At 52.8% G+C, this 57,671-nt stretch carries 42 protein-coding genes and 2 pseudogenes (1 of these 44 running past the window's edge); 27 read left to right on the top strand and 17 right to left on the bottom strand.

Annotated features, from left to right (window positions below):
• Positions 1-126 precede the first annotated feature (126 nt).
• The gene (gene murB / locus ACOT0L_RS17960; RefSeq protein WP_126504372.1) at positions 127-1,155 is read left to right on the top strand and encodes a UDP-N-acetylmuramate dehydrogenase; all 1,029 of its coding nucleotides are present in this window, start codon (positions 127-129) and stop codon (positions 1,153-1,155) included.
• Positions 1,152-2,114: a bifunctional biotin--[acetyl-CoA-carboxylase] ligase/biotin operon repressor BirA gene (birA, locus tag ACOT0L_RS17965; protein ID WP_003861169.1), complete on the top strand. Its 963-nt coding sequence runs from the start codon at positions 1,152-1,154 to the stop codon at positions 2,112-2,114. Before murB ends, birA begins: the two co-directional genes overlap by 4 nt.
• Positions 2,115-2,147: 33 nt before the next feature.
• Here birA and bcsG read toward each other — a convergent pair whose 3' ends face one another.
• Genes bcsG through bcsE form a run of 3 tightly spaced genes read right to left on the bottom strand, consistent with a single transcriptional unit; the run spans position 2,148 to position 5,573 of the window.
• On the bottom strand, positions 2,148-3,827 hold the full coding sequence (bcsG, locus tag ACOT0L_RS17970; protein WP_023298844.1) for a cellulose biosynthesis protein BcsG: 1,680 nt from the start codon (positions 3,825-3,827) through the stop codon (positions 2,148-2,150).
• Positions 3,820-4,014: a cellulose biosynthesis protein BcsF gene (bcsF, locus tag ACOT0L_RS17975; RefSeq protein WP_022649733.1), complete on the bottom strand. Its 195-nt coding sequence runs from the start codon at positions 4,012-4,014 to the stop codon at positions 3,820-3,822. Before bcsF ends, bcsG begins: the two co-directional genes overlap by 8 nt.
• Positions 4,011-5,573, bottom strand: coding sequence for a cellulose biosynthesis c-di-GMP-binding protein BcsE (gene bcsE / locus ACOT0L_RS17980; RefSeq protein WP_045309207.1), 1,563 nt, complete (start codon positions 5,571-5,573; stop codon positions 4,011-4,013). The genes bcsF and bcsE overlap by 4 nt, the downstream gene beginning before the upstream one ends.
• 174 nt (positions 5,574-5,747) lie before the next feature.
• On the opposite strand from bcsE, the gene bcsR reads away from it, so the two are divergent.
• The 9 genes and pseudogenes from bcsR (at position 5,748) to ACOT0L_RS18025 (ending at position 21,608) form a co-directional block, all read left to right on the top strand.
• Positions 5,748-5,936 carry a cellulose biosynthesis protein BcsR gene (bcsR, locus tag ACOT0L_RS17985; protein WP_022649731.1) on the top strand — a complete coding sequence of 63 codons (189 nt, stop codon included), beginning with the start codon at positions 5,748-5,750 and terminating at the stop codon, positions 5,934-5,936.
• A gap of 11 nt (positions 5,937-5,947) precedes the next feature.
• The gene (gene bcsQ, locus ACOT0L_RS17990) at positions 5,948-6,700 is read left to right on the top strand and encodes a cellulose biosynthesis protein BcsQ (protein WP_023307157.1); all 753 of its coding nucleotides are present in this window, start codon (positions 5,948-5,950) and stop codon (positions 6,698-6,700) included.
• A pseudogene (gene bcsA, locus ACOT0L_RS17995) lies at positions 6,697-9,312 on the top strand (UDP-forming cellulose synthase catalytic subunit). The gene bcsQ and the pseudogene bcsA overlap by 4 nt, the downstream one beginning before the upstream one ends.
• Positions 9,313-9,322: 10 nt before the next feature.
• A complete protein-coding gene (gene bcsB / locus ACOT0L_RS18000; protein ID WP_126504374.1) occupies positions 9,323-11,746 on the top strand; it encodes a cellulose biosynthesis cyclic di-GMP-binding regulatory protein BcsB in 2,424 nt (807 codons plus the stop codon).
• Between the two features lie 6 nt (positions 11,747-11,752).
• The gene (gene bcsZ, locus ACOT0L_RS18005; protein ID WP_045622444.1) at positions 11,753-12,859 is read left to right on the top strand and encodes a cellulose synthase complex periplasmic endoglucanase BcsZ; all 1,107 of its coding nucleotides are present in this window, start codon (positions 11,753-11,755) and stop codon (positions 12,857-12,859) included.
• Positions 12,841-16,323 carry a cellulose synthase complex outer membrane protein BcsC gene (gene bcsC / locus ACOT0L_RS18010; RefSeq protein ID WP_126504376.1) on the top strand — a complete coding sequence of 1,161 codons (3,483 nt, stop codon included), beginning with the start codon at positions 12,841-12,843 and terminating at the stop codon, positions 16,321-16,323. Before bcsZ ends, bcsC begins: the two co-directional genes overlap by 19 nt.
• 120 nt (positions 16,324-16,443) lie before the next feature.
• On the top strand, positions 16,444-18,450 hold the full coding sequence (gene hmsP / locus ACOT0L_RS18015; protein WP_023307153.1) for a biofilm formation regulator HmsP: 2,007 nt from the start codon (positions 16,444-16,446) through the stop codon (positions 18,448-18,450).
• A gap of 159 nt (positions 18,451-18,609) precedes the next feature.
• The gene (gene dctA / locus ACOT0L_RS18020) at positions 18,610-19,896 is read left to right on the top strand and encodes a C4-dicarboxylate transporter DctC (RefSeq protein WP_022649724.1); all 1,287 of its coding nucleotides are present in this window, start codon (positions 18,610-18,612) and stop codon (positions 19,894-19,896) included.
• Between the two features lie 221 nt (positions 19,897-20,117).
• Positions 20,118-21,608, top strand: coding sequence for a M16 family metallopeptidase (locus ACOT0L_RS18025; RefSeq protein WP_022649723.1), 1,491 nt, complete (start codon positions 20,118-20,120; stop codon positions 21,606-21,608).
• A 360-nt stretch (positions 21,609-21,968) separates the two neighbouring features.
• Here ACOT0L_RS18025 and ACOT0L_RS18030 read toward each other — a convergent pair whose 3' ends face one another.
• Positions 21,969-22,898 (bottom strand): sugar kinase, encoded by a 930-nt coding sequence (locus tag ACOT0L_RS18030; protein WP_063148101.1) that lies wholly within the window; start codon positions 22,896-22,898, stop codon positions 21,969-21,971.
• Positions 22,899-23,128: 230 nt separating this feature from the next.
• Between ACOT0L_RS18030 and pdeH the strand changes: the two genes are divergently transcribed.
• Together pdeH and ACOT0L_RS18040 are read left to right on the top strand one after the other, a co-directional pair.
• On the top strand, positions 23,129-23,902 hold the full coding sequence (gene pdeH / locus ACOT0L_RS18035; RefSeq protein ID WP_015571521.1) for a cyclic-guanylate-specific phosphodiesterase: 774 nt from the start codon (positions 23,129-23,131) through the stop codon (positions 23,900-23,902).
• Between the two features lie 65 nt (positions 23,903-23,967).
• Positions 23,968-26,010 carry an AsmA family protein gene (locus tag ACOT0L_RS18040; RefSeq protein ID WP_023298835.1) on the top strand — a complete coding sequence of 681 codons (2,043 nt, stop codon included), beginning with the start codon at positions 23,968-23,970 and terminating at the stop codon, positions 26,008-26,010.
• Between the two features lie 93 nt (positions 26,011-26,103).
• Here the strand turns inward: ACOT0L_RS18040 and ACOT0L_RS18045 are convergent, their stop codons facing one another.
• From ACOT0L_RS18045 to ACOT0L_RS18055, 3 genes are all read right to left on the bottom strand, one after another.
• Positions 26,104-27,426 (bottom strand): MFS transporter, encoded by a 1,323-nt coding sequence (locus ACOT0L_RS18045; RefSeq protein ID WP_022649720.1) that lies wholly within the window; start codon positions 27,424-27,426, stop codon positions 26,104-26,106.
• Positions 27,427-27,686: 260 nt separating this feature from the next.
• The gene (gene yhjD / locus ACOT0L_RS18050; RefSeq protein WP_022649719.1) at positions 27,687-28,712 is read right to left on the bottom strand and encodes an inner membrane protein YhjD; all 1,026 of its coding nucleotides are present in this window, start codon (positions 28,710-28,712) and stop codon (positions 27,687-27,689) included.
• 50 nt (positions 28,713-28,762) lie between these two features.
• Entirely contained in the window at positions 28,763-29,662 is a 900-nt protein-coding gene (locus tag ACOT0L_RS18055) for a LysR family transcriptional regulator (RefSeq protein ID WP_063139276.1), read from the bottom strand.
• A 119-nt stretch (positions 29,663-29,781) separates the two neighbouring features.
• Between ACOT0L_RS18055 and ACOT0L_RS18060 the strand changes: the two are divergent.
• Positions 29,782-30,540: pseudogene (locus ACOT0L_RS18060) on the top strand (SDR family NAD(P)-dependent oxidoreductase).
• A gap of 174 nt (positions 30,541-30,714) precedes the next feature.
• Positions 30,715-31,317, top strand: a complete 603-nt coding sequence (locus ACOT0L_RS18065; protein WP_022649715.1) for a response regulator transcription factor — start codon at positions 30,715-30,717, stop codon at positions 31,315-31,317.
• Here ACOT0L_RS18065 and ACOT0L_RS18070 read toward each other — a convergent pair.
• Positions 31,296-31,634, bottom strand: coding sequence for a lysozyme (locus ACOT0L_RS18070; protein ID WP_022649714.1), 339 nt, complete (start codon positions 31,632-31,634; stop codon positions 31,296-31,298). The two genes, ACOT0L_RS18065 and ACOT0L_RS18070, sit on opposite strands and share 22 nt — an antisense overlap.
• Before the next feature lie 71 nt (positions 31,635-31,705).
• On the bottom strand, positions 31,706-32,245 hold the full coding sequence (locus tag ACOT0L_RS18075) for a GNAT family N-acetyltransferase (protein ID WP_046620714.1): 540 nt from the start codon (positions 32,243-32,245) through the stop codon (positions 31,706-31,708).
• Between the two features lie 146 nt (positions 32,246-32,391).
• On the opposite strand from ACOT0L_RS18075, the gene ACOT0L_RS18080 reads away from it, so the two are divergent.
• Positions 32,392-33,978 carry an STY4199 family HEPN domain-containing protein gene (locus ACOT0L_RS18080; RefSeq protein WP_063138091.1) on the top strand — a complete coding sequence of 529 codons (1,587 nt, stop codon included), beginning with the start codon at positions 32,392-32,394 and terminating at the stop codon, positions 33,976-33,978.
• Positions 33,979-34,017: 39 nt separating this feature from the next.
• On the opposite strand, the gene ACOT0L_RS18085 is transcribed toward ACOT0L_RS18080, so the two are convergent.
• The 3 genes from ACOT0L_RS18085 to ACOT0L_RS18095 form a co-directional block, all read right to left on the bottom strand.
• Positions 34,018-35,667: an alpha,alpha-trehalase gene (locus ACOT0L_RS18085; protein ID WP_022649711.1), complete on the bottom strand. Its 1,650-nt coding sequence runs from the start codon at positions 35,665-35,667 to the stop codon at positions 34,018-34,020.
• 182 nt (positions 35,668-35,849) lie between these two features.
• Positions 35,850-37,202: a glutathione-disulfide reductase gene (gene gorA / locus ACOT0L_RS18090; protein ID WP_126504351.1), complete on the bottom strand. Its 1,353-nt coding sequence runs from the start codon at positions 37,200-37,202 to the stop codon at positions 35,850-35,852.
• 71 nt (positions 37,203-37,273) lie between these two features.
• Positions 37,274-38,116, bottom strand: coding sequence for a 23S rRNA (adenine(2030)-N(6))-methyltransferase RlmJ (locus ACOT0L_RS18095; RefSeq protein WP_045622206.1), 843 nt, complete (start codon positions 38,114-38,116; stop codon positions 37,274-37,276).
• Positions 38,117-38,324: 208 nt separating this feature from the next.
• Here ACOT0L_RS18095 and prlC point away from each other — a divergent pair, with 208 nt between their 5' ends.
• The gene (prlC, locus tag ACOT0L_RS18100) at positions 38,325-40,367 is read left to right on the top strand and encodes an oligopeptidase A (protein ID WP_126504349.1); all 2,043 of its coding nucleotides are present in this window, start codon (positions 38,325-38,327) and stop codon (positions 40,365-40,367) included.
• A 7-nt stretch (positions 40,368-40,374) separates the two neighbouring features.
• Positions 40,375-41,127: a 16S rRNA (guanine(1516)-N(2))-methyltransferase RsmJ gene (gene rsmJ, locus ACOT0L_RS18105; protein ID WP_185817727.1), complete on the top strand. Its 753-nt coding sequence runs from the start codon at positions 40,375-40,377 to the stop codon at positions 41,125-41,127.
• Between the two features lie 93 nt (positions 41,128-41,220).
• On the opposite strand, the gene uspA is transcribed toward rsmJ, so the two are convergent.
• Entirely contained in the window at positions 41,221-41,658 is a 438-nt protein-coding gene (gene uspA / locus ACOT0L_RS18110; RefSeq protein ID WP_003861223.1) for a universal stress protein UspA, read from the bottom strand.
• 283 nt (positions 41,659-41,941) lie between these two features.
• Between uspA and uspB the strand changes: the two genes are divergently transcribed.
• A complete protein-coding gene (gene uspB / locus ACOT0L_RS18115; RefSeq protein ID WP_003861224.1) occupies positions 41,942-42,277 on the top strand; it encodes a universal stress protein UspB in 336 nt (111 codons plus the stop codon).
• Positions 42,278-42,331: 54 nt separating this feature from the next.
• On the opposite strand, the gene pitA is transcribed toward uspB, so the two are convergent.
• Positions 42,332-43,831: an inorganic phosphate transporter PitA gene (gene pitA / locus ACOT0L_RS18120; RefSeq protein ID WP_022649706.1), complete on the bottom strand. Its 1,500-nt coding sequence runs from the start codon at positions 43,829-43,831 to the stop codon at positions 42,332-42,334.
• A gap of 228 nt (positions 43,832-44,059) precedes the next feature.
• Between pitA and ACOT0L_RS18125 the strand changes: the two genes are divergently transcribed.
• The 8 genes from ACOT0L_RS18125 to ACOT0L_RS18160 all read left to right on the top strand — a co-directional run bounded on the left by ACOT0L_RS18125 (position 44,060) and on the right by ACOT0L_RS18160 (position 55,392).
• Positions 44,060-45,262: an NAD(P)/FAD-dependent oxidoreductase gene (locus ACOT0L_RS18125; RefSeq protein ID WP_150312897.1), complete on the top strand. Its 1,203-nt coding sequence runs from the start codon at positions 44,060-44,062 to the stop codon at positions 45,260-45,262.
• A gap of 142 nt (positions 45,263-45,404) precedes the next feature.
• On the top strand, positions 45,405-46,247 hold the full coding sequence (locus ACOT0L_RS18130) for a TnsA endonuclease N-terminal domain-containing protein (protein ID WP_020833813.1): 843 nt from the start codon (positions 45,405-45,407) through the stop codon (positions 46,245-46,247).
• Positions 46,234-48,357, top strand: a complete 2,124-nt coding sequence (locus tag ACOT0L_RS18135; RefSeq protein ID WP_000351431.1) for a transposase — start codon at positions 46,234-46,236, stop codon at positions 48,355-48,357. Before ACOT0L_RS18130 ends, ACOT0L_RS18135 begins: the two co-directional genes overlap by 14 nt.
• Positions 48,357-49,805 (top strand): ATP-binding protein, encoded by a 1,449-nt coding sequence (locus tag ACOT0L_RS18140; RefSeq protein ID WP_001049182.1) that lies wholly within the window; start codon positions 48,357-48,359, stop codon positions 49,803-49,805. Before ACOT0L_RS18135 ends, ACOT0L_RS18140 begins: the two co-directional genes overlap by 1 nt.
• A 41-nt stretch (positions 49,806-49,846) precedes the next feature.
• The gene (locus ACOT0L_RS18145) at positions 49,847-51,403 is read left to right on the top strand and encodes a TnsD family Tn7-like transposition protein (RefSeq protein WP_368995092.1); all 1,557 of its coding nucleotides are present in this window, start codon (positions 49,847-49,849) and stop codon (positions 51,401-51,403) included.
• Positions 51,404-51,414: 11 nt separating this feature from the next.
• The gene (locus ACOT0L_RS18150; RefSeq protein WP_000262426.1) at positions 51,415-52,341 is read left to right on the top strand and encodes a hypothetical protein; all 927 of its coding nucleotides are present in this window, start codon (positions 51,415-51,417) and stop codon (positions 52,339-52,341) included.
• A gap of 362 nt (positions 52,342-52,703) precedes the next feature.
• The gene (locus ACOT0L_RS18155) at positions 52,704-53,003 is read left to right on the top strand and encodes a helix-turn-helix domain-containing protein (protein WP_001097217.1); all 300 of its coding nucleotides are present in this window, start codon (positions 52,704-52,706) and stop codon (positions 53,001-53,003) included.
• 562 nt (positions 53,004-53,565) lie between these two features.
• Positions 53,566-55,392: an AAA family ATPase gene (locus ACOT0L_RS18160; RefSeq protein ID WP_004118028.1), complete on the top strand. Its 1,827-nt coding sequence runs from the start codon at positions 53,566-53,568 to the stop codon at positions 55,390-55,392.
• Between the two features lie 166 nt (positions 55,393-55,558).
• On the opposite strand, the gene copM is transcribed toward ACOT0L_RS18160, so the two are convergent.
• The 3 genes from copM to silS form a co-directional block, all read right to left on the bottom strand.
• Positions 55,559-55,909 carry a CopM family metallochaperone gene (copM, locus tag ACOT0L_RS18165; RefSeq protein ID WP_000694954.1) on the bottom strand — a complete coding sequence of 117 codons (351 nt, stop codon included), beginning with the start codon at positions 55,907-55,909 and terminating at the stop codon, positions 55,559-55,561.
• A gap of 143 nt (positions 55,910-56,052) precedes the next feature.
• Positions 56,053-56,484: a silver-binding protein SilE gene (silE, locus tag ACOT0L_RS18170; protein WP_000790483.1), complete on the bottom strand. Its 432-nt coding sequence runs from the start codon at positions 56,482-56,484 to the stop codon at positions 56,053-56,055.
• A 249-nt stretch (positions 56,485-56,733) separates the two neighbouring features.
• Positions 56,734-57,671, bottom strand: the 3' portion of a protein-coding gene (gene silS, locus ACOT0L_RS18175; RefSeq protein ID WP_000555738.1) for a copper/silver sensor histidine kinase SilS. It continues 538 nt past the right edge of the window; only the last 938 of its 1,476 coding nucleotides appear in the window; its start codon lies beyond the right edge, outside the window; its stop codon occupies positions 56,734-56,736.

Below are 57,671 nucleotides of genomic sequence, written 5' to 3' on the forward strand. Positions count from 1 at the left end.
AGTGAAGAGGCCATCCGCAAGGATGGCCTTTTTGCGTTTCTGCACCTGCTTCCTTTCCATAAACTAATCACCCATCCCTTCGTATATACGGTAAACTATCCCGGTTTTTGCATCAGGATAGCGTCTATGAATCACTCCCTTAAGCCCTGGAATACCTTTGGTATTCAACGGAATGCTAATCAAATTGTACGTGCCGACAGTGCTCAGCAGTTGCTGAATGCCTGGCAAAACGCAACAGAAAACGGTGAACCCGTACTTATTCTGGGCGAAGGAAGTAATGTCCTGTTTCTCGATGATTTTGCGGGGACGGTAATCGTTAATCGCATCATGGGGATTGAGCGTAAAGAGAGCGCTGACAGCTGGCATTTACACGTGGGTGCTGGCGAAAACTGGCACCATCTGGTGCAATATACCCTTGAAAAAGGGATGCCCGGACTGGAAAACCTGGCCCTCATCCCGGGCTGTGCAGGATCATCTCCTATTCAAAACATCGGTGCCTACGGCATCGAACTGAAACACGTCTGCGAATATGTCGACTGCATCGAACTCGCGACCGGAACGGCGAAGCGCCTGACCGCAGAGCAGTGCCGCTTTGGCTATCGCGACAGCATTTTCAAGCACGACTATCAGGATCGTTTCGTCATTGTGGCCGTTGGCCTGCGTCTGGCGAAAGCATGGAAACCCGTTCTGACTTACGGCGATCTGGCCCGTCTCGATCCGGCTACCGTCACACCGCGTGAGGTTTTTGATTCCGTTTGCCACATGCGAAGGACCAAACTGCCGGACCCGAAAGTGAATGGAAATGCGGGCAGTTTCTTCAAAAATCCGGTGATCGGCAGCGAAAATGCGAAAGCGTTTCTCGCCGGCTGGCCAACGGCCCCGCATTATCCTCAGGCGGATGGCAGCGTGAAGCTGGCCGCAGGCTGGCTTATCGATCAATGTGAATTAAAAGGTACTACGCTTGGTGGCGCTGCTGTTCATCGTCAGCAGGCGCTGGTACTGATCAACCAGTCCAACGCGACAAGTGAGGATGTCGTCAACCTGGCGCATCATGTTCGCCAGCGCGTGGGCGAAAAATTCAACGTCTGGCTGGAGCCTGAAGTTCGCTTTATTGGCCGAACGGGCGAAGTGAATGCCGTGGAGACCATTGCGTGAAGGACAATACTATTCCGTTAACTCTCATCGGTATTCTTGCTGATGGCGAGTTTCATTCTGGCGAGCAGCTGGGCGAACAGCTGGGCATGAGCCGCGCTGCCATCAATAAACATATTCAAACGCTCCGCGACTGGGGCGTGGATGTGTTTACGGTGCCGGGAAAAGGCTACAGCCTGCCGGAACCAATCCAGTTACTGAATGAAGAGATCATCCGCAGCCAGATTGGACACGGTAACGTCGCGGTATTGCCGGTCATTGATTCGACGAACCAGTATCTGCTGGATCGCCTGAGCGAGCTGAAATCCGGTGATGCCTGCGTTGCCGAGTACCAACAGGCAGGACGTGGCCGCCGGGGGCGTAAGTGGTTTTCGCCATTTGGTGCCAACCTATACCTTTCCATGTACTGGCGGCTTGAACAGGGGCCAGCTGCGGCCATCGGGCTGAGCCTGGTCATCGGCATTGTGATGGCAGAAGTGCTGCACGATCTGGGTGCCGATCAGGTGCGGGTAAAATGGCCCAACGATCTGTATCTCAACGATCGAAAGCTGGCGGGGATCCTGGTCGAACTGACGGGAAAAACAGGCGATGCCGCACAGATCGTCATTGGGGCGGGGCTGAACATGGTGATGCGAAACGTGCAGAACGATGTCGTGAACCAGGCCTGGACCAACCTACAGGAAGCGGGGATCACCATCGATCGCAATACGCTTGCCGTCCGCATGATCAATGAGTTGCGTAGTTCTCTGACGCTCTTTGAACAAGAGGGGTTAGCGCCATTCCTGTCCCGCTGGGAAAAGCTGGATAACTTTATTAACCGACCGGTGAAGCTGCTGATTGGGGATAAAGAGATTTACGGCACATCACGCGGCATTGACGCGCAGGGCGCGTTGCTGCTTGAACAGGATGGCGTGATTAAGCCCTGGGTGGGCGGTGAAATTTCATTACGAAGTGCAGAGTAACCCTCTCCCCACAGGGGGAGAGGGTGTTGCAGGTCACTGCGGATACGGCACCCAATCCCCGGCATTCAGCCGGACATAAGGCTTATTCTGATACTGGATCACCACCGCATTGGCGTTTTCCGATACCTCCGCCGTCTGCGGCAGCCCGCTGGTGAGCTGATCCCAGTTCACGCTATCTTCCACAAACAGCTTACCGTCTACAGCGCGAGCAACCAGTTCCGAGATGGCCAGATAGCTGCTTGGCTGGGTGATCTCAACTGGCGCGCCCTGATGCGGTGCCTTCATGCCAAAGAACTTAATCCCGGCCGGAACGTTTGTGATGGACGGGCTTGGGATATCGCGCAGACCAGACACCTGCATCCTGTCGCCTTTCAGCGCTCCACCATGTTCCGGGACCACCACCACCATCACTTTACGGCCTGATTTTTCCAGCTCGTTGAAGAACGCGTTCAGCTCGTCGAAGAACTTCTGCGCACGGGCCTTATAATCGGCCGTTTTACTTACGCCGGGATAATGGTTCCCGTCGTGAAGCGGCAGCGTATTATAGAACGTCGCGCTACGCGTCCCTTCCTCTTTACCGACGGTGTCGAACCAGCGCTGAAGTACGGCGGTATCGTCATAGACCGGCGAGCCATCGAAGCCCAGTAACGTCACTGGCAGCCCTTTCTGGTCCATCAGCGGGGCCTGCATGCCACCCTGTTCACGCACTTCTTTCAGGAAGTTACCGAACTGACCGTTATGGCCCATCATCAGGTGTTGGGTAAAGCCCAGTTTTGCCAGGTTATCAAACAGGTAACACTGGTTAGCTGCCGGCTGGTAGAGGTTCTTATGCGAGGGCTGCCCACAGCTCGCGCGCAGTAGGCGGATAGCCGCTGGGCCGCTGTACGACGTGGCCGAGTTGAAGTCTTTGAACTGAATATCGAAATGCGACCACAGCGGGTGCGACATCAAACCAGCCGCATCAACGTCAGCCCAGGACAGAGAACAGATGTTAATGACCAGCAACTCAAACGGCTGAGCATCGGCAGGCAGCGCGTCCGGGAATTTCGTCTGACGCTTATCTTCCGCAGCGTAAAAACTGGAGAGCCACGCGTTCAGGTTCGTAGATGTCGGCGGCGCCGTCTGCGCTGGAATATCCCCAACCACAGGCGTATCCCCTGCTGTTGCGACGGTAGCGGCGGCGGAACCGCCCGTGGTGGTTACGGTTGTCGTCGGCTGACCGGCTGGCCACAGTGAGAAGCTCGGGCCCGTCAGCGTCAGGACGTTTAGCCAGATCATAATCGCGACGACAAACACCGTCACCCGGATCCACTGAGACAGGAACAGCCAGGCAACCAGCAGGACAAATACCGCGCCAATCATCTGCCAGTTAATAAAGCGCTCAACCAGATCGAGCATATAGTCCGCACTGAAACCTGCGACCTGGGAGCCCTGGCTCATAATGCTTTCGGGGCCGGGTAGCCAGGTATCATGCCAGAACAGGGCGAAACCGATAGGGATAGCAATCCAGTGACGTATACGGTGCAGCCTGAGGTTCGGGATTGGCATCAGCAGGAATGCCATAAACACCAGATTAAGCAGCGGGTGGAAATTAAGATAGCCTGCCCACAGCAGACCAAACTTCACCAGAAAGTAGAAATTCCAGCCGGACAGACCGCGCCAGTATTGCCAGAGTGGCGATGGCGCCGAAGAGGTATAGGTAGAATTAGTCATGTTTTCGGTTTGCCTTGACGTTTGAAGCGCGAGTCAGTGTTCCGGCGGGTTTAATATAGCGAGGTTTGACGAACAGTAATCTGATCGTATCGCGAATACGGCGCAGGGAATGGCGTGCATAGTAGCCAAGCGGCAAAAAAATCAGCGCGCACAGAACAACCAGTTGGATGATATCGCTGATATTCATAATGGAACGCTCTCCTTGTTCTCATCCATTAAGCGTAGCGGCTCAGGAACCCGACGCCATACGTGCCCATCATGTTTCGCGTTCAGAACCGGTTTGGCACCACTTGTTACAGGCAACGGTTTGGCCCATTTTTCAGGTGCCAGGGCTCGCATCTGGACAAGCTCAGCGCTGATCAAATTATCTTCAAACCAGACCATGCGGTTCGAGAAAATATCCCCGGTAGGCAGCGGGAAGATATGGTTCAGGGCGGTATCCAGATCGTTCACCCGACAGAAGGAGAGGAACAGCACCAGGCGATTATCGCCAATGGTCATGATATCCCCGATACGATTAGGGCGGCACAAGGTGAGCGCCTGCTCAACGCGAATGCCCGGCACAGGACGCAGGGCAACCATCACCCCTTTTCCGTCTGCCGGTAAAAGCGTATTGCTCATCATGTTGCCCACCGCATCGCAGAAGGTGTCCCATTTCTGGTAGCCGCGCAGTTTCATCGGCTGCGTCATTGAAAGCAGGGTGCTGATATCTTCCGGAACATATCGATTAAACTGCTGGCCCTGAATGCTTTCGATCAGCGTCAGACAGCGCGACAGGGGAGCATTCCAGGGAATGACCATATTCGCGCCGCAGCCCAGTAATAAGCGCTCATCGGTGGCGCGCAGGCTGGTATTATTTTCACGTACCACGATTTTTAACGCGCTGCCGCGCTGGCGACGTAATGTGTGAATGTGCCGTGCCAGCGTTTCGATTTGGTTATTCTGGATCAACGAGAAGATAATGGTCGCCGCCTGCGTGGTGCGCGCCTCATCAAATAAGGCCTCGTTAGTTTCGAACAGTGACCAATGCTCAGACAGTGCAGGCGCACCTTCCAGTACCGCAATATGACTCAGAACGCGCTTTTCATCACTGCGTGGCTGAACCACCGTCTCTTCCTGTTGAGCAAGATGCCACTCGTCCCCGACATTTTTGAGGGTAAGCTGCTGTCGGGAGCTCACCCCTTTTTCATTGCACCAGAAAGCCACGTCGTAAAGATGGCTGTCAGTCTGGACACGAATACTGGCCAGGCCATAGAGGAAACGGTATTCACTCATTAAAAGTGAAAAAAGTTTGTCGTTATTACTGCCCGGGTTAACAACCAATAAGGTGCAATTTTGATTTTTTGCCCATCTGCTGATTCTTCCCAGCCATTTCAGCAGTTTTTCAGACGGGATATTTTGTAGACCGTTTTGAGAACATTTAAGAATCAGTAAATAGTGTTCAGGAACAATAGAGCACTGAATATCGCGGGGCAAAAAGTATAAACTGTCGGCCTCCGCTGGCATGGAAAATAATCGTACTGTCTGGGGTCCACGGTCAGTTTCGAGCCTGATGATTGACTTTGGCTCATCGCCCATCGTAATGACGGCCACGCGGTAATCCTTACCCTGCGCCGCTATCGTCTGGTTTACCAGACTGATGGCATCTTCATTACGATCCGTATTAACCCACCAGACTCCTCCGACTGGCATGTGGCGCAATTCGTCCCATAATGACTGGATGCCAATAGAAAATATGGAGTCCACGGTGTCCCTCTTTTCGTCGAATTTCTATGTCTCTCAGTTTACTAGCGAAAGCGTAGAAATAAACCTAACATTGAAATTAAAGAACATCAGATTTAGCATGTAAATGAAATTTCGTGGGCAGGACGCCTCGCTGCATCTGAATCTTATGATTTTACTCAAAGGGATGAAATAAGAATGCAAAATAACGAACCCGCAACTCCAGTCGACCCAAGCCTGGGTTACACATTCCAAAACGATTTTCTGGCGCTCACGCAGGCTTTTTCATTGCCTGAAATAGATTACACCGATATTTCCCAGCGGGAACAGTTGGCTGCGGCTATTAAACGTTGGCCGTTATTAGCTGAGTTTGCCCAACAACAATAAGGAAGCCATTGATGGCCGTACTAGGATTACAGGGCGTCCGTGGTGGAGTGGGTACAACTTCCGTAACCGCGGCGCTGGCGTGGTCATTACAGGTTTTAGGTGAATCAGTACTGGTTATTGATGCCTGCTCCGATAATTTGCTGCGCATGTCATTCAATGTCGACTTTACGCATGAAAACGGCTGGGGGCGCGCGCTTCTGGACGATAAAGACTGGCGAGATGCGGGTTTGCGCTATACCTCCCAGCTCGATTTGCTTCCCTTTGGTCAGATGACGGAAACCGAACGCGGGAATGAAGCTGCGTTTCAGCGCCTGTTCTCTCGCTTCACCACCGCTTTGCAGAGTCTGAAAGAGAGCGGACACTATCAGTGGATCCTGCTGGACCTGCCGCACGGCGCCGCGTCGCTGACCCGCCAGCTTCTGGCGCAGTGCGACCATGTGCTCTCCATTGCGAATGTAGATGCGAATTGTCATATCCGTCTGCATCAACAGGCAATGCCTGCCAATGCCCATATTCTGATTAACGATCTGCGCATTGGCAGCCAGATCCAGGACGATCTGTACCAGGTCTGGCTCCAGAGTCAGCGCCGCCTGTTGCCAATGGTTATTCATCGTGACGAAGCGATGGCGGAGTGCCTCGCTTCCAAACAACCGCTTGGGGAGTACCGTAGTGATTCACTGGCGGCAGAAGAGATCCTGACGCTGGCCAACTGGTGTCTGCTGCACTTTGCTAAACGGCCGGAGCCTGCCGGGAGTTCAGTATGAGCCGCCTGACCAACTGGTTGCTCATCCCGCCGGTCAGTTCGCGCTTAAGTGAACGCTACCGCCATTACCGTCATCACGGCGCCTCATCGCTGAGCGCTGCGCTGGGCTGCTTATGGATGATTCTGGCGTGGATGTTCATCCCCCTCGAACATCCACGCTGGCAACGTATTCGTGCGCGCCACGGTGAACTCTATCCGCATATCAACCCTGACAAGCCGCGTCCGCTCGATCCCGCGCGCTACGCTATACAGTCCATCTGGCTTCTGGCGACCTCAACGGGTGCGGAGAAAAAAACGTCACGCTGGCGCAGCTTCGATCGCGTGCAGAACTTACGTGAACACTATCACCAGTGGCTTAACCGGCTACCCGACCGGGTTGGCGATAGAACAGGTCATTTAGATAATCACAAAGAGCTCGGGCACCTTCACCCGGGCTTACGGCGTTTTATTCTCGGCGTGGTGGTGGTGTTCTCGCTCATACTGGCGCTGGTCTGTATTACCCAGCCCTTCAACCCGCTGGCACAGTTTACCTTCCTGATCCTGCTGTGGGGCGTGGCGCTGCTGGTGCGGCGCATTCCGGGGCGTTTTTCTGCCCTGATGCTGATCGTGCTGTCGCTGACCGTTTCCTGCCGCTACATCTGATGGCGATATACCTCAACGCTGAACTGGGACGATCCGGTCAGCCTGGTGTGTGGGTTAGTGCTGCTGTTTGCTGAGACCTACGCCTGGATCGTGCTGGTGCTGGGTTACTTCCAGGTTATCTGGCCGCTGAATCGACAGCCGGTGCCGCTGCCAAAAGACACGACCCAGTGGCCAACGGTGGACCTCTTCGTGCCGACCTACAACGAAGACCTGTCGGTGGTGAAAAACACCATTTACGCCGCGCTGGGTATCGACTGGCCGAAGGATAAAATCAAAATCTGGATCCTCGATGACGGTGGCCGCGCCGAGTTCCGCCAGTTCGCGGACGAAGTAGGGGTCGAGTACATCGCCCGTACCACGCATGAACACGCTAAGGCCGGTAACATCAACAATGCGCTGAAATATGCCAAAGGGGAGTTCGTCTCTATTTTCGACTGCGACCACGTGCCAACGCGCTCGTTCCTGCAAATGACCATGGGCTGGTTCCTGAAGGAGAAAGAGCTGGCGATGATGCAGACGCCGCACCACTTCTTCTCGCCGGATCCGTTTGAACGTAACCTTGGTCGTTTTCGTAAAACCCCGAACGAGGGCACACTGTTCTATGGTCTGGTGCAGGACGGGAACGACATGTGGGACGCAACGTTCTTCTGCGGCTCCTGTGCGGTGATCCGCCGTAAACCGCTGGATGAAATTGGCGGGATCGCCGTCGAGACGGTCACGGAAGATGCGCACACTTCGCTGCGTCTGCACCGTCTTGGCTATACCTCCGCCTACATGCGCATTCCTCAGGCGGCGGGGCTGGCCACGGAATCCCTGTCGGCGCATATCGGCCAGCGTATTCGCTGGGCGCGCGGCATGGTGCAAATTTTCCGCCTCGATAACCCGCTGATGGGTAAAGGACTGAAACTGGCGCAACGGCTGTGCTACGTCAACGCCATGTTCCACTTCCTGTCGGGTATTCCACGGCTTATCTTCCTCACTGCGCCGCTGGCGTTCCTGCTTCTTCACGCTTACATCATCTATGCGCCTGCGCTGATGATTGCCCTGTTCGTTCTGCCGCACATGATCCACGCCAGCCTGACGAACTCGAAGATTCAGGGGAAATATCGCCATTCGTTCTGGAGTGAAATCTACGAAACGGTGCTGGCCTGGTATATCGCGCCGCCAACCATGGTGGCGCTGATTAACCCGCATAAAGGGAAATTCAACGTCACCGCGAAGGGCGGGCTGGTGGAAGAGGAGTATGTCGACTGGGTGATCTCCCGGCCCTATATCTTCCTGGTGCTGCTGAATATTGTAGGCGTGATTGTTGGGGTCTGGCGCTACTTTTACGGTCCGGAAAACGAAATTCTGACGGTCTTCGTGAGTATGGCGTGGGTGTTTTATAACCTGATTATCCTCGGTGGCGCGGTGGCGGTATCAGTGGAGAGTAAACAGGTTCGCCGCGCGCATCGCGTCGAAATCAGCATGCCAGCGGCCATTGCCCGCGACGATGGACATCTCTTCTCCTGTACCGTACATGACTTTTCGGATGGCGGTCTGGGTATCAAGATCAACGGTCAGGCGAAGGTGCTTGAGGGGCAGAAGGTCAACCTATTGCTTAAGCGCGGCCAGCAGGAGTATGTCTTCCCGACGCAGGTGGTGCGTGTGAGAGGAAATGAAGTGGGTCTGCAACTGATGCCGCTGACTAAAAAGCAACACATTGATTTTGTGCAGTGTACGTTTGCCCGCGCGGATACGTGGGCTCTCTGGCAGGACAGCTTCCCTGAGGATAAGCCTCTGGAAAGCCTGCTGGATATTCTTAAGCTGGGGTTCCGTGGCTATCGTCACCTTGCAGAATTTGCCCCGTCGTCGGTGAAATTAATTTTCCGGTCACTTACTTCACTGGTTTCCTGGGTCGTGTCGTTCATTCCGCGTCGACCTGAGCGAGATGAAGCGAAGCAGGCGGACCCGGTTATGGCTCAACAATGATGATAACGCGATGAAAACAAAACTTTCCTGGTTATGTGCAGTGGCAATGGGGATGAGTGCGCTCCCTGCAACAGTGGCTAACGCGGCGCCTGATAACGCAGCGACCACACCCGCGCCAACGGTGCCTGTCGTCGCGCAAGCGACCGATCCGGTAGTGACGGCGGCGCCGGGGCAGACGGAAAACGTCGTCCCGAATCAGCCGACGACGGGGAATACGCTGCCCGCCGACAACCCGGTGGTTGGGCAGGTTATGCCTGGCGTGCCGGGAGCCAGTGCACCGGTGGTTGCGGAAAATACGCCGTCGCGTGACGTTAAGCTGACGTTCGCCCAGATCGCGCCTCCTCCGGGCAGCATGGTTCTGCGCGGCATCAACCCAAATGGCGGTGTCGAATTCGGTATGCGTAGCGATGAAGTCGTGTCGAAAGCGATGCTCAACCTGGAATACACGCCATCGCCGTCGCTGCTGCCGGTGCAATCCCAGCTTAAGGTCTATCTGAATGATGAGCTGATGGACGTCCTGCCCGTCACCAAAGAGCAACTGGGTAAGAAAACCCTGGCTCAGGTGCCGATTAACCCGCTGTTTATCACCGACTTTAACCGCGTGCGTCTGGAATTTGTCGGCCATTACCGCGATGTCTGTGAAAACCCGGCCAGCAGCACCCTGTGGCTGGATGTTGGTCGTAACTCTTCGCTTCAGATGACCTATCAGCCGCTGGCGTTGAAAAACGATCTCTCCGCCTTCCCGGTGCCGTTCTTCGACCCGCGTGATAACCGTCCACTGAACCTGCCAATAGTGTTTGCGGGCTCTCCTGATGTGACCGAACAGCTGGCGGCCTCTATCGTGGCATCCTGGTTTGGTTCCCGCTCCGGCTGGCGTGGCCAGAGTTTCCCGGTTATGTACGACAAAATGCCGGACAAAAACGCGATTGTGTTTGCCACCAACGCCAAACGCCCGGCATTCCTGCGGGACCATCCAGAGGTGAAAGCGCCCACCATCGAGATGATCAGCCATCCCGACAATCCGTACGTGAAGCTGCTGGTGATCTTCGGGCGTGATGATAAAGATCTTGTGCAGGCGGCAAAAGGCATTGCGCAGGGCAATATCCTGTTCCGCGGTAATAGCGTCGTGGTGGATGAGGTGAAACCGCTGCTGGCACGTAAGCCTTATGATGCGCCGAACTGGGTCCGCACCGACCGCGCGATTACCTTCGGCGAGCTGAAAACCTATGAAGAGCAATTGCAGTCAACCGGGCTTGAACCTTCTCCTGTCAGCCTGTCGCTGAACCTGCCGCCGGATCTCTATCTGCTGCGCACCAACGGTATTGATATCAACCTGAACTACCGTTACACCGCGCCGGTAACCAAAGACAGCTCGCGCATGGATATCAGCCTCAACAACCAGTTCCTGCAATCCTTCAGCCTGACCAGCAGCCAGGAGACAAACCGGTTGATGCTTCGTCTGCCTGTATTGCAGGGGCTGCTGGATGGCAAAACCGATGTGTCGATCCCGGCGCTGAAGCTCGGTGCGGTGAACCAGCTGCGGTTTAACTTCCAGTACATGAACCCGATGCCGGGTGGATCGGTGGAAAACTGTATTACCTTCCAGCCGGTGCAAAACCACGTGGTGATTGGTGATGATTCCACAATCGACTTCTCGAAGTATTACCACTTTATCGCGATGCCGGATCTGCGTGCGTTTGCTAACGCCAGTTTCCCGTTCAGCCGCATGGCTGATCTCTCTGAATCGATTGTCGTGATGCCAAAAGCGGCCAACGAAGGCCAGGTTGCCACGCTGCTGGACACCATGGGCACCGTCGGGGCGCAAACCGGCTTACCGGCTATCAACGTGACGGTGACGGATGACGGTAGCCAGATCCAGAACAAAGATGCCGATATCATGGTCATCGGCAACATTCCGGACAAGCTGAAAGACGAGAAGCGCGTCGATCTGCTGGTGCAGGCGGCTCAGTCATGGGTCAACACGCCGCTGCGTCAGACCGAGTTCCCAAGCATCATGCCGGACAGCGGCGATCGTCAGGCCAATATCAGGACGACCGTAAGCTCAACGGGTCCGATGGCTGCGATTGTCGGTTTCCAGTCTCCGTATAACGACCAGCGCAGCGTGATCGCCCTGCTGGCGGACAGCCCGCGCGGCTATGAGCTGCTCAACACGGCCATGAACGACAGCGGTAAACGGGCGGCAATGTTCGGTTCCGTCTCGGTGATCCGTGAGTCGGGGGTAAACAGCCTGCGCGTGGGGGATGTCTACTACGTCGGTCATCTGCCGTGGTTCGAACGCCTGTGGTACGCCCTCTCTAACCACCCGGTGCTGCTGGCCGTGCTGGCTGCGCTCAGCGTTGTATTGCTGGCGTGGGTATTGTGGCGTCTGCTGCGAATCATCAGCCGTCGTCGTCTTAACCCGGACCATGAGTAAGCCGTGATGAAAATCTTTCGCGGGTGTGTAGTCGCAGCGTTGATGCTGGCGGCGGCGAATCTGCATGCCGCCTGTCGCTGGCCTGCCTGGGAGACGTTCAAGCAGGATTATATGAGCGAAAGTGGGCGCGTCATTGATCCCAGTGACGCGCGCAAAATCACCACCTCCGAAGGGCAAAGCTACGGACTGTTCTTTGCCCTGGCAGCAAACGATCGCAAGACGTTTGATCTGCTGCTGACATGGACGCGCGATAACCTTGCCGAGGGGGATTTAGCCCAACATCTCCCGGCGTGGCTATGGGGAAAAAAGGACGACAACACCTGGGCGGTTATCGACCCTAACTCCGCGTCCGATGCCGATATCTGGATAGCCTGGTCGCTGCTGGAAGCCGGGCGGCTGTGGAAAAATCCCGATTACACGCGCACGGGTAAGGCGCTGTTGACGCGCATTGCCAGTGAGGAAGTGGTGAAGGTGCCGGGGCTGGGTTCTATGCTGCTGCCGGGTAAAGTCGGTTTTGCCGAAGAGAGTGTCTGGCGCTTCAACCCCAGCTACCTGCCGCCGCAGCTTGCGAGCTATTTCACCCGTTTCGGCGCACCGTGGACAACGCTCCGTGAAACCAACCTGCGTCTGCTGCTGGAGACCGCGCCAAAAGGATTTTCCCCGAACTGGGTGAAATACCAGAAAAAGGGCGGCTGGCAGTTGAAGCAGGATACGACCCTGATCGGCAGTTACGATGCGATTCGCGTCTATCTGTGGGTAGGGATGATGAACGATAACGATCCGCAAAAAGCCCGGCTACTGGCGCGTTTCAAGCCCATGGCGACCACCACAATCAAACAAGGCTTACCGCCGGAAAAAGTGGACGTAGCGACCGGGAAACGTACCGGAGATGGGCCGGTAGGGTTTTCTGCCTCCCTGCTTCCATTTTTACAAGAACGGGACGCGCAGGCGGTGCAACGCCAGCGTGTCGCCGATCGTTTTCCCGATAACAATGCTTATTACAGCTACGTTCTGACCCTCTTTGGACAAGGGTGGGATCAGCATCGTTTTCGTTTCACCGCGCAAGGTGAATTACTACCGGATTGGGGCCAGGAATGCGCACGTTCACACTAAATCTACTCGCCTTATCGCTTGGCCTGGCGCTCATGCCCCTGGCCCAGGCCGCCAACTCCCCGCAGCAGAGACAGCTGCTGGAACAGGTTCGTCTGGGGGAATCCACCCAGCGTGAGGATTTGGTGCGCCAGTCGCTCTATCGCCTTGAGCTGATCGACCCCAACAACCCGGACGTGATTGCCGCTCGCTTCCGCTACCTGTTACGACAGGGGGATACGGCGGGCGCGCAAAAAGAGCTGGATCGCCTGAAAGGAATGGCACCCGATTCCAGTGCGTACCAGTCCTCCCGTACGACCATGCTGCTCTCCACGCCGGATGGTCGCCAGGCCCTCCAGCAGGCTCGCCTGCTCGCCACCACCGGGCACACGCAGGAAGCTATTGCCGCGTATGACAAACTGTTTGACGGTAATCCGCCCAGCGGCGACATCGCGACGGAGTACTGGAACGTGGTGGCGAAAGAGCCTGCCCGCCGCAATCTGGCCATTAATCAGCTGAAGAAAATCAACGCCAGCAGTCCGGGCAACGCCCCGCTACAGGCTTCGCTGGCGCAGCTTCTGTTCCAGAGTGGACGGCGTGATGAAGGGTTTGCGGTTTTACAGGAGATGGCCAAATCGAACAATGGCCGCAGTCAGGCGTCGGACATGTGGTACCAGCAGATCAAAGATCAGCCGGCCAGCAGCGCCAGCGTTACCGCGCTGCAACAATACCTGAGCGTGTTCAGCGATGGCGATAACGTGACGGCGGCGCGCGCCCAGCTTGAAGCGCAGCAAAAACAGCTCGCCGATCCGGCGTTTCGCGCCAAAGCCGAAGGGTTAGCCGCAGTGGATGCCGGGCAGGGCAGTAAAGCGGTAACGGAGTTGCAGAAAGCAGTCAGCGCCAACCACGCCGACAGTGAAGCCGTAGGCGCGCTGGGGCAGGCCTATTCGCAGAAAGGCGATCGCGCCCGCGCGGTTGCGCAGTTTGAAAAGGCGATCGCCCTCGATCCGCAGAGCGACAACCGGGGCAAATGGGACAGCCTGCTGAAGGTTAACCGATACTGGCTGCTGATCCAGCAGGGTGATAACGCCCTGAAAGCCAACAAGACAGTCCAGGCGGAACGCTATTATCAGCAGGCGCGCAACATTGACAATACGGACAGCTACGCGGTCCTGGGGCTGGGTGACGCGGCGGCGGCGCGGAAAGATAACGACGCGGCTGAACGCTATTATCGCCAGGCATTGCGGATGGACAGCGGCAACAGCAACGCGGTACGCGGTCTTGCCAATATTTATCGCGAGCAGTCTCCGGAGAAGGCGACGCAGTTTATTCAGTCGCTCTCTGCCAGCCAGCGCCGCAGCATTGATGATATTGAACGTAGCCTGACGAACGAGCAGCTCTCGGCTCAGGCTGAACAGCTGGAAAGCCAGGGAAACTATGCGCAGGCCGCAGAAATTCAGCGCCGACGCCTTGCGCTTTCCCCGGGCGACGTGTGGATCACCTACCGGCTATCACGCGATCTGTATAGCGCGGGTCAGCGCAGCCAGGCGGATAACCTGATGCGTCAGCTGGCAAGCCAGAAACCGGGCGATCCGGATCAGGTTTACGCCAGCGGGCTGTACCTGTCCGGTAACGATCGGGACCGGGCCGCGCTGGCGCATCTGAACACGCTGCCGCGCGACAAGTGGAACGGCAACATCCAGGCGCTGGCGGACCGCCTGCAAAGTAACCAGGTGCTGGAAAACGCCAACCGCCTGCGCGACGGTGGAAAAGAGCAGGAGGCGGAAGCGCTGCTTCGCCAGCAGCCCCCGTCCACCCGTATTGACTTAACGCTGGCGGACTGGGCTGAACAGCGTGGCGATCACGAGGCCGCGAAAACCGCCTACAACACCGTCCTGCAACGGGAACCGCAGAACGAAGACGCAATTCTCGGCCTGACCGAAGTCAATCTTGCTCAGGGCAACAGGGACGCCGCTCGCGCTGAGCTGGCGAAACTGCCCGCGGCACAAAACGGCGAACCGCTCTCCCTCAATATGCAGCGCCGGATCGCCATGGCGCAGGCCGGTCTGGGTGATTCAGCCGTGGCAGAAAAGACCTTCAACACCATTCTTCCGCAGGCAAAATCGCAGCCGCCTTCTATGGAAAGTGCGCTGGTGATGCGTGATGCCGCCCGTTTCCAGGCGCAAAACGGCCAGCCTCAGCAGGCGCTGGAAACCTGGAAAGATGCGATGGTCTCATCGGGCATCACGACGACCCGTCCGACCGATAACGACAGCTTTACGCGTCTTACGCGTAACGATGAGAAAGATGACTGGCTGAAGCGCGGCGTGCGCAGCGATGCAGGCGATCTTTATCGTCAGCAGGATCTGAACGTCACGCTGCAACACGACTACTGGGGATCCAGCGGCACGGGGGGCTATTCCGACCTGAAAGCGCACACCACTATGCTCCAGGTGGATGCGCCGCTATCGGATGGCCGCATGTTCTTCCGTAGCGATCTGGTCAATATGAACGCCGGTTCCTTTGACACCAATAACGGAACCTACGATCCGACATGGGGTACCTGCGCCGAAACGCCATGTCACGGCAGCACGAACCAGTCGGCCAACGGCGCCAGCGTGGCCGTCGGCTGGCAGAACAAAACCTGGGCGTGGGACATCGGTACAACGCCGATGGGCTTCGACGTGGTCGATGTGGTGGGCAGCCTGAGCTACAGCAACGACTTGGGGCCGATTGGCTACACCCTGAACGCCCATCGTCGTCCGATTTCCAGCTCTGTGCTGGCCTTCGCCGGGCAAAAAGATCCCAATACCGACACCACCTGGGGCGGCGTGCGTGCTACCGGTGGCGGCGTGAGCATGAGCTACGACAAAGGCGAAGCTAACGGGATCTGGTCAAGCCTGAGTGCCGACAGCCTCACCGGGAAGAATGTCGAAGATAACTGGCGGGTCCGCTGGATGACCGGCTATTACTACAAGCTTATCAATCAGAACAACGAGCGTCTGACGGTCGGTGTGTCCAACATGCTCTGGCATTACGATAAGGATTTAAGTGGCTATTCGCTGGGCCAGGGCGGTTACTACAGTCCCCAGGAGTATGTGTCGTTCGCCTTACCGGTGAACTGGCGTAAACGCACAGAGAACTGGTCATGGGAACTGGGCGGTTCCGTCTCATGGTCCCATTCAAAAACAAAAGATGTGATGCGTTATCCGTTGCAGGGGCTGATCCCGGACAATGAGCCAGGCCGTTATACCGATAAAGGTGTGATGGGAACCGGAAGTAGCTCGTCAGGGACGGGTTATACCGCAAGGGCGATTGTTGAACGCCGTGTGACGTCCAACTGGTTTGTCGGTCTGGGCGTCGATATTCAGGAAGCGAAAGACTATACCCCGAGCCATGCGCTGCTCTATGTTCGGTATTCTGCCGCAGGCTGGCAGGGTGATATGGACTTACCGCCGGAACCGCTGGTGCCTTATGCAGACTGGTGATCGGATTTTTGCTTAATCTAATTGTAAGTCTCTCTTAAAAGTGCAGCTATCGGGTATACTCGGGCGCACCAGGTTTACGCCCTGGTGCGCCCTGCGCTTCGAGTTTTGTGGAGAGTCATTTTGCGTGTCAGCCGTTCCTTAACGATCAAACAGATGGCGATGGTGTCTGCCGTCACAATGCTGTTTGTCTTCATCTTCTGCGTCATTTTGCTGTTTCATTCCGTACAGCAGAATCGCTATAACACGGCTTCGCAACTGGAAAGTATTGCCCGCTCGGTGCGGGAACCCCTGTCGGCCTCGATCCTGAAAGGGGATATCCCCGAGGCGGAATCCATCCTGAAGCGCATTCAGCCCGCCGGTATCGTGAGCCGCGCCGACGTCGTGCTGCCGAACCAGTTCCAGGCGCTGCGGATGAGCTTTATCCCGGAGCGTCCCGTCCCGATGATGGTGATGCGCCTGTTTGAACTGCCGGTGCAGATTTCCCTGCCTCTCTATTCCCTGGAAAGACCGGCTAACCCGCAGCCGCTGGCCTATCTGGTACTACAGGCGGACTCGTACCGCATGTATAAATTCGTCATGAGTTGGGTTGCTACGTTAGTGACTACTTACTTACTTTTGACCTTAATGTTGAGCGTGGCGCTGACGTGGTGCATCAACCGGTTAATTGTGCATCCGTTGCGCCGCATAGCCCGGGAGCTGAATGACCTCTCTCCGCAGGAGCATATGGGGCATCAGCTTCCCTTGCCGCGTCTGCATCACGACGATGAAATCGGCATGCTGGTCCGCAGTTACAATATCAACCAGCAGCGTGTCCTGCGTCAGCAGGAAGAGGTCAGTAATAACGCCACCCGTTTCCCGGTTTCCGACCTGCCAAACAAAGCGTTTTTAATGGCCCTGCTGGAGCAGACCGTCGCTCGCCAGCAGACCACCGCGCTGATGGTGATTGCCTGCGAGACCTTGCAGGACACGACGGGCGTGCTGAAAGAGAGCCAGCGCGAGATGCTATTACTGACGCTGGTGGAAAAAATCAAATCTGTGCTGGCGCCGCGCATGGTACTTACCCAGGTCAGCGGCTATGACCTGGTGGTGATTGCGCACGGTGTAAAAGAGCCGTGGCACGCTATTACGTTAGGTCAGCAAGTACTCACTGTCATAAATGAGCGGCTACCCATTCAGGGTATCCAGCTACGCCCAAGTGCCAGCATTGGTATCGCAATGTACTACGGTGGTCTGACCGCCGAGCAGTTATACCGTCGGGCTTTCTCAGCAGCGTTTACCGCGCGCCGAAAAGGCAAAAACCAGATCCAGTTCTTTGATCCGGAGCAAATGGAAAAAGCCCAGCAGCGCCTGACGGAAGAGAGCGACATTCTGACGGCGATGGACAATCGCCAGTTTGCGCTCTGGCTACAGCCGCAGGTGGATTTGCGCACGGGTGAAGTGACCAGCGCCGAAGCGTTGCTGCGCATGCAGCAGCCGGACGGCACGTGGGAGCTGCCTGAGGGGATGATCGAACGTATCGAGTCCTGCGGCCTGATGGTCACCGTCGGATACTGGGTGCTGGAAGAGTCGTGCCGCCAGCTTGCGGCCTGGCAACAACGGGGCATCACGCTGCCGCTGTCGGTGAATCTTTCTGCGCTACAGCTGATGCACCCGACTATGGTGCCGGATATGCTCGAGTTGATCCATCGCTACCGCATCCAGCCCCACACGTTGATCCTGGAAGTCACCGAGAGCCGTTGTATTGACAATCCTGACGACGCTGTCGCCATTCTGAAACCGCTGCGTAATGCCGGGATCCGCATTGCGCTTGACGATTTTGGTATGGGGTATTCCGGCCTGCGTCAGCTCCAGCACATGAAAACCCTGCCGGTGGACGTCCTGAAAATCGACAAAACCTTTGTGAAAGGGCTGCCGGAGGATTGCAGCCTGGTGCAGGCCATTATCCAGATGGCGCACAGCCTGAACCTGCACGTGACTGCCGAAGGTATTGAGGCCGAAGCCCAGCGCGAGTGGCTGGCTGCGGCGGGTGTGGAGAGCGGTCAGGGCTTCCTGTTTGGCCGCGCCGTGCCGACGGATACCTTTGAGCGACGCTATCTCGCCGACGCTGGCAATAACGCAAAAGTGTAATTTTGTTGCTGGCTTGTGCGAGCCAGCTCAAAGTTCTTAACATTTGTGTTTCAAATTTGAACCCCGTTTATTTCTGTCCTGTTATGTGGGTGTTATTTTAAAGCCGCAGGTTAACCATAACCTTACAAAGCCTGTAGTTATTCTTTCCAGGGACACCCTATGAAAACCTCACTCTTCAAAAGTCTTTACTTCCAGGTCCTGACAGCCATCGCCATCGGTATTCTGCTCGGTCACTACTACCCGGAGCTGGGCGCGCAAATGAAACCGCTTGGCGACGCGTTCGTTAAGCTCATCAAAATGATCATCGCGCCGGTCATCTTCTGTACCGTGGTGACCGGTATCGCTGGCATGGAAAGCATGAAGGCGGTCGGGCGTACGGGGGCGGTTGCCCTGCTGTACTTCGAGATTGTCAGTACCATCGCGCTGATTATCGGCCTGATTATTGTCAACGTGGTACAGCCTGGCGCGGGCATGAACGTTGACCCGGCCACGCTGGATGCGAAAGCGGTGGCGGTTTACGCTGAACAGGCGAAAGATCAGGGGATTGTTGCCTTCCTGCTGGACGTGATCCCGAGCAGCGTGATTGGCGCGTTCGCCAGCGGAAATATCCTCCAGGTACTGCTGTTTGCCGTGCTGTTTGGCTTTGCCCTGCACCGTCTTGGCAGCAAAGGTCAGCTGATTTTTAACGTCATTGAAAGCTTCTCGCAGGTTATCTTCGGCATCATCAACATGATTATGCGTCTGGCCCCGATTGGTGCCTTTGGCGCGATGGCCTTCACCATCGGGAAATACGGCGTCGGCACGCTGGTACAGCTTGGCCAGCTGATTATCTGCTTCTACATCACCTGTATTCTGTTTGTGGTGGTGGTGCTCGGCTCCATCGCTCGTGCGACCGGCTTCAGCATCTTCAAATTTATCCGTTACATTCGTGAAGAGCTGCTGATTGTCCTCGGCACATCCTCTTCTGAGTCCGCGCTGCCGCGTATGCTCGATAAAATGGAAAAGCTGGGCTGCCGTAAGTCAGTGGTGGGGCTGGTTATTCCTACGGGCTACTCCTTTAACCTGGACGGCACCTCGATTTACCTGACGATGGCGGCGGTCTTTATTGCTCAGGCCACCAACAGCCACATGGATATCTTCCATCAGATTACGCTGCTGGTCGTCCTCCTGCTCTCCTCGAAAGGGGCGGCGGGCGTAACGGGTAGCGGATTTATCGTGCTGGCGGCCACTATTTCAGCGGTTGGCCATCTGCCGGTGGCGGGTTTGGCCCTGATCCTCGGTATCGACCGCTTTATGTCTGAAGCCCGCGCGTTAACCAACCTGATTGGTAATGGTGTGGCGACGGTTGTGGTGGCGAAGTGGGTAAAAGAGCTGGATCACAAGAAACTTAACGATACGCTGAATAATCGCACATCTGAGGACAAAACCCCCGGTTTATCCTCTTAATCCCTCATAAATGCCCGTATTCCCTTGTGGGGATGCGGGCACCTGCGCATAATAACCGCTCATACCTGTCATATTTCGACAAAATTTTTTTGGGTATATTTCGCTTCCGCCCGTGACGTTTAGCTGAACACGCTGTCTAATCGGAAGGTTTTCATCGTCATCTTTGAGTGCTCACGTCGCGAGACACTCTCTTTAACCAGGAATGTTGATCAGGGGTTCACATGCAGGGCACAAAAATTCGACTCTTAACCGGCGGTTTGCTGATGATGGCAGCAGCCAGTTATGTGCAGGCAGATGCGCTCCAGCCAGACCCGGCCTGGCAACAGGGAACACTGGCGAACGGATTCCAGTGGCAGGTGTTATCCACTCCGCAACGTCCGAGCGATCGCATTGAAATTCGTCTGGCTGTGAATACCGGCTCCCTCACTGAAAGCACCCAGCAGACCGGCTTAAGCCATTTTATTCCTCGACTGGCGCTCACCCAGAGCGGCAGTTTGCAGGCGGTTCAGGTGCGTTCTTTATGGCAACAGGCCATCGATCCTAAACGTCCGCTGCCCCCGGCTGTGGTCTCCTATGACTACACCATGTTTAATCTGAGCCTGCCCAACAACCGTAACGATCTGCTTAAAGAAGCGCTGACCTATCTATCCGATGCCACCGGCAAACTGGCGATTACGCCTGAGACCGTAAACTATGCGTTGAGCAACAGCGACATGGTGGCGACCTGGCCGACGGATACCAAAGAAGGCTGGTGGCGCTACCGCCTGAAAGGGTCCACGCTGCTTGGCCACGACCCGGCAGAACCGCTGAAACAGCCGGTGGATCCAGAGCAGGTGAAATCTTTCTACCAGCAGTGGTACACCCCGGATGCCATGACCCTCATTGTAGTGGGCAACGTGGACAGCCGTGCGGTGATAGAGCAGATCAACAAAGCCTTTGGCGATCTAAAAGGGAAGCGTGAAACGCCCGCCCCTGTTCCTACTTTGTCCCCGCTGCGCCCTGAGACGGTCAGTATCATGACGGATACCGTGCGTCAGGATCGTCTTTCGATGATGTGGGATACCGCCTGGCAGCCGATCCGCGAGTCCTCGGCGCTGTTGCGTTACTGGCGTGCGGACCTGGCGCGTGAAGCGCTGTTCTGGCATGTTCAGCAGACGCTCAGCAAGAACAACGTGAAAGACATTGGTCTGGGCTTTGACTGCCGCGTGCTGTTCCAGCGCGCCCAGTGCGCCATTAACGTCGAATCGCCGGGTGATAAGCTGAATGCCAATCTCGGCGTGGTGGCGAAAGAGCTGGCTAAAGTGCGTAAAGAGGGCCTGTCTGAAGAGGAATTTAACGCCCTGGTGGCGCAGAAATCCCTCGAATTGCAGAAACTGTTTGCCACCTATGCCCGCGCCGATACCGATATCTTAATCAGCCAGCGCATTCGCTCCTTACAGAATCAGGTCGTGGATATCGCGCCGGAGCAGTATCAGAAATTGCGTCAGGATTTCCTGAACGGTCTGACCGTGGAGATGCTGAATCAGGATCTGCGGCAGCAGCTGTCTCAGGATATGGCGTTGATTCTGTTGCAGCCGAAAGGTGAGCCGGAATATGACATGAAAGAGTTAAAGGCCACCTGGAACGCCATCATGGCGACGCCGTCGCAGCCAGTACAGGCGGCGGCCGATGATTTGCACCAGGATGCGAGCGATATTCCGCAGGGCCAGTAAGGCCCTGCGTTCCCTCTCCCTGTGGGCTGAGGGATTTTATGCAGAAGCAATAAAGTTGCTTTCTAAATGACTGAGGGCTGTCAGCGATGCCCTGGTCCGGCTGTAAATCGCTGAGGCGTTTCCTGCAGGCCGGGGCGAGGCACAGGGATGCGCCGGGAGCCCGGGTCGCCAGGGTGGTGGCGACTGAGCCACCCTGGCACGTTCACCGGTCATGTCGTTACAGAGTAGCATGGAACATAAAGTGAACGGAATGACCACCACCGCCGTATGTTCCCCTCACCCTAACCCTCTCCCCGGAGGGGCGAGGGGATTGCTCAGTGCTCGCATTAATTTGTGGGGAACCCTCAGCCCGCCCATTCCTTAAGCAGGCATCGCCTCGCGCGGAATAATCGCTCCGCGATACTGAATCACCGTGCTGGCCGTCAAGTGTCCGCGCTGCGCTGCCGCTTCTGGCGTACCTCCCGTCAAACGTACCGCCAGATACCCCGCGCTGAAAGAATCGCCCGCCGCAGTGGTATCAATCACTTTCTCTTTCGCCAGCTTCACCGCCGGCACCTCTTTCACGGCTTCACCCGCCACCGCCACCAGGCAAGACTCCGCCCCGCGCTTAATCACCACTTCGCTGACCCCAGCGGCCTGTGTCCGGGCGATGACCTCATCAACCGGCTTTTCACCCCACAGGGCATCTTCATCGTCCAGCGTCAGGAAGGCGATATCGGTGCATTCCAGCATCTGCTGATACACCTGCTGCGTCTCTTCACGGCTGGCCCAGAGGCGCGGACGGTAGTTGTTATCGAAAATCACCTTACCGCCGTTGGCACGGCATTCGCGCAGCAGTGACAGCAGCTTTTCACGGCTCTGCTGGCTCAGGATCGCCAGGCTGATCCCGCTCAGGTAGAGGTAATCGAAGGTGGCCAGCTCTTCGCAAATCGCAGCGGCGGCATCGCTTTCCAGCCAGAATTTGGCAGCCGCTTCATTACGCCAGTAATAGAAGGTGCGCTCGCCGGTACTGTCGGTTTCGATGTAGTACAAACCCGGCAGACGGTTTTCCATTCGCTGGATCAGCGAAGTTTCAACGTTTTCACCCTGCCAGGCCTCCAGCATCTGCTGGCTGAAGCTGTCCGTTCCCAGCGCGGTAACGTAGCTCACGCTCAGCGCGTCGGGGGCGACCTGACGGGCAATGTAAACGGAGGTGTTCAATGTATCGCCGCCAAAACCGCGGCTGACTTCCGCGCCTTTCTGGGACAGCTCAATCATGCATTCGCCAATCACGGCAATTTTCTTAGACATAGTCGTGAACCTGAACAGAGTAATTAAGGGTAGTGTGCGCTGTGTGTTTTTTACGGTCAACCATATTAAAACGACGTTCCATTATTTTTTTTGAGCCAGCGCGTGTTCCGGCATATTTCTGTCATCTTAATTTCATTTTCCCGCTGAATTGAACATAAAGTTCTCACCTGGCGGGCCGATAACTCAGTGACGAGTCCAGAAAGGCTATCCCATACAACAGGACATCCGAAATGAAGTCAGAGCAGGTTATCCAGCGGCTGAGCACTACGCCTGAGGCAAGTATTGAGAACTTGCAGGAGCATCGCTACTGGCTGCAATGTGAGCGAGCGTACACCTATCAGCCTATCTACCGTACTGACGGTCGGTTAATGGCAATTGAGGTGTTAACGGTCGTCACTCATCCATCGAACCCTTCGCAGCGTATCGCGCCGGACCGCTATTTTGCGGAGGTTGCCGTGCGTCAGCGCATCGACGTGCTGGAAGAGCAGTTGAGAATGCTGGCGACGAAGCAGGCGTTCTTCGAGCAGCACGGTATTCTGGCTTCGGTGAACGTGGATGGCCCAACCCTGATGGCGTTACGTCAGAATGCGACGCTGCAGGCGCTGATTGCCACCTTGCCGTGGATGCGCTTCGAGCTGGTGGAACATGTTCAGCTGCCGCAGGACTCCTCATTTGCCTCGATGTGTGAGTTTGGCCCGCTGTGGCTGGATGATTTCGGTACCGGTATGGCGAACTTCTCCGCCCTGAGCGAAGTGCGTTATGACTACATCAAAGTGGCCCGCGATCTGTTTATCATGCTGCGCCAGACACCGGAAGGACGGAACCTGTTTACGATGCTCCTGCAACTGATGAACCGCTATTGCCAGGGCGTCATTGTGGAAGGCGTAGAAACGCTGGAAGAGTGGCGCGACGTGCAAAATTCTCCGGCAGCGGCGGCACAGGGTTATTTCCTCTCTCGTCCTGTCCCCATGGATACCCTGGAAAAGGTGATAACCACCCTATGATCTGCCCGCTTCCCTTTGTCTGAACTATAGTTTTAAAGGCAAGTTCATCAGGAAAGGGGACAACAATGACAAAAACAACCAGGGTGATTTCCTGGACAGCAGGGATTTTCTTGTTGCTGATCGTGGTCTTAATCATCATTATCGCCACGTTTGACTGGAACCGCCTCAAACCGACCATCAACCAGAAAGTCTCGACCGAGCTAAACCGCCCCTTCGCAATACGTGGCGATTTGGGGGTCGTGTGGGAGCGTCAGAAAGAGGAAACCGGCTGGCGAAGCTGGGTGCCCTGGCCGCACGTTCATGCTGACGACATCATTCTTGGCAACCCGCCGGACATCCCCGAAGTGACCATGATCCACCTGCCGCGCGTGGAAGCCACGCTGGCGCCGTTAGCCCTGTTAACCAAAACGGTGTATCTGCCGTGGATCAAACTTCAGCAGCCCGACGCGCGGCTGATTCGCCTGTCGGAGAAAACCAATAACTGGACGTTCGATCTCGCCAGCAGCGGCGATAAAGATCCGAATGCGCAGCCCTCTTCATGGTCCTTCCGCCTCGACAATATTCTGTTCGATCGGGGGCGGATCGCCATTGACGATAAAGTGAGTAAGGCTGACGTGGAGATCCTCGTCGATCCGCTGGGCAAGCCGCTGCCGTTTAGCGAAGTGACGGGCAGCAAAGCCAAAGGCGATGACAGCAAAGCTGGCGATTACGTCTTCGGCCTGACAGCGAAAGGGCGCTACAACGGCCAGCCGCTGACCGGTAAAGGCAAAATCGGCGGCATGCTGGCGCTCAGGAGTGAGGGCACGCCATTCCCGGTGCAGGCGGACTTCCGCTCGGGCAATACCCGCGTGGCGTTCGTGGGCACGGTTAACGACCCGATGAACATGGGCGGCGTCGACCTCCAGCTTAAGTTTGCCGGGGATTCGCTGGGTGAACTGTACGATCTCACCGGCGTGCTGCTGCCGGATACCCCGCCGTTTGAAACGGACGGGCGGCTGGTCGCAAAAATCGACGCTGAAAAATCGTCCGTCTTTGACTACCGGGGGTTCAACGGCCGCATCGGCGATAGCGATATACACGGCACGCTGACCTACACCACCGGAAAACCGCGACCGAAACTGGAGGGGGACGTTGAATCCCGCCAGCTGCGTCTGGCCGATCTTGGTCCGCTGATTGGCGTAGATTCGGGTAAAGGCACGAAGTCAAAAGAGGTCAAAAAGGACGCTCAGCCTGCGGGTAAAGTGCTGCCCTATGACCGCTTCGAAACCGACAAGTGGGACGTAATGGATGCGGACGTGCGCTTCAAAGGACGTAAAATTGAGCATGGCAGCACGCTGCCGTTGAGCAACCTCTCGACCCATATCATCCTGAAAAACGCCGATCTGCGCCTGCAACCGCTGAAGTTTGGCATGGCCGGGGGAACCATTTCCTCGAATATCCACCTGGAGGGGGATAAAAAGCCGATGCAGGGAAGGGCGGAGATCCAGGCGCGTCGTCTGAAGCTGAAAGAGCTGATGCCGGACGTGGAGTTGATGCAGAAAACCCTCGGTGAGATGAACGGCGATGCGGACATTCGCGGCACGGGTAACTCTGTGGCCGCGCTGTTAGGCAGCGGAAACGGCAACCTGAAGCTGCTGATGAACGACGGGCTGGTGAGCCGTAACCTGATGGAGATCCTGGGGCTGAACGTCGGTAACTTCATCGTCGGACAAATCTTCGGAGACGATGAAGTGCGCGTGAACTGCGCGGCGGCAAACGTGGACCTGGTCAACGGTGTGGCGCGTCCGCAGATTTTCGCATTCGACACGGAAAACGCGGTTATCAACATCACCGGTACCGCCAGCATGGCGTCCGAGCAGCTGGATTTAACCATCGATCCGGAAAGTAAAGGCATTCGCATCATCACCCTGCGCTCGCCGCTCTACGTTCGCGGGACCTTCAAAGATCCGCAGGCGGGCGTGAAGGCCGGGCCGCTGATTGCGCGCGGTGCGGTTGCCGCCGCCCTCGCCACGCTGGTCACCCCTGCGGCGGCGCTGCTGGCGTTGATTTCGCCGTCAGAAGGCGAAGCGAATCAGTGTCGGACGATTTTGTCGCAGATGAAGAAGTAAGGTGTGGCCTGTTCTTGCCGGGTGACGCTGCGCTTACCCGGCCTACATGTGAATCGTAGGCCGGGTAAGGCGTAGCCGCCACCCGGCATTCGCTTACAGAGTCTGATGCTTAGTTTCGTGCGTCAGCAGCAGCGCAATCAGCGTCAACGCTGCCATGGCCGCCAGATAGACACCCACATAGAACAGACCATAGTTCGCCTGAAGCCACGTGGCGATATACGGGGCCACCGAGGCGCCCAGAATAGACGAAACGTTATAGGAGAACGACGCGCCGGTATAACGCACTTCAGTCGGGAACAGCTCCGGCAGCAGCGCGCCCATTGGGCCAAAGGTCAGCCCCATCAGGCTCAGACCAATCAGCAGATACGCCATCACCAGCGCAGGGCTACCTGAACCCAGCAGCGGCGGGAAGACAAACAGTGCGAACAGGATGATCAGCGAGGTGATGACGATCATGCTTGAACGACGGCCAAATTTATCCGCCAGCAGGCCCGCGATGGGCACCATCACGCCAAATCCAATAACCGCCATCATCAGCATCCACAGCACTTCGTTACGCGGCAGGCCCAGTCCGACCGGTACGGCGGCGGTACTGTAGGTCATGGAGTACACGGTCATGATATAGAACAGCGTGTAGGTCGCCAGCATGATGAACGTACCCAGCACGGTCACGCGGAGGTGTTTGGTCAGCAGCGTCCCCAGCGGAACTTTAACCTGCTTTTTCGCCGCGGCGACTTTAGCGAAGACCGGCGTCTCGTGCAGCGACACGCGCACGTACAGGCCAATCAGCACCAGCACGGCAGAGAAGACGAACGGAATACGCCAGCCCCAGCTCATGAACTGTTCATCGGTCAGCAGCCAGGAGAGGAGCAGGAAGGTGCCGTTCGCGAAGAAGAAGCCAATCGGCGCGCCCAGCTGTGGGAAAGAGCCATACAGGGCACGCTTACGCGCCGGGGCGTTCTCGGTCGCCAGCAGCGCCGCGCCGCCCCATTCCCCGCCCAGCCCCAGGCCCTGACCAAAGCGCGCCAGCGCCAGCAGCACAGGCGCCAGAATGCCGATAGTTTCATAGGTCGGCAGCAGGCCGATGGCGACGGTGGAGATCCCCATCGTCAGCAGCGAGGCAACCAGCGTCACTTTACGACCGACGCGATCGCCAAAGTGGCCAAAGACCGCTGAACCTATAGGACGCGCAACGAAGGCGATAGCAAAGGTAGCTAAAGACTGTAGCGTGGCTGCCGTCGGGTCGCCCTGCGGGAAGAAAATATGCGGAAAGACAATGACCGCAGCGGTGGCGTAAATATAAAAGTCGAAGAACTCAATGGCGGTGCCAATCAGCGATGCGACGACGACTTTATTGCGGGAGTTGACCGGAACGTGTTCCGCCCCTTCGTTAAGTGTGGTGGCTGTTGCTTGCATAATATTTTCTTATTTTTGGACGAACGAAGGGCCATATTAGGCACAGCAAAAGCGACATTTCAATCTGTAACAAAGGCGTGACATGGTCATAAAAGCAACAAAAAGCGGATAATTTTCAGGCCAGCGAAAACACTTCCATGAAATGCTTCACACATTTTAAATATCAGTCATTAAAACTGGTTTTGAGTTAAATAAAAGTTACGGTCTGGATTTATATGCTGAAATGATGAATCGGGCTGAAATATCAGCCCGACAGGACATCAGTGGTGGGTTTTTCCCGGCATGCGCGGGTCGTCTTTATACTCTGCGGTGGCGATCCACGCGGCACAGAACAGCGTCAGGCGTGCGAAGAAATAGAAGAAGGCCATCAGCCCCAGCACCGAACCAAAGGCCGCGCCGGAGGGGGACTTCACCAGCGATGGCAGCGTATAGGTCATCACAATTTTGATCACCTCAAAGCCAATGGCGGCAATCAACGTCCCACGGATCAGCGCCTTCTTGCGCGGCCGATGGCGGGGCAAACGCCAGAAGATCCAGAAGAACAGCAGGTAGTTAGCAAAGATGGAGATAGCAAGCCCTATACCGCGCCAGGCCGGTTTCAGCCATTCAATGTAGTCCAGATACAGCGCGGAGATAATCATCTGCTGCGCAGAACCGGCGACCGAGGTGATAGAGAGCGTGATGACCAGCGCCACCAGCAGACCAATCAGCGAGATAAAGTCGCGCAAATACTTCACCCATATCTTCTCCTGATCCTGTGGCGTACGCTCCCAGACGTCACGCGACTGGGCGCGAATGGCTTCACGCAGGTTGCCCATCCAGTTAACCCCGGAATAGAGCGCAATCAGCAACCCGACGATACCCACGGTGGTACGCTGCTGCACGGCGGTGTTGATGGTGCTTTTGAGCGTCGTGGCGAGCGTCTGGTCGCTGACGTTGGTCAGGATCTTATTGAAGATGTCCTGCAACAGCGTCGGGTGAGACGCCAGCACAAAACCGGCGGCAGCAAACGACACCATCAGGATGGGGATCATCGACAGGAAAGAGAAGTAGGTGATCGCCGCGCCAAACTGATTTCCCATGCGGTCGTTAAAGCGCTCAGCGGCGCGGATCAGGTGAGCAATCGCGGGTATCTGCTGAATTTTTTCGGCTATGCCGGTCACGGTGCCCAGCGCTTTGCTGGTCGTTCCAGGCTCCTTCGGCGCTTCAGGCTCGTTATCCATCTTTTTGATGGGTTCATAATCTAAATGTTGAGTCGGTCGTTGCGGGTTATTTTCCGGCGTCACGCGCATTTTCCTTTTCGTTGAGCTGGATGTTACTGAATTATAGCTTGCGACTAGTCCACGTAACTTTTTGTGAGTTCGGTAAGCCACTCCATAAACACATGCACCCGACGGGAGAGGTTACGGCGGTGGGGATAAATGAGGGAGACGGGCATTGGTTCAGCCCGATTTTGCGGCAGGATCTCAACGAGTTTTTTCGTGCGCAGGGCATCACGCACCCCGACGCGCGGGACCTGAATAATGCCAAGCCCGGCGATACAGGCGGCCTGGTAGGTTTCCGTGCTGTTAACCGTCAAAACGCCTCCCGTTTTTATCCACTGGGTCGCGCTGCCGTTGAAATACTCAAAACCCAGAGGACGGGTGCCCAGCGTGGCGGAGTAATGAATGAGGGCGTGTGAGCCCAAATCATCCAGCGTCTCAGGGTAGCCGAATCGCGTGAGATAATCCGGGCTGGCGCAGTTAATCACTGAAAGCTTCCCAAGCGGGCGGGCGATAAGCCCGGAGTCCTTCAAGTTTCCCACGCGAACCACGCAGTCAAATCCTTCGCGGATGACATCGACCAGACGATCGCTGCTGCTCAGCTCAAGCTCAATGCCGGGAAACTGTTGTAAAAATGCAGGCAGTTTCGGAATGACGACATTTCGTGCAATGGCAACGGGCATATCCACACGTAGCCGACCGCTGATGGTGGAAGGGTCGTGCAGAAACATGCCGTCCAGTTCGTCCAGATTCATCAGCAGATCTTTTGCGCGTTCGTAATAAACCATGCCGTCCTGCGTCAGGCTGACGCGGCGGGTAGTGCGGTGCAGCAGTTGAGTGCCAAGCGCGTTCTCCAGCGCCTGGATCTGCCGCGAGACACTCCCCTTCGGCAGGCTTAACGTCTCCGCCGCGCGGGTAAAACTCTCCAGTTCCGCGACGCGAAGGAAAAGCTGCATTGCGTATATTTTATCCATAGATATGGGTCATTGTTGTTTGAAATGAAACAGTGAAGCGTTGGCGGCACTATTTATTGATTTTCTACCATCTAATAAGCTCATTCTCAATCTTCATCGCAGTCGAAACGAGGTGAATTATGTGTGAACGTATTGCATTAGTGACGGGCGGTAGCCGCGGCCTGGGTAAAAATGCGGTTTTGAAGCTTGCTGCGGAAGGGACAGATATCATCCTGACCTGGAACAGCAGTCAGCAGGAGGCGCAGGAAGTTGTACGCGAAATTGAGGGAAAAGGTAGAAAAGCGGCAGCATTGCAGCTTAACGTCGGCGATACGGCAAGTTTTGCGCGCTTCGCTCAACAGGTGAAGGAAACCCTTGCACACGTCTGGCAACGTGACACCTTTGACTATTTAGTGAACAACGCAGGTACAGGGTTATACGCACCCTATACCGAGACGACAGAAGCGCAGTTTGATGATGCGGTGAATATTCACTTCAAAGGTCCGTTTTTCCTCACACAACAGCTGCTGCCGCTCATAAAAGACGGAGGACGGATCCTGAACGTCTCAAGCGGTCTGGCCCGTTTTACTCAGCCAGGTTCAGGGACTTACGCGGCAATGAAAGGGGCGATGGAAGTGCTGACCCGCTATCAGGCAAAAGAGCTTGGCGTGCGCGGAATTTCCGTCAATATCATCGCGCCTGGCGCGATTGAAACCGACTTTGGAGGCGGACGCGTAAGGGATAATGCGGAGCTTAACTAGCTGCTGGCCTCGCAGACGGCGCTGGGACGGGTGGGCCTGCCCGATGATATCGGTGACGCCATTGCGGCGTTGCTCAGTGACAAACTGGGCTGGATGAATGCGCAACGTATTGAAGTTTCAGGCGGTATGTTCCTGTAATGTACAGACTTAAGGGGGAGGGAACCCTCTTAAGGAAATCCTTAAAGCAGGTGTGTCTAAATGATGAAAGATATAAAGAGAGCTGGGTGAATTGTAACCTCTCCATTCATTGAGTTTTTTCTTAAAAAATGCCTCTGTAGAATCCCCCTTCGCTATTCTCAGAGGAGTAATACGATGCGAGTAATCATGTTTGACAGGCAGTCATTATTTATTCATGGAGCGAAGTGCAGTTTGCAGAAATTAATTCCGGAAATAGATTTGACAGGAACTCGTCAGACTGATGAATTATGGGCACACTTATCCGCGTCACCTTCCGCTATCGTCATGATAGATGGGTATTTAATTCATGATAACGGTGTGGCTTTACCGGAAGAGATTATGAATCGTTTTCCAACAGCGCGCGTGGTGCTGGTGTTAACGAAAAAAGAGCCTCGCTGGGTTGAGCAAATGCTACAGCGCAACGTGGTAGCAATAATCCCTCGTAATGCGAATCCCGAACGCTTTTCCGCCGTGCTGGATTCTGTATCGCGAGGGATGGTCTGTTTTCCCGGCGAGTGGATGAACCAGCACTCCTCTCATGATGAGCTGTCATTGTTAAGTGAGCGCCAGCGTGAGGTATTGAAATTACTGGCGGCCGGAGAGTCAAATAAAGAGATAGGTCGTAATCTCAATATCAGTGCGGCAACGGTAAAAGCCCATCTTGAGACGCTTTTCCGTCGTCTTGATGTCAAAAACCGGACGCAGGCCGCGATGTACTATACCCGGGCGACGGCCTGAAGGATCTTCTCTGGCAGAGGGGAATCTTCCCCAAAACTGAAGAGCGTTAATACCAGTGCATCATGCTGCTGTTGGGTTAATGGGCGTTTGTTCATTTCCCGCAGCAGCGACTCACATAAATGAATATCATTGAAAAGCAAATTCTCCGCCTCAGTCGGCGTGATGAGGCCGTTAAATTTTTCCCACTGGCGAATCACGTGACCGTAACCTATAACCCATATTCCCTTTTCGTCACGGTATTTCTCCAGGGAAAGACCCTGCTGTTTTTTAATTAATGCGATTGCAGCAGAAGATATCTGCATTGCATAACCCGTCATAAGCGTTTCCTCTTTATGGCGGAACTATAAAGGGAAAACAGCCCGGGGAATATCCGCCAAATGGCCGTTGATCAGGTTTTACTGAACAGATATTCCTTTTTCAGTAAACCGAATAGCCAGTCGTTATGCCATTGCCCTGAAAGGAAATAACTCTCGCGCAACTCACCTTCCAGCTGAAAACCTGTTTTTTCCAGCAGTCGCCTTGATGCGATATTTCCCGCCGTCACGGTCGCGGTGAGCCGACGGATATTGCCCTGGGTCAGCGCGAAATCACACACCGCCCGCAGAGATTCAAAGCCGTAACCTTTCCCCTGCGCAGAGGGCGCAAAGAGAAAACCGACTTCGGCACAATCTGCTTCCCGGTGCACATAGCCGGTTACGCCCAGCGGCGTCTGGCTGGCCGTCTCACGCACCACAAGGCAGAGCCAGTGCGAGCTGCCCGGTGCCCACGGCAACAGACGAGACACAAAGGCCTCCCGAATGTCAGCCTCGCTACGCGCAGGGGCGACAAAACGCATCACGTCAGGATTTTGCTGTAGCGACAGAAAAAAGGGCCAGTCTTGCTCTTGCAGCGGCAAGCAGGTGAGACGCGCGGTGGTTAAGGCGGGCATGACGATCCTCCGGAGACATTGCAAATGATTATAGGGTTGTCACTTTATTTCAACAGAAAGTCAGGTATGTTTAACCTCCTATAAATAAAAAGAAAAACGACTTTTAATGCCGCTTTGGCGGTACTCATTGTCTCTCAAGGAAAACAATGATGATTAGCTCATCGCATCATACCCGCGAACAGTTTGAACACTGTCTGGCGGCGATCCGCCAGGCGTCTGTTGAAATCTTACTTCTGTTGAATGTACATGTTTCTGAAGGAAAAGATCCACGCTGGTTTCTGGAACAACTGGATAGCGCCCGCCTGGGGCTGGGCGGGTGGGGTGCCGTAGCCAGAAAGCTGAACCTGAATGATGCGGAAATGACGGCCTTTACGCTGCAATTACGCTTGCTTCAGCAGCGCGTTCCCCAGTATGAAAGCGGGCAGGATGTCAGCGAAAACCAGCTGATTGCGGCGATGCGCTTCGTCACATCCCTTGAATATCTGCGTCTGCAACAGCCCCTTCTGACCTACGATACCGGGAGGGTGCCAGACAAGGCGAGCCAGCTCCAGGCGCAGAAACAGGTGCGTGCCATTGAGCTGATGATAAAAGGATTGATACAGCAGGCATGGCCCGATCCGGTGCGGCTGAATAATCATCTTAAGACCTTGTTTAATGCTGAACGTGTGCGTCGCTGGCTGAAAAACGGTGAAATTAATGATGTTCTGAGCGGCATGTTATTTAGTGAGCTGGCCCAGCTGCTGGTGGATAAGAAAGAATTTAGCCGCTACTACGCGTCGCTGTTTAACGCCCCGGACATGCTGACGCTGCTGGTAGAACCCCGCAAAACCCTGCAAACCTTCCTCGAAGATATCCGTCAAATCCGCAACAGCATCACCGTGCAGCAGCCGTTGAGCGGGGCGCAAATCCAGCTGCTCGACAGCTATTACACGCAGATCACCCGCTCCGTTCAGCGCGCGTTTGAGGAAGGGCGGACACGCGTTAACCCGGCGGCGCTGATGGCGGTGGATGAAAGCGAGCTGCATGCATTCTGGGAAAAGGCGCAAAAAATAGACCGCACAACAGGCGGCGATCTGTTTGAAGTGCGTGACAGTATAGAGAAACCGACTCAGCGCGCCGCGCGTACGCCAGAGCAGCGCGAACAGCTGATTTCCGGCGTGCTGTGGGGAGCGGTTGGCGTGATGGTTATCGCGATTGTCGTGGGGGGATTCTGGCTGGTGACCAGCAGTAAACCGCAGCCGGCTGTGGCCAGTACGGCATCTCCCGCACCGGTGCAGGAGATGCGCGAAACGCCTTCCTCGCGAGAAACGCTGACGCGGATGGGTGTCACCTGGGATGAAAACAACTTCCGTTCAGCGATTAGCCGCAACGATACCCGGGTGGCGCTCCTGTTTTTGCAGGGCGGGATGGACTGGAAAATGTCATGGACGGAGGAGGCGTTGTCGGCAGGCTACGACGATGTGCTGGAAGTAATGTTGCGCTACCGCCTGCAAATGACAGAGCAAAAGCCCTGCCGACGCTTTATTAATACGCTTAGCCATGCGATGGCGAACGGCGAATCGCTGACGTCTATGCGTAAGCAGTACCTGAAAGCATTCTGTACCGTCCCCGCGGTAGTGAAACGTCAGCAGCACGACGCCGATATGGCAACGCGCCGCGCGAAGACGCAGCCCGATGCCAGTACAAAAAAATGGCAGTCCATCCAGACTGCCATTTATGAGGTGATTCGTTAACTTTTCCCTCTCCCCTCAGGGGAGAGGGTTAGGGCAACGTCAAGGTTCACCATATAACCCAATCAACCGCCGCACCACCCCATTCGTCCAGCCGAAGCCATCCTGCAACGGATACTCACCCCCGCCACCTTCGCGTGGCGTGCTGCTGGCGATGTGGTACTTCTCAATCAGCTTATGATGGGTTTTGTAGTAATGGTTTACCGTGTGCAGCCAGCTCCAGGCGATCTCATCCCCCAGCGAATCGTTGCCGTACTGCTTGAACCCCTGGATCGCCATCCATTGTAGCGGTGCCCAGCCGTTCGGCTTATCCCACTGCTCACCTGTTTCATATTCGGTGGCGAGAATACCGCCCGGCGTGAGCAGACGGGCTTTAACGGCATCGGACAGCCGTTCAGCCTGCTCATGGGTCGCCATGCCCACATACAGCGGCACAATGCTGGCCGCAGAGAACAGCGCCAGGGCTTCACGGCGCCAGTCGTAATCACGATAACAGCCGTTCTCTTCGTCCCACAGATAGCGGTTCACCGCCGCGCGCCGGTCGCTGGCTTTCTGGCGGAATAGTTCAGCCGTCTCTTTATCCCCTTTCGATGCTGAGATATTGGCGATAGCGCTCTCCAGTTTGAACAGGAATGCGTTCAAATCGATGGGGATAAATTGCGTCGTACGGATGCTGGCCAGCCGCGCAGGATCGCGCAGCCAGCGGGACGAGTAATCCCATCCTGAGGCTGCCCCGGCGCGCAGGTCGCGATACACCTCGTTCGGCGGACGACCGGAATGACGGGCGGTTTCAACGTCCTCAATCCAGGATTCATCCCGTGGCGTATCACGATCGTCCCAGTAGCGGTTGAGCAATGAGCCATCCGGCATGCGCACCGCACTGCGATAGGCCTGGTTGAGCAGCAGCGATTCCGCCCCGTCCATCCAGAAGGCGTACTCCATCTTGAGATGCTCAAGATAGCGCTTCGCCCCGCGCACGCCGTCCTCTTCAAACAGCTCCACCATCAGGGCAAAAACCGGCGGCTGGGAGCGGCTGAGGTAGTAGGTGCGGTTGCCGTTCGGGATATGTCCGTAGCGCTCAATCAGCCAGGCGAAGTTATCGGCCATGCATTTCAGCAGATCGTTACGACCGCTTTCTGCCAGCCCCAGCATGGAGAAATAAGAATCCCAGTAGTAGGTCTCGCTGAATCGCCCGCCGGGCACAATATAGGCCTGCGGCAGCGCCAGCAGCGACGACCACGGGATATGATCCTGCGGCTCGCGCGTCAGCACCGGCCACAGGTTATCAATGTGTTCTTTCAGGGAGAAGCCGGGATCAGAGACATACTCTTTACTGTAGTCCTCCGGCAGCCAGAAGTGATTCTCCACAAAGCGCGCCAGGTCAAAATCCCGATGACGACGCACTTTACGGTAGCGGATCAGGATATCCAGCGGGTCCATTTTCGGCGCGCAGTCTGGGAAAGTTTTGCTGTCCGCAAACAGCCGTGTCGACTGCACATGTTCGAACAGTTCAAGATAACGATCGGCAGGCGTCAGGGCATCGGAGGCAGGTAGCCCCTCGATCATTTCGGGTTCCGGCTCCGCCTCAATCATTTCATCCAGTTTCAACTCGCAGGGATCGGTCTCGTAGCGCAGCTCTTCTGCAATCTCGAACTCGATGTTCTCGGTAGCCTGTAGTTTCTGGTTGAACATGGTGATAAGGACCTCCGGTTGTGTGTTCTAAAAGACAGGTTTTTCCGGGCGTCTTATAAGCGTAGACATTCGCTTCGGTGGATGTGGAGGGATATGTGCGGTAGATCACGATTTTCGGAGCATTCGTTTTGCAACGATTTATGAATGTTAAAAAAATGCCCCTTTGAAGAGGGGCATCAATATCAACGCATTGTTACAAACTCTTCTGCCGCAGTGGGGTGGATCGCCACGGTGTTATCGAAGTCTTTTTTCGTTGCGCCCATCTTCAGCGCCACTGCGAAGCCCTGCAGGATCTCGTCCATGCCAAAGCCTATGCCGTGGATGCCAACGATCTTCTCGTCCGGGCCCACACAGACCAGCTTCATGCGGCACGGCTGACGGTGCGAGGTGACCGCGGTATACATCGCGGTAAACGCCGATTTATACACTTTCACCTGATCGTCGCCGTACTGCTCGCGCGCCTGCGGCTCGGTTAAGCCGACGGTGCCGATTGGCGGGTGGCTGAAGACCACGGTCGGGATGTTGCTGTAATCCAGATGTTCGTCCGGCTTGTTGTTAAACAGACGCTCGGAAAGACGACGCCCCGCGGCCACGGCAACCGGCGTCAGTTCTACGGCACCTGTGTTATCACCAACGGCATAAATGCCCGGTACACTGGTGTTCTGGAACTTATCAACGACGATGTAGCCTTTTTCATTGGTTTTCACCCCGGTTGCGGCCAGGTTGAAGTTGTCGGTGGCCGGTTCACGACCAATCGCCCAGATCAGGCAATCAACGGTCTGGCTGCGGCCACCTTCCAGCTCCAGGGTCAGGCTACCGTCCGCATTTTTAACCACCGCTTTTGGCACGGCGTTGGTGTGCAGGGTTGGGCCTTCGGCGTTCATCACCTCGACCAGCGTGTCGACGATTAGCGGATCAAAGCTACGCAGCGGCGCGTGTTTACGCACAAACAGGTGCGCTTCCGCCCCAAGGCCGTTAATCACGCCAGCAAGCTCAACCGCGATGTAACCCGCGCCTACAATGGCAACGCGCTCTGGCAGAGCAGGCAGCTCGAAGAACCCGTCGGAGTCGATGCCGTATTCCGCGCCCGGAATGTTCGGATGGCTCGGACGGCCACCGGTGGCGATCAGGATGTGATCGGCGGTGATCGTCTCGCCGTTCACTTCGATCGTCTTCGCATCCACGAAACGGGCGAAGCCGCGGATCACGTCGACGTTATTCTTGCCCAGCACGTTATCGTACGAGGTGTGAATACGGTCGATATAGGCGGTACGGCTGGCGATCAGCTTATCCCAGTCGAAGTGGTTGATGGTGGTGTCAAAGCCGTAGTCCGGGCCATACATATGGATAGCTTCACGGATTTGCGCGGCATGCCACATCACTTTCTTCGGTACACAACCCACGTTTACGCAGGTGCCGCCGAGTTCTTTGGCTTCAATCAGCGCACACTTCTGGCCGTACATGGCCGCACGGTTGATGGAGGCGATGCCGCCGCTGCCGCCGCCGATTGCGATGTAGTCATAATGCTTAGTCATAGCTTTTGTCCTTAATCGTGAATTGCCGCGATTGTATACCTGAAATCAATAGGTTCCACCGATGGCTGCGATTACTCCGGCACGATCCAGCTTACGGTGGCGTGGCCCGTACCGGCTGGCACCAGCGTTTTGTGCAGCCACGGCAGCACGTTGTTCATCTGCGCTTCGAGCTTCCACGGCGGGTTAATCACAATCATGCCGGACGCGGTCATGCCGCGCTGGTCGCTGTCGGGCCGCACCGCCAGCTCAATCTGCAGGATTTTGCGGATGCCGGTCGCCTCCAGATCCTTGATCATGCGCTTAATTTGCGCGCGTAGCACTACCGGATACCACAGGGCATAGGTTCCGGTCGCAAAGCGTTTGTAACCTTCGTTGATACCGGTCACCACCGCCTGATAGTCGGTTTTGATTTCGTACGGCGGGTCGATCAGCACCAGGCCGCGACGCGAAACCGGCGGTAGTTTGGCTTTTAGCTGCTGGTAGCCATCGGCTTTGTCCACGCGGGCGCGGTTATCTTTCTGAAACTCAGCGCGCAGCAGCGGGAAGTCGCTTGGGTGCAGCTCGGTCAACTGGAGGCTGTCCTGCTCGCGCAGCAGCTGGCGGGCAATCAGCGGAGAGCCAGGGTAATAGCGCAGCTGGCCGTTGCGGTTGAAATGATTCACCACGCCGATGTACGGCTCCAGTTCGGCAGGCAGATCGTCCTGCTGCCAGATACGGGCGATGCCTTCCAGATATTCACCGGTACGCTCGGCATGTTCGCCGCTCAGCTGATAACGGCCCGCCCCCGCGTGGGTGTCCAGGTAGAGAAACGGCTTGTCTTTCTCTTTAAGCGCTTCAATGATCAGGCTCTGAACGGTGTGTTTAAGGACGTCGGCGTGGTTGCCAGCGTGGAAGCTGTGGCGATAACTGAGCATGGGTAATGATTTTCCGCTGAATTGACGATTTGCCACAGTTTACAGCAGAACGGCACAGATTACCCGTAGGCCCGGTAAGCGCAGCGCCACAGGGCGTTTTTCGACAACCTCCGGCATTGAAATCCTCTACACTTAACCCCATTACAGAAAACAATATGCACAGCGCCGGATGCGCGCTTCATTCATCTATTTCAACAGGACAGCGTTTATGACCAATCCATTACTGACGCCTTTTTCGTTGCCACCGTTTTCTAAAATCCTCCCTGAGCATGTGGTTCCAGCCGTTACCCAGTCGCTGGAAAACTGCCGCGCGGCGGTAGAAAGCGTGGTCGCGCAGGGCGGGCCGTACACCTGGGAAAATCTGTGTCAGCCGCTGGCCGAAGTGGACGACGTGCTGGGGCGCATCTTCTCCCCGGTGAGCCACCTGAACTCGGTAAAAAACAGCCCGGAGCTGCGCGAAGCCTACGAGCAAACCCTGCCGCTGCTCTCTGAGTACAGCACCTGGGTCGGCCAGCACGAAGGGCTTTACAAAGCCTACCGCGACCTGCGCGACGGCGATCACTACGCCGAGCTGAATACCGCCCAGAAAAAATCGGTCGATAACGCCCTGCGTGATTTTGAGCTGTCCGGGATTGGCCTGCCAAAAGAGAAGCAGACCCGCTACGGTGAAATCGCCGCGCGCCTGTCCGAGCTGGGCAACCAGTACAGCAACAACGTCCTCGACGCCACCATGGGCTGGACGAAGCTGATTACCGATGAATCCGAACTGGCCGGTATGCCGGAAAGTGCGCTGGCGGCGGCAAAAGCCCAGGCCGAAGCGAAAGAGCAGGAAGGCTTCCTGTTAACGCTGGATATCCCAAGCTATCTGCCAGTGATGACCTACTGCGACAACCAGGCCCTGCGCGAAGAGATGTATCGGGCCTACAGCACCCGCGCCTCCGATCAGGGACCGAATGCCGGTAAGTGGGATAACAGCCCGGTGATGGCGGAGATCCTCGCCCTGCGCCACGAGCTGGCACAGCTGCTGGGCTTCGACAGCTACGCGGATAAATCCCTCGCCACCAAAATGGCCGAGAACCCACAGCAGGTACTCGACTTCCTGACCGATCTGGCGAAACGCGCCCGTCCTCAGGGTGAAAAAGAGTTAGCTCAGCTGCGCGCCTTTGCGAAAGCGGAGTTCGGCGTGGACGAGCTTCAGCCGTGGGATATCGCATACTACAGCGAAAAACAGAAACAGCACCTCTACAGCATCAGCGACGAACAACTGCGTCCGTACTTCCCGGAAAACAAAGCCGTCAACGGTCTGTTCGAGGTAGTGAAGCGCATCTACGGCATTACCGCGAAAGAGCGTACCGACATCGAGGTCTGGCATCCGGACGTGCGCTTCTTCGAGCTGTATGACGAGAACAACGAGCTGCGCGGCAGCTTCTATCTCGATCTCTACGCGCGTGAGAACAAGCGCGGCGGGGCGTGGATGGACGACTGCGTGGGCCAGATGCGTAAAGCGGATGGTACCCTGCAAAAACCTGTCGCCTACCTGACCTGTAACTTCAACCGTCCGGTGAGCGGCAAACCTGCGCTGTTTACCCACGATGAAGTGATCACCCTGTTCCACGAGTTCGGTCACGGCCTGCACCATATGCTGACCCGCATCGAAACCGCTGGTGTCGCCGGTATTAGCGGTGTGCCATGGGATGCGGTCGAGCTGCCAAGCCAGTTTATGGAGAACTGGTGCTGGGAGCCGGACGCGCTGGCGTTTATCTCTGGTCATTACGAAACGGGCGAACCGCTGCCGAAAGAACTGCTGGATAAAATGCTGGCGGCGAAAAACTACCAGGCGGCGATGTTTATCCTGCGTCAGCTGGAGTTCGGCCTGTTCGACTTCCGCCTGCACGCCGAGTTCAGCCCGGAGCAGGGGGCGAAAATCCTCGAAACCCTGGCTGAGATTAAAAAGCAGGTTGCCGTCATTCCAGGCCCGACCTGGGGACGCTTCCCGCACGCGTTCAGCCATATCTTCGCAGGCGGGTACGCCGCAGGCTACTACAGCTACCTGTGGGCCGACGTGCTGGCGGCGGATGCCTTCTCGCGCTTCGAAGAAGAGGGGATTTTCAACCGCGAAACCGGTCAGTCGTTCCTCGACAACATCCTGACCCGCGGCGGTTCAGAAGAGCCTATGGAGCTGTTCAAACGCTTTCGTGGCCGTGAGCCGCAGCTGGATGCGATGCTGGAGCATTACGGAATCAAAGGCTGATTGCTACGTGAAGATCTGCTTAGTAGATGAAACAGGCGCCGGTGACGGCGCCTTATCTGTTCTGGCGGCCCGCTGGGAGCTGGAACATGATGAAGAGAACCTGATGGCGCTGGTGATGACGCCGGAACATCTGGAGCTGCGCAAGCGCGATGAGCCAAAGCTTGGCGGGATTTTTGTCGATTTTGTCGGCGGCGCGATGGCGCACCGGCGTAAGTTCGGCGGCGGTCGCGGCGAAGCGGTGGCCAAGGCGGTTGGCATTAAAGGGAGCTATCTTCCGGACGTGGTGGACGCCACGGCGGGGCTGGGGCGCGATGCGTTTGTGCTGGCCTCGGTGGGCTGCCGTGTGCGGATGCTGGAGCGTAATCCGGTTGTCGCCGCGCTGCTCGACGACGGGCTGACGCGAGGCTATGCGGACCTGGAAATCGGCTCGTGGTTACAGGAACGTTTGCAACTTATTCATGCCTCCAGCCTGACAGCGCTGACCGATATCACCCCGCGCCCGCAGGTGGTCTATCTCGACCCCATGTTCCCGCATAAGCAGAAAAGCGCGCTGGTGAAGAAAGAGATGCGGGTGTTTCAGTCGCTGGTGGGGCCAGATTTAGATGCCGATGGCCTGCTGGGGCCGGCTCGTCAACTGGCGACGAAGCGGGTGGTGGTGAAACGTCCTGACTATGCGCCGCCGCTGGCGGACGTTGCGACCACTAACGCGGTGACCACCAAAGGGCATCGCTTTGATATCTATTCAGGTACGCCGGAATAAAAAAAAGCCGGGTGGCGGCTTCGCCTTACCCGGCCTACATTCAGTGCCGCTTGTAGGCCCGGTATGCGTTAGCGCCGCCGGGCTTTTTTGCACTTACTCGTCTTCTTCGTCACGCAGTGGAACAATCAGCATATCCACGTGTACGGTGTTAATCAGCTGACGTGCGGAAGACATCAGTTTGCTCCAGAAGTCCTGATGGTGACCGCATACCACCAGGTCCATATCGTATTTCTTAATCGCATCAACCAGCACCTGGCCCAGATCGCCGCTACCGCTTAAGGTTTCAGTGATTGGATAGCCCGCGTTGGTAGAAAGCTCGCTCAGCGCGTGGTGAGTCTCTTCGGAGATGCGTTTCTGCATATCGCCGAGATTCACGTCGATCAGACCGGTGTAGAGGTCGGAGTAATTCACATCAACATGAATCAGCGAAACTTTCGCGTTGTAGGGACGTGCCATGGATACTGCTTTATCAACCAGCACTTTACTCTCCGGGGAGAGGTCTACCGCGATAAGAATGTGTTTGTAAGCCATAGTGTTACTCCTTCCTTAAGTTATCGATGACTAAATGGGAAAGCCGTCGTCTGATGCTTTCATTACGGCCCAGTTAAACATATTTTTCAAGCTTTGGTGTTGATAACGATTAACCTTGTGGCAAAAAAATTAACGGATCTCCTACACTATTTAATGAGCCGTTCGGATATTAAAACGCGAACCGGATCGACTTTTAGTCATTCTTTCACTGAACTGTCTGTCAGGGCATTGGGGTGCGGTAGCTCAGGAGCCTTGCTTCGTGGGTGGACGCCGGGGAGGATGTATGATTAGCACCGTCGCATTGTTTTGGGCGTTATGCGTGGTTTGCATAGTGAATATGGCGCGCTACTTCTCATCGTTACGTGCGCTGTTAGTGGTACTTCGTGGTTGCGATCCGTTGCTTTATCAATATGTGGACGGTGGAGGGTTCTTCACCTCGCACGGACAGCCCAGCAAGCAGATGCGTCTGGTGGGGTATATCTACTACCAGCGCTACCGCGATCACCACGATGAAGAGTTTATCCGTCGCTGCGAGCGCCTGCGTCGTCAGTTCATTTTGACCAGCGCCCTGTGTGGTCTGGTTGTGGTGAGTATGATTGCGCTGATGATATGGCACTGAGCATAAAAAAAGCGGGCCAGTTTCCTGACCCGCTTTTTTGCCGCCTTCAGCCGATTAAATTAGCTTCAGCGAAATCCAGTACAGACCGCCAGACAGCAGGATGGACGCCGGGAGGGTGAACACCCAGGCCATCAGAATGTTGGTCACGGTTTTACGCTGCAAACCGCCGCCGTCAACAATCATGGTACCTGCCACGGACGAAGAGAGTACGTGGGTGGTGGAGACTGGCATACCGGTGTAGCTCGCCAGACCGATAGACACTGCCGCCGTCATCTGCGCGGACATGCCCTGAGCATAGGTCATGCCTTTCTTACCGATCTTCTCACCGATGGTGGTCGCCACACGACGCCAGCCAATCATCGTACCGATACCCAGCGCCAACGCGACCGCCATGATGATCCAGATTGGCGCGTACTCAATGGTGTTGAGCATATCGCCTTTCAGTTTCTTCAGCAGACGCTTATCGTCAGCATTGACCTCTGGCAGCTTCGCGACTTTATCGGTCACGTCGGAGATACAGAGCATGATACGACGCAGCTGACCACGCTGTTCTACAGCCAGTTTGTCGTAGCTTTCGATATCGGCCAGCATGCCTTTCGCACGTTCCAGCGCGTTAATCGCGTTTGCCGGGTGGCAATGGAACTCGCCCGGTGCAGTCAGTGCGCCAGAGTCAGGAGAAGGGATCAACTGGTCTACGCCGGTCGCTTTCTTCAGCAAATCAGGATGCTGCTGGAAGTAAGTCTCAACGTTGTTTACCGCATCACGGGTACGGGTGATCTCATAGCCAGAGGCGTTCATGTTAACCACGAAGCCTGCCGGTGCGACGCCAATCAGAACCAGCATCACCAGACCGATACCTTTCTGACCATCGTTCGCGCCATGAGAGAAGGCGACACCGATAGCGGAAATGATCAGCGCGATACGCGTCCAGAACGGTGGCTTTTTCTTGCCGTCTTTCTTCTCACGCTCTGCTGGCGTCAGGTGGATACGTGCACGTTTCTTCGTGTTGCTCCAGTAGCGACGCAGGATGAAAATCAATCCACCTGCTACCACCAGACCGACGATAGGGGAGATGATCAGAGAGCCGAAAATACCCAGTACTTTAGGAAGGTTCAGCGCATCAACAACCGATGTACCGGTCATCAGGGCGTTAGTTAAACCGATACCGATAATCGCGCCGATAAGGGTGTGAGAGCTGGATGCCGGCAGGCCGAAATACCAGGTACCGAGGTTCCAGATAATCGCAGCAAGCAGCATTGAGAACACCATGGCCAGGCCATGACCGGAACTCACGTTAAGCAGCAGATCCGTTGGCAGCATATGCACAATGGCATAGGCAACGCTCAGTCCGCCCAGGAGGACACCAAAAAAGTTAAATACCGCCGCCATAACGACCGCAAGCTGCGATCGCATTGCGCGAGTGTAGATAACCGTTGCAACTGCGTTTGCAGTGTCGTGGAAGCCATTGATCGCTTCGTAAAACAGCACAAAAACCAGAGCAAGCAATAATAAAAGCCCGGTATGTAAATCCAGGCCGGCAAACAAATGTAGCATAGGACGTTACGCCATTTTGAGGACATGAACGCGGCGCATTATCCAGGACAAATGCGCAACGGGCAAAGTGAAATATAGACTTTTTTTGACATACCACCTGATTTGAGAAATGTGCCTGAATAGATAATCTTTAAATATCAATGAAATGGCTTTGTAATATCTTTTTACGCTGGTGCGACCACTGAGGAAACTTTACAATCCGCGGCAGTTAACGAAGAGGATTTTGACGTGGAAAGGTTTGATGCCGTAGTAATTGGCGCCGGTGCGGCGGGTATGTTTTGTGCGGCAATGGCCGGACAAGCGGGTCGTCGTGTGCTGCTGCTGGATAACGGAAAAAAGCCTGGCCGCAAGATCCTGATGTCCGGTGGCGGGCGCTGCAATTTCACTAATCTTTATGTCGAGCCTGCGGCCTATTTGAGCCAGAACCGTCATTTTTGTAAATCTGCGCTGGCGCGCTACACGCAGTGGGATTTCATCGAACTGGTGGGTAAACACGGTATCGCGTGGCATGAGAAGACGCTGGGACAGCTGTTCTGCGACGACTCCGCCCAGCAAATCGTGGATATGCTGGTGGCCGAGTGCGAGAAAGGCGGCGTAGTCATGCGCCTGCGCACTGAAGTGCTGGACGTCGCCCGTAACGAGCAAGGGTACACGCTGCAACTCAACGGCGAAACCGTCAGCGCCGATAACCTGGTGATCGCCAGCGGCGGCCTCTCGATGCCGGGGCTGGGTGCCTCACCGTTCGGCTACAAAATCGCCGAGCAGTTTGGCCTGAAAGTATTACCCACGCGCGCCGGGCTGGTGCCGTTCACGCTGCATAAGCCGCTGCTGGAACAGCTTCAGACGCTCTCCGGCGTGTCTGTGCCGTCGGTCATTACGGCCGAAGACGGCACGGTGTTCCGCGAAAACCTGCTCTTTACCCATCGCGGTCTCTCGGGGCCAGCGGTATTGCAGATCTCCAGCTACTGGCAGCCGGGGGAGTTTGTCTCCGTAAACCTGGTGCCGGACTGCGATCTGGACGCCTTCCTCAATGAGCAACGCGCCGCGCACCCGAATCAAAGCCTGAAAAATACCCTGGCGATGCAGCTGCCGAAGCGTCTCGTGGAGTGCTTGCAGGTGTTAGGGCAAATTCCGGATGTTGCGCTTAAGCAGCTCAACAGCCGCGAGCAGGACACGCTGGTGGAGACGCTGACGAACTGGCGCGTGCAGCCAAACGGCACCGAAGGCTACCGCACGGCGGAAGTGACGCTGGGCGGCGTGGATACAAACGAACTCTCATCCCGCACGATGGAAGCCCGCAACGTGCCGGGTCTTTATTTCATTGGTGAAGTGATGGACGTGACCGGCTGGCTCGGCGGGTATAACTTCCAGTGGGCGTGGGCCAGTGCCTGGGCATGCGCGCAGGCACTCGCTGATGTCCGAAGACAATAAAGTTGTACACAAAGCACTAAAGTTGTAACCATTCTCAAAAAACGACGCTAATGTTGTATACTTACTGAATGTGTGGTTATAGGGTTGGAGACTATAAAATGCACATATAGGTACGTATCAATGTCGTTTTTTGGGTACGATCATGGGTAGGGGTAGGCGTCTCAAATCCTATTTGGATTATGAAAATGCGCTAGGTGACGGCATAGGAGTGGGCTATGGCCAAAGTTATCAGCCCTGGCTTAGAGCTCAGGACGTTAAATCCCGTGGAAACCGTTCGATAGTCTTTGGCCTTAAGACGTTTCGAAACCATCATCTCCTTTCTTCTGTCGAAAGTAACTTTTTCTATCTGGCTGAGTTTAATGACTCGGTGATTGATATCCGGGAACAATTCCCACTCTTTCCTCTCCGGCTTACCCAACAAATAGCAAATCATCTACATTTTCAACATCCTATGGTGAGGGGAGTAAGAGGAGTACCTGTCGAAGTTCTGAATGTTATGACAACCGATTTTTTACTGACCTTGAGAACTCCTGAAGGCGGACTTCGATACAAAGCTGTAGCAGTAAAACAAAACGAGAGCATACCTGAACGCGAAGCCCAAAAACTTGAAATAGAGAGGATGTTTTGGCAGTTGATTGATGTTGAGTTTCAAATTTATGTTGGCTCGGAACTCAATAACGTCGTCGGTAAAAATATTTGTTGGGTTACTTCTGTATTAAGAGATGGTTCTGTATTTTATGATAAATATCCTCTTGATAAAATCCTATGGAAGCTTAAACCAGATGTTTATCCCATAGTGGGACTACGTGCAATGATTTCATCAATCATTGGGGTAGATGCACAAGAAGCGATGATGTTATTGCAGGCAATGATTGGATTAAAAATGATAAAAATTGATTTATCATATCCAATACTCGAAACCGGTCTGATAAAGATAATATCCAATGGCCACTATATAGGACTGAACGCAAATGGATATTATTAGAAATTCAGTCTGGCTCTCTCAAGGCACTGATTTGCTTGCAGAGGGGCTTTATCGTGTTTTGGATTTTGACAAAAAGGTTGATTTGTTAATTTTGTTTAAAATAAAATCAGAAAGAACGGGTAAGCCAATTCCTTTCTCATTTTCATTGTTTAAATATTATATTGAATCAAATAGCATAACTTGTAAAGATTATATATACCCTTCATATATGTTAGTAGATGAGAAAGAAATAACAGATGAAGACAGGGGAAGGCGAGATGAAAATTACAATATCATTAAAGATCTTGTAGATGACAGAATGTTTCTGTTCGACTATGCATTACATAAAAAGTCTCACCTTTTAATGGACTACTCCAGAAATAAAAAAATATCACAATATACTATCAGAACGCTTCTGGCGTTGTACTGGCGACATGGGCAGGATGTTTATGCATTACTACCCGCATTCTCGAACTGTGGTGCCGCTGGGAAAAGTAGAATCAAACATGAAATTAAACTTGGGAATTCCAAGAAAAACAGAGCATTACCTAATGAACGTTCACGTGTTTTCATTCTTAATGAAAGAGATATAAATAATATTAGAAAATCTCTCATTATGTATCATTATAAAGTTAACGGAGATACGATAAAGAAAACATTAGAGAGACATATTGATTTGTATTTTAGGGATGAAATTAAAACAGCGAACTTAGAAAATAGAGCTCCATATGTTCCTTCTTTAAAACAATTTTCATACTGGAATAAAAAACTCTTCACTAAAGATTTCTCGATAAAGAAGAAGAACACGAAAAAAGAAATAGACCTCAAAATGCGGGCGCTTTTAGGTAGTGCGGCTAATACAACTGTTTTACCGGGTGATGTTTTCGAAATAGACTCAACTGTCGCTGATGTACATCTTATTTCGAGTTTAAACAGACGAAAAGTCATTGGGCGCCCAACTATTTATACAGTGGTGGATCGCGCAACAAGAATGATTGTTGGCCTTCATGTTTCTTTATACCATGCTTCATGGCGAGCTGCCCGACAAGCGTTAGCAAATTGCTTTATGCCAAAAAAAGAATATTGTAGATTATTTGGAATCTCTATTACTAATGATGATTGGCCTTGTTCTCATATTCCATTAACATTGATGTGTGACAACGGGGAGATGATTGGTCTTAAACCTCAGGAAAAGATGACCCCCCTGACAAAACTTGAGTTTGCGCCAGTCGGTAGAGGCGACAGAAAAAGCATTGTTGAACGCTGTTTCGGTATTCTAAATGATGAAGTTATTCATAGGCTTATTGGAACAACACGAAGGGGTAAGATTGTTAAAGGAGAGCCAACACCGCAATCCAGGGCTTGTTTAACGATTCAGGAGGTCACGTCTTTACTGATTCGGGAGATACTTGCACATAATCAGAGAACATATGAAGAACTGGCTTATATCAATCCCTTACTGATTGAAAATGATCTCGTAATATCACCAAAAAATAGTTGGATGATAAGCTTAAAGCACGGGAGATTCAGCGCAAGAGCCGTTGGGGCCGACGAAGTGATCGCACGATTGTTGATCCCTGTGAACGCTAACATTACCGCCGGTGGGATTCAGTACAATAATCTTTTTTATGAATGTGATCCAGACATTGCATCAGGTGCCAGAGTATTTGGAAGAACCACTTGTGAAGCAAGAATAGATGACAATTGCGTAGATTATATATATGTAAGATTTGACAAAAATAGCATTTTCAAAAAGCATTACCTGCTTAAGAAAAGAGATATATTTAAAGGTAAAGCTCATCTTGATACAGATGTAATGGCTGATTGGGTAGATACTCAAAAAGAAATTAATTTATTTACTCTGGATTCACTCAGCAATATCAATAATAAAGATGATTTTAACAAGAAAGGTAACGAAAGATTAAATGAAATATACGAATCTCGACGGGTACATGGTAAAGATATTAAAAAGAACAGGAAAAATGAACTTGATTCATTAGGGCGAACTGATGTTGCTAATGGAAGACCTGAACCCCTACTTCCGTCATCCAGTAAGGTTCTGCTTTTGCCTGGCCGGGAGGAGAAACAAAGATGGTTAAAAGGTAAGAAGAAGACTGAGGACGCAGAATAATGAACCTTATACGGAGCGTTTCAGCGATATATAAAGAACAGGAGTTACCTGAGTATCGTGGCAACCCCTTAATTGAAGCACTTCCTGAAGCGCTTACGGAAGATGAAGTACTTCTGGAAATGAGTTATTTTCCCGAAATTGACGAAAAAATCCGCTGGACTGCCCCGGCGAATGTTAGAGAGCAGTATGTCGAACGTATAAAGAAATTCCGTTGCCCTCAAACCAATCTTATCCAGGCTTATAAAATGATTTTACGGGCACTTAGGGAAAGCTATGCAGCCCGTAATCCTTTAAAAAGCGGAACTATTCAATATCTTCATTACTATGGGACTGAGCGTCCTGATATTGAACCCGAAAGTGGATATTTTAAATCCCAGGCTGAAACCATTACGATAGTTGGAATGAGTGGTTCTGGAAAAACTACCATGATCGAGCAAGTCATGGATCATTTCCCTCAGATTATAGAACACAGCAGCTATAAAGGCGTTTTTCCCGGCTTCAGTAAGCAAATCGTATGGGTAAAGATTAATTGTCCATACAACTCAAGTGTGAGAGACCTTTGTGAAGAGATTTTACAAAAATTAGATGATGCAATTGGTATTGAACGAACTACACCAGAGATTAGAAATGGTGCTCTGGCTCGCCAGATTGCGCAAAGAATAAAATCATCATTTTTAGGTATCCTTGTTATTGATGAAATGCAGAGGCTAAAATTTTCAAGAACTGGAGGTGAGAGTAAGTTGATTGATTTTTTACATGAAATTGTAGATTCGATGGGGGTATCTATGGTTTTTTGTGGAAATCATCCTTTTGACGAGACTCTGACAAAGAAAATGAGAATTGCCAGGCGGGCAGAGTCTGGTGGTTATATGAAAATTTCAAATGTCAGATACGACTCACAAGACTGGCAATCGTTTATTCATTATTTATGGCCATTACAATGGACAAATGTTGAAACACCATTAAATGATGAGTTAAACGAAAAATTATTCATTTTATCTAAAGGCAACATTGGATTGGCTCAGATGATTTATCGGGGGGCACAATTAAAGGTTATCGGTAGCGGTAATGAAATCATAACTGGTGCAGTCTTGTCGGCCTCTGTACCGGTACTCGTAAGCCATACGGAGGAATATAAGGATACTTTACTCCCGGGGGCAGCGACTGAAGACGAGGAAGCCAAATGGCTCTCTGCATCTAATGAAAGTGATGCTTCGGCTAAGTTCATGTCAGAGAAGCCCTTAAAAGCTTTGATCCCTGGAGATATAGACAGGCCACAGCACAAGGAATTCGTAAGAAAAATAGACGAGGTTATGCGCAATTTCGACGAGAAAATACTGTCTCTTGACCATGATCTTGTTATCACCAGAACAGCTGAAAAGAAAAATACCTACGATGCTCTTCAGCGTTGCGGGCTTATAAATACAGATCCACTTAATAAATTGTAATGAGGTCATCAGTTCGTAACGGTCAAAGAGAGGTGGGGTAAATGAGAATGTTGTCTGTTTTACCTGATGAATCCTTGTTCAGTCGGTTTTGTCGGACAGCTACCGTGTACGGTATGTCCCCATCTTCTCTGTTAACGATCATTTTCCACAAACCTGATATGAGCGTCCATCCAATTCTCAATTCAGGATTAAAGGCTATTTCTCTTCATACATCCGAAAGTGCAGACCAGCTCTGGCATGAACAGACTTTACTCCCTCTGTTTGCCTGGGCACTACCAATCAGTCGTAATGAAATTATGGATTTCAACACGACCCCTGCCAGGCTTAATCGATTGTGCCGCCTTAGTAATTTTTCACTAGGACAGCGGACACTATTGAAGTTTTGCCCGGTTTGCGCTCGTGAAGATACTTTTCATTATGGTGTTACTTATTGGCATCTGGCGCATCAACTTCATGGGGTTACAACCTGCCATCGGCACCAGGTAGTGCTTGAAAGCATCAATGTCCCTTCTGCACTGCACATACGTATTGGACTGATGCCTCCTGTTTCGTATACAGAACAACTCAGCAATGAGACAGACTTCGATTTTGCTAAATTTTGTTATGAGTCCATAAATATAATCAGAAGAAAAGAAATTTGTCACCCAAATTACATGGATGTACTTAAAAAGTTAAATTTATTATCATTGGACGGGAATCTGAAGAAAAATGTATTTTACGCACATGTTTATGCTAAGTGCCAGTTATTTGGGGAGGGTTCATCGGAGCTTCTACCGACATCCCTTACTGATTATCACTACTGGGAGCCTATACTCAAAGATAAATGTTGTCAGCATCCCACAAAGCACCTTTTGCTTTGTTATTGTTTGTTAAATACTTGCTGGCCAACGTATGCAGGAAGTCGTCCTAATAAAAAGAAAGAAATCTTTAAAAGTCATAAGGAATACAGCTTTCATATGGCTGAAAATAATACTAGTGTTAGCAACCTTGGGAGAGAATTTAATCGCAGCAGATGTTACATTAAAACACTTATTTATAAAAAATACCTGAGGGCGTTTAAGCGAAACACAAAAATTAATATATTCACTGAATTGCTTATCAAGTCTATGGCTGTAAGGGGGTTTAGTCTGGCATCCATAGCTGAGAAAAACTCATTATCGGAAGGAACTGTATCCTCTGTAATTTCATCTTGTTACGGTTTATGCTCATGGCGTAAAAAATGTAAAAAAGATTCTTTAAGACGGCGTCATAAGCAGAAAATATTAAGATTTATACATAATCAATCCATTTCTGTAACGCGAAAGTTAGTCAAGGAAAGTTGTTATGCTAGTTTCTTTTGGCTAAATAAACATGAAAATGGCTGGCTTAATTCCTGTCTTCCTAAAGCAGTACGATGTTATAGAAATAAAAGAGTAGACTGGAGCGAGAGAGATATAATCTCATCATCATTAATAAATGTTGTTTTATCTCAGGGGCAATACCCGATGTCACTTACAAGCCTGGATGCTTTACTGGGGGGGCATAACTGGCTTTTGAAATACAGAGATAAACTACCAATGACAATGACACTTCTCAGGAAAAAGAATCTAATTAAATAAGAGGGAGTGATATGGTTTACGAAAATGAATTGTGGCACAGTTTTCTTCTGCGTTCACAGATAATGTATAACTTATCCAATTGCAGGAACATAATATCTAAGCATGGTGAACTAAGGTACGATGCCTTTCCTCGGCTCGAACTGATTGATATGTACAAATTGCATAGTTTGCAGGATATATATGACATTCTTGCCACAAGAAATGGTTATATACTAACTTCCAATATAGTGTCGTTATCTTCTGGTGTTTACGGGTATTTCAACGCTGTTGAAGATGCCTGTCGAAATAATTTACACATAACTAATTCATATCCATTGGTAAACATCTCAAAGATTCGTTACTGCCATAAATGTATTATTGAAGATATACACTCTAAAGGCATTGGTTATCTTCGTCATAGATGGTTGTTTGAATCTAAATGTGCAGCTCATAGTACCTGTTTATATGAGGTTTGTTTTGACAACTATTTGGATGCAGTGAAAGGACTTAGTGACTTAATTATAAGTGGAATAAATCCTCATGGTTATTGTTCCCTTGTGGTTGACATTTCAAATCCTTTCAAAACTCCAGTGTATTTATTGCCATGTGCCAGGGATAAAATTTTAAAATGGATTTCTGACAATAAAAATGAGCTGGTTTACTTTCTCTTTGACCTCTTTAAAAGTAAATCGCATTCTAGTTTATTAAAGGTTATTGAAGTCAGGATAATGCATAGTAGTTATATTTCTGCGGTGTTCAGGATATTGAGTGAGGTTAATTTTTGTAATTTCAACTCATTTATTACCGATTTATTCGAGGACGTAAGTTATGCCTCTGTTGGACTTGATGATTATTCTGTTAATGTGGATTTTCTCAGGCTAAAAGCCGCAGATTGCAAATTTTGCCGGTTCAATGGTAAAAATTTTTGCTCACTTTTTAATGTAAAGCTTCTTCGCTAATTTTTACTTCATTTATAAACTACTAAGAAAGCTAATAAGATAGGGTTATATATTTTGATTAGGGCGGGAATAAATTATCACTTCCCGAGTATCCCTGGGGGTTACCACCTGAGTATGATGCCGGTTAGCAACAACGTCTAAAAGACCTACGATCACGATAAATGTCACTGGGTCACTCTCAAGCAAAGTGGTCAGGGGTGCTAGATACCAGTACTGCTTACTCAACACGGCCTTGTTTTTGAAAGATGCCGAATCTTGGCAAGAGGCGTATTACAGCCTATAGTCTGTTAATGAGTATTACAGCTTATCTGCTGTAAATCCATTCGTTGTGCTTGTTAACCCGTCGATACGGAAGATCACTTATGAACACTCAATACGCTTTGAAGACCTTGAATCAGTTGCGTCCTGTTTTAATCGGCTTTCGCAAAGCCAATGGACTGACGCAAAGAGATGTTTCTGAACGTTTGGGTGTAACACAGCAAACTTATGCCCGACTGGAGGCCAACCCTGCAAGTGTGGGTTTTGAGCGTTTGTTTAGAGTGTTCAGCGTCCTTGGAGTGGAGATCGTACTTTCATCCAGGGAACCATTGTCAGATGCAAAGCCCGAATACGGAGCTTTGCACAATGATTCTTCACTTCCAGCCAGGCGGGAGAAATGGTGACGCCATGCGCTTCCCGGTCTAATTGTCTGCAGCAATATTAACCCCTTAGCGGCCTGAAGTATCAGGTTGCTATGAAGCCTTTCGTTTCTTCTGTTATGTTAAATACACCAGTTTGAGCTGTTTCGGACAACCATAAATTATCTCTTCACTCTTAAATGAAAATTTTATGTCGATCACATTATCGATGAATTTAGGAAATAATCCGTAAATGAAAATCTATCTACCTTTAAATTTATCAATGTCCGTACGACATAATTAATATCAAAGAATGTGTATTATTATCATTTAAGTCATAAAAGCCATGAGTCAGTTCCAAAAAATATAATGAGCATTGAAATTATTACCCATCATTCTGGAGTTTTAACTTAGCCATGTATCGAACCACAAGTTGGCTTCCGGTGTTTTGAGGAGCAGTAAAGTTCAGAAAGCGCGACCAGATCATAATCCAGAAATGTCGTTAAGATATTCTGAATAACGGTTATCCCTGCATGTTGGCAGGCATTTGAAAATATATTTTGTATTCAGGTTGCAGCAAAACGCTTTCTTACACACAGGACTTCATATGCGGCTCAGAAAATTAAAACTGAAAAACTTCAGAGGCTACAGAAACTCTACTGAAATCATTATTGATGAAAGCATGACGGGTATTGTCGGTCGTAATGACTTTGGGAAGTCAACGATTCTGGAAGCGCTGGCTATTTTTTTTGAAACAGAAGGAATGAAGGCTGACAAGAATGACATGAACTGTTTCAGCCTAAGAGAAGGGGACGGCCGTTTTGAAATAGCCTGTGAATTTGATGACCTGCCCGATTTTATCATGATCGACGACAGGGTGCAGACCACGCTCGCCTCAGAACATCTGCTGAATGAAGACGGCAATTTTGAAATCGTCAAAACGTTTAAAGCAACGACCTCAGGAAAACCGGAGCAGACCTGCATCCGCTGCATCCATCCCGAAGAGGAGCCCCTGAGAAACTTACTGGCAATGAAAATTTCCGAGCTCAGGGCGGTGGGAAAAGAAGCTGAAAAAAATGTGGCGGATAAACGCACTGCATCGTTATGGCGTCAGGCCATCAGGGAAGCCGCCGCTCCCTATACCTGTTCTGAAATGTTGCTGGATGTCGATAAAGAGTTTGGAACCGACACAAAATCATTATGGGGTAAGATCCTCGATTTGCTGCCCACGTATGCGATTTTCAAAGCCGACAGGGAAAGCAGCGACGGGGATTCAGAAGCTAAAAACCCCTTACAGCAGGCCGTAAAAGACGCTCAGGCTGCGCTGCAGGACAAAATTACAGCGCTGGAAAATGAGATCCAGGACAGCGTACTGGATGTCGCACAGAGAACGCTGGATAAATTACGTGAAATGGCCCCCGAACTCGCCAGTGAACTGACTCCACGATTTAAGGAGAAACCCAAGTGGACCTTCAGTTTCACCCTGGACGGGGAAAATGGCATCCCCATCAATAAGCGCGGCAGCGGGATAAGGAGGCTTATCCTGTTGAATTTTTTCCGGGCTGAGGCCGAGAAGCATGTCGCGGGGACGCCCAGAAATGTGATTTATGCCATAGAGGAGCCTGAAACGTCACAGCATCCGAACTATCAGATGATGCTGATGAAAGCGTTACTGGCACTGGCAGGCCAGCCGCACCGTCAGATTATCGTCACCACCCATGTCCCGGCGCTGGCCGGATTGATCCCTGTCGAAGGCGTACGTTATGTCACCCGAAATGAGGCGGGTGAACCCGTAGTAAAAATGCCGGATGACGCTGTGCTGAAGGAAGCCACTGAAAGCCTGGGGGTGCTGCCAGAGACCGGTATGGAAAGGGCGCAGGGGATAGTTCTGGTAGAGGGAAAGTCGGATGTCACTTTCCTGAGGCATGCGGCCAGTTCATTAAAACAGTCAGGTATGTTGCCAGCCTCTCTGGAGGACGTGAAAATAGTGCCAGTCCTCATAGGAGGGTGTGGCAGCGTCAAACACTGGGTGACATTGAATCTGGCCAACGATCTGGGGCTTCCCTGGTGCGTATTTCTGGACTCCGATATTGGGGGAGACCCTGCACAGGTTCTGTCCATTCAGAAACGTAAAAAAGAAGTGGAGGATGCCGGTAAGGTATTCTTCGCCACGCGCAAACGTGAAATAGAGAACTATCTCTGCCCGGATCTGATTGAAGAAATGACCGGTGTAGCCGTCACGTTTACGGACACCTGTGATGCTAAAAAAATAATTGGCCGGGCGGTGGGAATGAAACCCGATAATGTGCTTGATAAATTCTGGCCCCGGATGACAGCGGAAAGAATCATCTCAAGATCAACCTATCATGACGGAATGCAGGAAAGGATTGAGCTGGTTGAGATCCTGAGCGATATTGTTGCCATGACGAGATAATGTGTAAAAATTATCGCAGCTGCATATATTCCGGTCCACAGCAAAGGACCGGAGTATAGTATATAAAAAACCCGAAATTAATCGGGTTTTAATTATTTAACGTTTAACAGGCTCCCGTGCCCGGGAGTGAATTAAAATTACGCTTATTATGGCTTTTTTGCAATCTTTATTTTTGACTGCCAAGCCATTTATTCATCTGCTCGATTTCACCTTTCTGAGCTTTAATGATGTCCTGCGCAAGCTTTCTCATTTCGGGATCTTTTCCGTATTTGAGCTCGGTCTCAGCCATTGCGATTGCCCCTTCATGGTGTGCGATCATACCTTTTGCAAAGGCCTTATCGGGATTGGATTCATTAACGGCGGCCATCATTTTTTCATGCATATTTTTCATGCCAGCCATATATTCCTGTGATGATGCCGATGAGTGCATATCTGACATTTTCATTTCCGAATGTTCAGCAGAAATGGCTGGCAGGGATAACATTAATATTACAAAAAGGGTGTTTTTGATTTTCATATAATAATTCCTTTCAGACAGGTACCGGTTAAGTGTAGCTGAGTCAGACAAAAAAGCCCCCTGACGGGGGGCAAAAATGTAGCAACGTTGTTTCAGGAAAATCTATCAGGGAAAAGGTAACAGCACGGATACTACCGTCGCATTCAGCCTGCATTGATCATGCGGCGGTGCGCTTCGGCCATGGCCTGATGTGGGCCGGATTGCCCGTTATTCATGAATTCATGGGCAACCGCTGCTCTTTCATGCTCATTCATCGCCGCGTAAGACGTTGACGGGACGGTCGTGGATACCGTGTTATTTCCCATCATCTTCTGATGACTTTCCACCATTTTCTGGTGCGCATCCGCCGAGCCGTTCGTCATGGTTTCATGAGCAATAATGGCCTGTTCATGCTGGTCCATACCGGTCATACGAGGAGCAGTCCCCTGGATCCCGACAGGAGCCGCAGCAGACTGCATCTGGTGAGCAGGAGCCTGTGCATTGTTGACGCGATCATGGATATTCACGGTTTCAGTGGCCCAGGCCGATGAAATTAAACCAAAGCCCAGCAAAGATGCTAATACGATATTTTTCATGATAACTCTCCATTTCTGAATTAGTGATGTCCGGGGAAGTACAACCGGTGTTTTCAGTTTCATAACTTAAACAGGTTCGGCAGTTATTATTTCTCCGGGAGATGGCTGGATATTCATTCCTGGCGTACTCTGACGCCGGGTATTGATGAAGCAATCCAGCCTTCCTGATAAGTTGCACTAATTATATCAAATGGCTTCTGTTTGCTGCATGACAGGCTAATGACATCTTTGTCATTTAAATCTTTATTCTCAGTGTTGGGGATCCGGAATCATTTTCTCCAGTCTGGGTACGGATAAAATAAAACGTGTCGAGCGTATATCCGATTCCACATGCACTCTTCCGTGATGTGCTTCCACGATTGACTTCACAATCGCAAGACCGATGCCGCTGCCTTCTCCTTTTCGTTGTCTGGACGGATCCACCCGATAAAAACGGTCAAACAGCCTTGATAAATGCTCTTCAGGGATTGGTTTCCCCGGATTTTCAATCACAAGGTCAAAAAAGCTCCCCTGTTTTCTTATTGAGACGGTGATTGCCTGTCCCTCAGGGGTATAACGCAGGGCATTGGATAACAGATTATTGATCGCTCTTCTGAACATTTGTGGATCTCCCTCGACCAGACAGGGCATCCCGTTAAATTTGAGCGTGATATTGCGTTCTTCGGCCCAGGCTTCGAAAAACTCGAAGACTTTCATGACTTCCGCTCTGAGGTCAAACATGACCCTGTCAGGTATCAGCTGATTATTATCTGCCTGTGCCAGGAACAGCATGTCGCTGACCATTTTGGTCATCCGGTTATACTCTTCAAGACTGGAATAGAGGACATCCTCAAGTTCCCTCTGTGTTCGATCCTGACTCAGTGCGATTTCAGTCTGCGTCACCAGATTGGTGATGGGCGTTCTGATCTCATGCGCGATATCGGCAGAGAAATTGGCCTGGCGGGTAAAGACATCCTCAATCTTTCCAATCATATGATTGAACGAGATAACCAGTTGCTCCAGCTCAATGGGAACGCGTGTCGGTTCCAGTCGCGCATCAAGATTCTCGGAGGTGATGTTTTTAATGGCATTGCTGACATTACGAAGGGGCAGGTGCCCCTGACGGACAGCGATTCGAATGATCAGAACAATCAACAGGCTTATCACGACGGCAATCGCAATCAGGTTCTTTTTCAGCGCATCGAGGT

The organism is Enterobacter cloacae complex sp. XAL002 (genome assembly GCF_049236805.1).
GTDB lineage: Bacteria > Pseudomonadota > Gammaproteobacteria > Enterobacterales > Enterobacteriaceae > Enterobacter > Enterobacter intestinihominis.

What these genes read in the sequence shown, in the direction of transcription:
- bcsR (WP_022649731.1), top strand. Translation starts at nt 5,748, where the DNA reads ATGCAAAATAACGAACCCGCAACTCCAGTCGACCCAAGCCTGGGTTAC.
- ACOT0L_RS18140 (WP_001049182.1), top strand. Translation starts at nt 48,357, where the DNA reads ATGAACCTTATACGGAGCGTTTCAGCGATATATAAAGAACAGGAGTTA.
- murB (WP_126504372.1), top strand. Translation starts at nt 127, where the DNA reads ATGAATCACTCCCTTAAGCCCTGGAATACCTTTGGTATTCAACGGAAT.
- bcsZ (WP_045622444.1), top strand. Translation starts at nt 11,753, where the DNA reads ATGAAAATCTTTCGCGGGTGTGTAGTCGCAGCGTTGATGCTGGCGGCG.
- ACOT0L_RS18025 (WP_022649723.1), top strand. Translation starts at nt 20,118, where the DNA reads ATGCAGGGCACAAAAATTCGACTCTTAACCGGCGGTTTGCTGATGATG.
- bcsG (WP_023298844.1), bottom strand. Translation starts at nt 3,827, where the DNA reads ATGACTAATTCTACCTATACCTCTTCGGCGCCATCGCCACTCTGGCAA.
- bcsF (WP_022649733.1), bottom strand. Translation starts at nt 4,014, where the DNA reads ATGAATATCAGCGATATCATCCAACTGGTTGTTCTGTGCGCGCTGATT.
- ACOT0L_RS18045 (WP_022649720.1), bottom strand. Translation starts at nt 27,426, where the DNA reads ATGCAAGCAACAGCCACCACACTTAACGAAGGGGCGGAACACGTTCCG.
- ACOT0L_RS18070 (WP_022649714.1), bottom strand. Translation starts at nt 31,634, where the DNA reads ATGACGGGTTATGCAATGCAGATATCTTCTGCTGCAATCGCATTAATT.
- gorA (WP_126504351.1), bottom strand. Translation starts at nt 37,202, where the DNA reads ATGACTAAGCATTATGACTACATCGCAATCGGCGGCGGCAGCGGCGGC.
- ACOT0L_RS18030 (WP_063148101.1), bottom strand. Translation starts at nt 22,898, where the DNA reads ATGTCTAAGAAAATTGCCGTGATTGGCGAATGCATGATTGAGCTGTCC.
- ACOT0L_RS18055 (WP_063139276.1), bottom strand. Translation starts at nt 29,662, where the DNA reads ATGGATAAAATATACGCAATGCAGCTTTTCCTTCGCGTCGCGGAACTG.
- ACOT0L_RS18155 (WP_001097217.1), top strand. Translation starts at nt 52,704, where the DNA reads ATGAACACTCAATACGCTTTGAAGACCTTGAATCAGTTGCGTCCTGTT.
- copM (WP_000694954.1), bottom strand. Translation starts at nt 55,909, where the DNA reads ATGAAAATCAAAAACACCCTTTTTGTAATATTAATGTTATCCCTGCCA.
- dctA (WP_022649724.1), top strand. Translation starts at nt 18,610, where the DNA reads ATGAAAACCTCACTCTTCAAAAGTCTTTACTTCCAGGTCCTGACAGCC.
- ACOT0L_RS18040 (WP_023298835.1), top strand. Translation starts at nt 23,968, where the DNA reads ATGACAAAAACAACCAGGGTGATTTCCTGGACAGCAGGGATTTTCTTG.
- ACOT0L_RS18150 (WP_000262426.1), top strand. Translation starts at nt 51,415, where the DNA reads ATGGTTTACGAAAATGAATTGTGGCACAGTTTTCTTCTGCGTTCACAG.
- ACOT0L_RS18075 (WP_046620714.1), bottom strand. Translation starts at nt 32,245, where the DNA reads ATGCCCGCCTTAACCACCGCGCGTCTCACCTGCTTGCCGCTGCAAGAG.
- pitA (WP_022649706.1), bottom strand. Translation starts at nt 43,831, where the DNA reads ATGCTACATTTGTTTGCCGGCCTGGATTTACATACCGGGCTTTTATTA.
- silE (WP_000790483.1), bottom strand. Translation starts at nt 56,484, where the DNA reads ATGAAAAATATCGTATTAGCATCTTTGCTGGGCTTTGGTTTAATTTCA.
- ACOT0L_RS18130 (WP_020833813.1), top strand. Translation starts at nt 45,405, where the DNA reads ATGGGTAGGGGTAGGCGTCTCAAATCCTATTTGGATTATGAAAATGCG.
- ACOT0L_RS18145 (WP_368995092.1), top strand. Translation starts at nt 49,847, where the DNA reads ATGAGAATGTTGTCTGTTTTACCTGATGAATCCTTGTTCAGTCGGTTT.
- bcsC (WP_126504376.1), top strand. Translation starts at nt 12,841, where the DNA reads ATGCGCACGTTCACACTAAATCTACTCGCCTTATCGCTTGGCCTGGCG.
- uspA (WP_003861223.1), bottom strand. Translation starts at nt 41,658, where the DNA reads ATGGCTTACAAACACATTCTTATCGCGGTAGACCTCTCCCCGGAGAGT.
- bcsB (WP_126504374.1), top strand. Translation starts at nt 9,323, where the DNA reads ATGAAAACAAAACTTTCCTGGTTATGTGCAGTGGCAATGGGGATGAGT.
- bcsQ (WP_023307157.1), top strand. Translation starts at nt 5,948, where the DNA reads ATGGCCGTACTAGGATTACAGGGCGTCCGTGGTGGAGTGGGTACAACT.
- ACOT0L_RS18160 (WP_004118028.1), top strand. Translation starts at nt 53,566, where the DNA reads ATGCGGCTCAGAAAATTAAAACTGAAAAACTTCAGAGGCTACAGAAAC.
- ACOT0L_RS18085 (WP_022649711.1), bottom strand. Translation starts at nt 35,667, where the DNA reads ATGTTCAACCAGAAACTACAGGCTACCGAGAACATCGAGTTCGAGATT.
- prlC (WP_126504349.1), top strand. Translation starts at nt 38,325, where the DNA reads ATGACCAATCCATTACTGACGCCTTTTTCGTTGCCACCGTTTTCTAAA.
- pdeH (WP_015571521.1), top strand. Translation starts at nt 23,129, where the DNA reads ATGAAGTCAGAGCAGGTTATCCAGCGGCTGAGCACTACGCCTGAGGCA.
- ACOT0L_RS18080 (WP_063138091.1), top strand. Translation starts at nt 32,392, where the DNA reads ATGATGATTAGCTCATCGCATCATACCCGCGAACAGTTTGAACACTGT.
- ACOT0L_RS18135 (WP_000351431.1), top strand. Translation starts at nt 46,234, where the DNA reads ATGGATATTATTAGAAATTCAGTCTGGCTCTCTCAAGGCACTGATTTG.
- ACOT0L_RS18065 (WP_022649715.1), top strand. Translation starts at nt 30,715, where the DNA reads ATGCGAGTAATCATGTTTGACAGGCAGTCATTATTTATTCATGGAGCG.
- uspB (WP_003861224.1), top strand. Translation starts at nt 41,942, where the DNA reads ATGATTAGCACCGTCGCATTGTTTTGGGCGTTATGCGTGGTTTGCATA.
- ACOT0L_RS18095 (WP_045622206.1), bottom strand. Translation starts at nt 38,116, where the DNA reads ATGCTCAGTTATCGCCACAGCTTCCACGCTGGCAACCACGCCGACGTC.